The organism is Planotetraspora thailandica (genome assembly GCF_016863335.1).
Lineage (GTDB): Bacteria > Actinomycetota > Actinomycetes > Streptosporangiales > Streptosporangiaceae > Planotetraspora > Planotetraspora thailandica.
Genome location: NZ_BOOR01000025.1, coordinates 171,217 through 228,887 on the forward strand (window position 1 = coordinate 171,217; position 57,671 = coordinate 228,887).

At 69.4% G+C, this 57,671-nt stretch carries 54 protein-coding genes (2 of these 54 only partly in view); 19 read left to right on the top strand and 35 right to left on the bottom strand.

The window, feature by feature from the left end; translation table 11 throughout:
* Together Pth03_RS18600 and Pth03_RS18605 are read left to right on the top strand one after the other, a co-directional pair.
* Nucleotides 1-270, top strand: the final stretch of a protein-coding gene (locus tag Pth03_RS18600) for an MFS transporter (RefSeq protein WP_239119148.1). 1,257 nt of this gene lie to the left of the window's left edge; 270 of the gene's 1,527 nt are visible here — the last part of the coding sequence; its start codon lies beyond the left edge, outside the window; its stop codon occupies nt 268-270.
* Nucleotides 271-277: 7 nt separating this feature from the next.
* Nucleotides 278-889: a TetR/AcrR family transcriptional regulator gene (locus Pth03_RS18605; protein ID WP_203945563.1), complete on the top strand. Its 612-nt coding sequence runs from the start codon at nt 278-280 to the stop codon at nt 887-889.
* Between the two features lie 47 nt (nt 890-936).
* Here Pth03_RS18605 and Pth03_RS18610 read toward each other — a convergent pair whose 3' ends face one another.
* The 4 genes from Pth03_RS18610 to Pth03_RS18625 all read right to left on the bottom strand — a co-directional run bounded on the left by Pth03_RS18610 (nt 937) and on the right by Pth03_RS18625 (nt 7,480).
* Complete coding sequence (locus tag Pth03_RS18610) at nt 937-2,688, bottom strand: NAD+ synthase (RefSeq protein ID WP_203945564.1); 1,752 nt, start codon at nt 2,686-2,688, stop codon at nt 937-939.
* A 50-nt stretch (nt 2,689-2,738) separates the two neighbouring features.
* The gene (locus Pth03_RS18615; RefSeq protein ID WP_239119149.1) at nt 2,739-4,217 is read right to left on the bottom strand and encodes a BTAD domain-containing putative transcriptional regulator; all 1,479 of its coding nucleotides are present in this window, start codon (nt 4,215-4,217) and stop codon (nt 2,739-2,741) included.
* Nucleotides 4,218-4,220: 3 nt separating this feature from the next.
* On the bottom strand, nt 4,221-6,212 hold the full coding sequence (locus tag Pth03_RS18620; protein WP_203945565.1) for a sensor histidine kinase: 1,992 nt from the start codon (nt 6,210-6,212) through the stop codon (nt 4,221-4,223).
* Nucleotides 6,213-6,280: 68 nt separating this feature from the next.
* Nucleotides 6,281-7,480: an MDR family MFS transporter gene (locus Pth03_RS18625; RefSeq protein ID WP_239119150.1), complete on the bottom strand. Its 1,200-nt coding sequence runs from the start codon at nt 7,478-7,480 to the stop codon at nt 6,281-6,283.
* 79 nt (nt 7,481-7,559) lie between these two features.
* Here Pth03_RS18625 and Pth03_RS18630 point away from each other — a divergent pair, with 79 nt between their 5' ends.
* From Pth03_RS18630 to Pth03_RS18640, 3 genes are all read left to right on the top strand, one after another.
* Nucleotides 7,560-8,522: a DUF5937 family protein gene (locus Pth03_RS18630; RefSeq protein WP_239119151.1), complete on the top strand. Its 963-nt coding sequence runs from the start codon at nt 7,560-7,562 to the stop codon at nt 8,520-8,522.
* Nucleotides 8,523-8,637: 115 nt separating this feature from the next.
* Nucleotides 8,638-9,999: a type I glutamate--ammonia ligase gene (gene glnA, locus Pth03_RS18635; protein WP_203945566.1), complete on the top strand. Its 1,362-nt coding sequence runs from the start codon at nt 8,638-8,640 to the stop codon at nt 9,997-9,999.
* Between the two features lie 201 nt (nt 10,000-10,200).
* Nucleotides 10,201-10,962, top strand: a complete 762-nt coding sequence (locus Pth03_RS18640) for a hotdog fold domain-containing protein (protein WP_203945567.1) — start codon at nt 10,201-10,203, stop codon at nt 10,960-10,962.
* Nucleotides 10,963-11,152: 190 nt separating this feature from the next.
* On the opposite strand, the gene Pth03_RS18645 is transcribed toward Pth03_RS18640, so the two are convergent.
* Nucleotides 11,153-12,025: an alpha/beta hydrolase gene (locus tag Pth03_RS18645; protein WP_203945568.1), complete on the bottom strand. Its 873-nt coding sequence runs from the start codon at nt 12,023-12,025 to the stop codon at nt 11,153-11,155.
* 69 nt (nt 12,026-12,094) lie between these two features.
* Here Pth03_RS18645 and Pth03_RS18650 point away from each other — a divergent pair, with 69 nt between their 5' ends.
* The 5 genes from Pth03_RS18650 (at nt 12,095) to Pth03_RS18670 (ending at nt 21,249) form a co-directional block, all read left to right on the top strand.
* The gene (locus Pth03_RS18650; RefSeq protein WP_203945569.1) at nt 12,095-12,814 is read left to right on the top strand and encodes a type 1 glutamine amidotransferase; all 720 of its coding nucleotides are present in this window, start codon (nt 12,095-12,097) and stop codon (nt 12,812-12,814) included.
* A 202-nt stretch (nt 12,815-13,016) separates the two neighbouring features.
* A complete protein-coding gene (locus Pth03_RS18655; protein WP_239119167.1) occupies nt 13,017-16,043 on the top strand; it encodes a bifunctional [glutamine synthetase] adenylyltransferase/[glutamine synthetase]-adenylyl-L-tyrosine phosphorylase in 3,027 nt (1,008 codons plus the stop codon).
* Between the two features lie 78 nt (nt 16,044-16,121).
* Entirely contained in the window at nt 16,122-17,450 is a 1,329-nt protein-coding gene (locus tag Pth03_RS18660; protein ID WP_203945656.1) for a hypothetical protein, read from the top strand.
* Nucleotides 17,451-17,709: 259 nt separating this feature from the next.
* Nucleotides 17,710-18,363: a TetR/AcrR family transcriptional regulator gene (locus Pth03_RS18665; RefSeq protein ID WP_203945570.1), complete on the top strand. Its 654-nt coding sequence runs from the start codon at nt 17,710-17,712 to the stop codon at nt 18,361-18,363.
* Nucleotides 18,364-18,420: 57 nt separating this feature from the next.
* Complete coding sequence (locus tag Pth03_RS18670) at nt 18,421-21,249, top strand: ATP-binding protein (RefSeq protein ID WP_203945571.1); 2,829 nt, start codon at nt 18,421-18,423, stop codon at nt 21,247-21,249.
* A gap of 127 nt (nt 21,250-21,376) precedes the next feature.
* Here Pth03_RS18670 and Pth03_RS18675 read toward each other — a convergent pair whose 3' ends face one another.
* The 10 genes from Pth03_RS18675 to Pth03_RS18720 all read right to left on the bottom strand — a co-directional run bounded on the left by Pth03_RS18675 (nt 21,377) and on the right by Pth03_RS18720 (nt 31,352).
* Entirely contained in the window at nt 21,377-21,592 is a 216-nt protein-coding gene (locus Pth03_RS18675; RefSeq protein ID WP_203945572.1) for a hypothetical protein, read from the bottom strand.
* Between the two features lie 34 nt (nt 21,593-21,626).
* Nucleotides 21,627-21,854: a mersacidin/lichenicidin family type 2 lantibiotic gene (locus Pth03_RS18680; protein WP_203945573.1), complete on the bottom strand. Its 228-nt coding sequence runs from the start codon at nt 21,852-21,854 to the stop codon at nt 21,627-21,629.
* Between the two features lie 33 nt (nt 21,855-21,887).
* Nucleotides 21,888-22,118: a hypothetical protein gene (locus Pth03_RS18685; RefSeq protein WP_203945574.1), complete on the bottom strand. Its 231-nt coding sequence runs from the start codon at nt 22,116-22,118 to the stop codon at nt 21,888-21,890.
* 85 nt (nt 22,119-22,203) lie between these two features.
* Complete coding sequence (locus Pth03_RS18690; RefSeq protein WP_203945575.1) at nt 22,204-22,461, bottom strand: hypothetical protein; 258 nt, start codon at nt 22,459-22,461, stop codon at nt 22,204-22,206.
* Between the two features lie 132 nt (nt 22,462-22,593).
* Nucleotides 22,594-24,765 carry a peptidase domain-containing ABC transporter gene (locus tag Pth03_RS18695; RefSeq protein WP_275413137.1) on the bottom strand — a complete coding sequence of 724 codons (2,172 nt, stop codon included), beginning with the start codon at nt 24,763-24,765 and terminating at the stop codon, nt 22,594-22,596.
* A 57-nt stretch (nt 24,766-24,822) separates the two neighbouring features.
* Nucleotides 24,823-28,131: a type 2 lanthipeptide synthetase LanM family protein gene (locus tag Pth03_RS18700; RefSeq protein ID WP_203945577.1), complete on the bottom strand. Its 3,309-nt coding sequence runs from the start codon at nt 28,129-28,131 to the stop codon at nt 24,823-24,825.
* 345 nt (nt 28,132-28,476) lie between these two features.
* Nucleotides 28,477-29,073 carry a hypothetical protein gene (locus Pth03_RS18705; protein ID WP_203945578.1) on the bottom strand — a complete coding sequence of 199 codons (597 nt, stop codon included), beginning with the start codon at nt 29,071-29,073 and terminating at the stop codon, nt 28,477-28,479.
* A gap of 93 nt (nt 29,074-29,166) precedes the next feature.
* The gene (locus Pth03_RS18710) at nt 29,167-29,799 is read right to left on the bottom strand and encodes an AAA family ATPase (RefSeq protein WP_203945579.1); all 633 of its coding nucleotides are present in this window, start codon (nt 29,797-29,799) and stop codon (nt 29,167-29,169) included.
* 9 nt (nt 29,800-29,808) lie between these two features.
* The gene (locus tag Pth03_RS18715) at nt 29,809-30,345 is read right to left on the bottom strand and encodes a VanZ family protein (protein WP_203945580.1); all 537 of its coding nucleotides are present in this window, start codon (nt 30,343-30,345) and stop codon (nt 29,809-29,811) included.
* 146 nt (nt 30,346-30,491) lie between these two features.
* Complete coding sequence (locus Pth03_RS18720; RefSeq protein ID WP_203945581.1) at nt 30,492-31,352, bottom strand: calcium-binding protein; 861 nt, start codon at nt 31,350-31,352, stop codon at nt 30,492-30,494.
* Between the two features lie 216 nt (nt 31,353-31,568).
* On the opposite strand from Pth03_RS18720, the gene Pth03_RS18725 reads away from it, so the two are divergent.
* Together Pth03_RS18725 and Pth03_RS18730 are read left to right on the top strand one after the other, a co-directional pair.
* Nucleotides 31,569-32,159, top strand: a complete 591-nt coding sequence (locus tag Pth03_RS18725; protein WP_203945582.1) for a DinB family protein — start codon at nt 31,569-31,571, stop codon at nt 32,157-32,159.
* Nucleotides 32,160-32,268: 109 nt separating this feature from the next.
* Nucleotides 32,269-32,865 (top strand): cadmium resistance transporter, encoded by a 597-nt coding sequence (locus Pth03_RS18730; protein WP_203945583.1) that lies wholly within the window; start codon nt 32,269-32,271, stop codon nt 32,863-32,865.
* 29 nt (nt 32,866-32,894) lie between these two features.
* Here the strand turns inward: Pth03_RS18730 and Pth03_RS18735 are convergent, their stop codons facing one another.
* Together Pth03_RS18735 and Pth03_RS42140 are read right to left on the bottom strand one after the other, a co-directional pair.
* Nucleotides 32,895-33,167, bottom strand: a complete 273-nt coding sequence (locus Pth03_RS18735) for a hypothetical protein (protein ID WP_203945584.1) — start codon at nt 33,165-33,167, stop codon at nt 32,895-32,897.
* A gap of 165 nt (nt 33,168-33,332) precedes the next feature.
* The gene (locus Pth03_RS42140) at nt 33,333-33,704 is read right to left on the bottom strand and encodes a ClpX C4-type zinc finger protein (RefSeq protein ID WP_203945585.1); all 372 of its coding nucleotides are present in this window, start codon (nt 33,702-33,704) and stop codon (nt 33,333-33,335) included.
* Between the two features lie 262 nt (nt 33,705-33,966).
* Between Pth03_RS42140 and Pth03_RS18745 the strand changes: the two genes are divergently transcribed.
* Together Pth03_RS18745 and Pth03_RS18750 are read left to right on the top strand one after the other, a co-directional pair.
* A complete protein-coding gene (locus Pth03_RS18745) occupies nt 33,967-34,122 on the top strand; it encodes a hypothetical protein (protein WP_203945586.1) in 156 nt (51 codons plus the stop codon).
* A gap of 278 nt (nt 34,123-34,400) precedes the next feature.
* Complete coding sequence (locus Pth03_RS18750) at nt 34,401-35,045, top strand: DNA alkylation repair protein (protein ID WP_203945650.1); 645 nt, start codon at nt 34,401-34,403, stop codon at nt 35,043-35,045.
* A 102-nt stretch (nt 35,046-35,147) separates the two neighbouring features.
* On the opposite strand, the gene Pth03_RS42520 is transcribed toward Pth03_RS18750, so the two are convergent.
* On the bottom strand, nt 35,148-35,510 hold the full coding sequence (locus Pth03_RS42520; protein ID WP_373318559.1) for a VOC family protein: 363 nt from the start codon (nt 35,508-35,510) through the stop codon (nt 35,148-35,150).
* A gap of 137 nt (nt 35,511-35,647) precedes the next feature.
* Between Pth03_RS42520 and Pth03_RS18760 the strand changes: the two genes are divergently transcribed.
* Entirely contained in the window at nt 35,648-36,367 is a 720-nt protein-coding gene (locus tag Pth03_RS18760; protein ID WP_203945588.1) for a cytidylate kinase family protein, read from the top strand.
* A 148-nt stretch (nt 36,368-36,515) separates the two neighbouring features.
* On the opposite strand, the gene Pth03_RS18765 is transcribed toward Pth03_RS18760, so the two are convergent.
* Together Pth03_RS18765 and Pth03_RS18770 are read right to left on the bottom strand one after the other, a co-directional pair.
* Nucleotides 36,516-36,797 (bottom strand): hypothetical protein, encoded by a 282-nt coding sequence (locus Pth03_RS18765; protein WP_203945589.1) that lies wholly within the window; start codon nt 36,795-36,797, stop codon nt 36,516-36,518.
* Between the two features lie 572 nt (nt 36,798-37,369).
* On the bottom strand, nt 37,370-37,840 hold the full coding sequence (locus Pth03_RS18770; RefSeq protein ID WP_203945590.1) for a hypothetical protein: 471 nt from the start codon (nt 37,838-37,840) through the stop codon (nt 37,370-37,372).
* 441 nt (nt 37,841-38,281) lie between these two features.
* Here Pth03_RS18770 and Pth03_RS18775 point away from each other — a divergent pair, with 441 nt between their 5' ends.
* Entirely contained in the window at nt 38,282-38,572 is a 291-nt protein-coding gene (locus Pth03_RS18775) for a hypothetical protein (RefSeq protein WP_203945591.1), read from the top strand.
* 441 nt (nt 38,573-39,013) lie between these two features.
* A complete protein-coding gene (locus tag Pth03_RS41575; protein ID WP_239119153.1) occupies nt 39,014-39,262 on the top strand; it encodes a site-specific integrase in 249 nt (82 codons plus the stop codon).
* Nucleotides 39,263-39,289: 27 nt separating this feature from the next.
* Here Pth03_RS41575 and glnA (Pth03_RS18785) read toward each other — a convergent pair whose 3' ends face one another.
* Entirely contained in the window at nt 39,290-40,714 is a 1,425-nt protein-coding gene (glnA, locus tag Pth03_RS18785) for a type I glutamate--ammonia ligase (protein ID WP_203945592.1), read from the bottom strand.
* Between the two features lie 238 nt (nt 40,715-40,952).
* Between glnA (Pth03_RS18785) and Pth03_RS18790 the strand changes: the two genes are divergently transcribed.
* The gene (locus Pth03_RS18790; RefSeq protein ID WP_203945593.1) at nt 40,953-41,414 is read left to right on the top strand and encodes an RDD family protein; all 462 of its coding nucleotides are present in this window, start codon (nt 40,953-40,955) and stop codon (nt 41,412-41,414) included.
* Between the two features lie 3 nt (nt 41,415-41,417).
* Here the strand turns inward: Pth03_RS18790 and Pth03_RS18795 are convergent, their stop codons facing one another.
* The 11 genes from Pth03_RS18795 to Pth03_RS18845 form a co-directional block, all read right to left on the bottom strand.
* Nucleotides 41,418-42,203 carry a class I SAM-dependent methyltransferase gene (locus tag Pth03_RS18795; RefSeq protein ID WP_203945594.1) on the bottom strand — a complete coding sequence of 262 codons (786 nt, stop codon included), beginning with the start codon at nt 42,201-42,203 and terminating at the stop codon, nt 41,418-41,420.
* A 13-nt stretch (nt 42,204-42,216) separates the two neighbouring features.
* Nucleotides 42,217-42,888, bottom strand: coding sequence for a DUF4191 domain-containing protein (locus tag Pth03_RS18800; RefSeq protein WP_203945595.1), 672 nt, complete (start codon nt 42,886-42,888; stop codon nt 42,217-42,219).
* A 48-nt stretch (nt 42,889-42,936) separates the two neighbouring features.
* A complete protein-coding gene (lipA, locus tag Pth03_RS18805; protein ID WP_203945596.1) occupies nt 42,937-43,866 on the bottom strand; it encodes a lipoyl synthase in 930 nt (309 codons plus the stop codon).
* Nucleotides 43,867-44,028: 162 nt separating this feature from the next.
* Nucleotides 44,029-44,679 carry a lipoyl(octanoyl) transferase LipB gene (gene lipB, locus Pth03_RS18810; RefSeq protein WP_203945597.1) on the bottom strand — a complete coding sequence of 217 codons (651 nt, stop codon included), beginning with the start codon at nt 44,677-44,679 and terminating at the stop codon, nt 44,029-44,031.
* Between the two features lie 3 nt (nt 44,680-44,682).
* Nucleotides 44,683-45,423, bottom strand: coding sequence for a Type 1 glutamine amidotransferase-like domain-containing protein (locus Pth03_RS18815; protein ID WP_203945598.1), 741 nt, complete (start codon nt 45,421-45,423; stop codon nt 44,683-44,685).
* A 30-nt stretch (nt 45,424-45,453) separates the two neighbouring features.
* Entirely contained in the window at nt 45,454-46,347 is an 894-nt protein-coding gene (locus tag Pth03_RS18820) for a TIGR01777 family oxidoreductase (RefSeq protein WP_203945599.1), read from the bottom strand.
* A 133-nt stretch (nt 46,348-46,480) separates the two neighbouring features.
* Nucleotides 46,481-47,968 carry a 2-oxoglutarate dehydrogenase, E2 component, dihydrolipoamide succinyltransferase gene (sucB, locus tag Pth03_RS18825; RefSeq protein WP_203945600.1) on the bottom strand — a complete coding sequence of 496 codons (1,488 nt, stop codon included), beginning with the start codon at nt 47,966-47,968 and terminating at the stop codon, nt 46,481-46,483.
* A gap of 31 nt (nt 47,969-47,999) precedes the next feature.
* Nucleotides 48,000-49,379, bottom strand: a complete 1,380-nt coding sequence (gene lpdA / locus Pth03_RS18830) for a dihydrolipoyl dehydrogenase (RefSeq protein ID WP_203945601.1) — start codon at nt 49,377-49,379, stop codon at nt 48,000-48,002.
* A gap of 78 nt (nt 49,380-49,457) precedes the next feature.
* On the bottom strand, nt 49,458-50,945 hold the full coding sequence (locus Pth03_RS18835; RefSeq protein WP_239119155.1) for a leucyl aminopeptidase: 1,488 nt from the start codon (nt 50,943-50,945) through the stop codon (nt 49,458-49,460).
* A 235-nt stretch (nt 50,946-51,180) separates the two neighbouring features.
* A complete protein-coding gene (locus Pth03_RS18840) occupies nt 51,181-52,044 on the bottom strand; it encodes an adenosylcobinamide-GDP ribazoletransferase (RefSeq protein ID WP_239119156.1) in 864 nt (287 codons plus the stop codon).
* 56 nt (nt 52,045-52,100) lie between these two features.
* A complete protein-coding gene (locus Pth03_RS18845) occupies nt 52,101-53,312 on the bottom strand; it encodes a bifunctional adenosylcobinamide kinase/adenosylcobinamide-phosphate guanylyltransferase (RefSeq protein ID WP_203945603.1) in 1,212 nt (403 codons plus the stop codon).
* 398 nt (nt 53,313-53,710) lie between these two features.
* Between Pth03_RS18845 and Pth03_RS18850 the strand changes: the two genes are divergently transcribed.
* The gene (locus tag Pth03_RS18850; protein ID WP_373318556.1) at nt 53,711-53,923 is read left to right on the top strand and encodes a hypothetical protein; all 213 of its coding nucleotides are present in this window, start codon (nt 53,711-53,713) and stop codon (nt 53,921-53,923) included.
* 68 nt (nt 53,924-53,991) lie between these two features.
* Here Pth03_RS18850 and Pth03_RS18855 read toward each other — a convergent pair whose 3' ends face one another.
* The 3 genes from Pth03_RS18855 to Pth03_RS18865 all read right to left on the bottom strand — a co-directional run.
* On the bottom strand, nt 53,992-54,993 hold the full coding sequence (locus Pth03_RS18855; RefSeq protein WP_203945604.1) for an aldo/keto reductase family protein: 1,002 nt from the start codon (nt 54,991-54,993) through the stop codon (nt 53,992-53,994).
* A 25-nt stretch (nt 54,994-55,018) separates the two neighbouring features.
* The gene (locus Pth03_RS18860; protein ID WP_203945605.1) at nt 55,019-57,148 is read right to left on the bottom strand and encodes a multicopper oxidase family protein; all 2,130 of its coding nucleotides are present in this window, start codon (nt 57,146-57,148) and stop codon (nt 55,019-55,021) included.
* A 337-nt stretch (nt 57,149-57,485) separates the two neighbouring features.
* Nucleotides 57,486-57,671 carry the 3' end of a DUF3043 domain-containing protein gene (locus Pth03_RS18865; RefSeq protein WP_203945606.1) on the bottom strand. 429 nt of this gene lie beyond the right edge of the window, so 186 of the gene's 615 nt are visible here — the last part of the coding sequence; its start codon lies beyond the right edge, outside the window; the stop codon is at nt 57,486-57,488.

Below are 57,671 nucleotides of genomic sequence, written 5' to 3' on the forward strand. Positions count from 1 at the left end.
CCGGAGCAGCTGCGCGGCCCGGTCAGCGAGTCGATCTCCGGAGCGGCGGGCGTGGCCGAGCACCTCGGCGCCCAGGGCGCACGCCTGATGGACGCGGCCAACGGGGCCTTCGTCAGCGGTATGCACCTGGCCGCCCTCGGGTCCGCCGTGGTGGCCCTCGTGGGCGTGATCGTTGTGGGAGTGTGGATGCCCGGCCGTACGGCCGATGCCGCTCCGGCGCCGACGGGAGAGCCGGAGAAGCCGGAGAAGAAGGAAGCCGCGGTAGCGTGATCGGGCGATGACGATGCAGCAGACGGAAGGGGTGGCCCGGCCGGCGGGCCGCCCCCGCAGTGAGAAGGCGGAGAAGGCGATCATCGAGGCCGCCCTGGACATGCTCGGTGAGGGCATCAGCGTGTCCGAGCTGTCCATCGAGGCGATCGCCTCCAGGGCCGGGGTCGGGAAAACGACGATCTACCGGCGCTGGACCAACAAGGAGGATCTGGTCGTCGACGCCGTGGCGACGATCAAGCCGCCCATCCTGCCGTTACGGGGCACATCCGTGCGGGACGACCTGATCGCCTATCTCCGGGTGATCGAAGAGGAGTCCCGCCATGTGCGCACCCGCTGCATCATGAACATCGCCATGGGCCAGACGGACCGCCATCCCCGTCTGGCCGAGCGGTTGAAGGAGACCATCGTCGAACCGCGCAGGGCGACGGTCCGCGCCGTCCTGGAGCGGGGCATCGCGGCCGGCGAGCTGCGCGCCGACCTCGACGTCGAGATGGCGATGGCCATCCTCGCCGGGACGATGATGTGGCGCACCAAGTGGATCGGAGACCACGAAGAGCTGCCGGGCAACCTGGCCGAGCGGATCGTGGACGAGGCGCTCCGGGGCTTCAGGGCCGGCTGAACGCGCTCACGCCGGGGCTCGGCACCTCCGGACCCCGGCGCGACCGGTCAGGCGAGGGTCTCCCGCCACCGGTTGGTGATCGGAAGACGGCGGTCGCGCCCGAAGTTCTTGGGCGTGATCTTCGGGCCCGGCGGGTACTGCCGGCGCTTGTATTCGGCCAGGTCGACCAGCCGGATGATCCGGGTGACCAGCTCAGGGTCGTGGCCGGCGGCGATCAGCTCGTCGCGGCCCATGTCCTGCTCCACGTAGTCGCTCAGCAGCCGGTCGAGCACGTCGTACTGCGGCAGCGAGTCGGTGTCGCGCTGGTCGGGCCGCAGCTCGGCGCTGGGCTCCTTGGTGATGGAGTTCTCCGGGATCGGAGGCGGGCCGGGCTGCGCGTTGCGCCACCGGGCGAGCTGCCACACCATCGTCTTGAGCACGTCCTTGATCGGGGCGTACCCGCCGGCGGAGTCGCCGTAGAGCGTGGAGTAACCCGTGGCCAGCTCGCTCTTGTTGCCGGTCGTCAGCACGAGGTGGCCGTGCTCGTTCGACAGGCTCATCAAGATCATGCCGCGGACGCGCGCCTGCAGGTTCTCCGCCGCCAGCCCGTGCAGCTCGATCTCCTTCTCGAAGGCGGTGACCACGTCGGCGATCGGGACGACCCTGGCGTTGAGCCCCTGCCGGCGCACCAGCTCCTCGGCGTCGGTGATCGAGTGGTCGGAGGAGTAGCGGGAGGGCATCAGCACCACGTTGACCCGCTCCGGCCCGATGGCGTCGGCGGCGATGGTGGCGGTCAGCGCCGAGTCGATGCCTCCGGACAGGCCCAGGATGACCGAGCCGAACCCGTTTTTGGCGACGTAGTCGCGCACGCCCAGCACGAGCGCGTTGTAGACCTCGGCCAGGTCGTCGAGCCGTTCCGCGATCACCGGCGGCTCCGGCTCGTACGGTTCGACCGGCGTGTCCGACAGCAGCACGCGCTCGACCGTGATGTACGTGCCGTCGCGGGCGTCGACCTGGCGCTCGCCCAGGTCGCCGGTGGCCTCCGGCAGTTCGAGGTCGGTGACCAGAAGCTCTTCGGTGAACTGCGCCGCGCGGGCGACCAGCTCTCCCGAGGCGTCGACGATGAGGGAGTCGCCGTCGAAGACCAGTTCGTCCTGGCCGCCGACCATGTTGACGTAGGCGAGGGCGCAGCCGGCCTCGCGCGCCCGCCGTGCGCACAGCTCCAGCCGCACGTCGTCCTTGTTCATCTCGTACGGCGAGCCGTTCGGCACGACGAGCAGCCCGGCGCCTGCCTCGGCCACCACCGAGACGGGGCCGCCCTCCTGCCAGAGGTCCTCGCAGACGGCGATGGCCACGTCGACGCCGTGCAGCCGGATGACGGGCAGCCGGTCGCCGCGCACGAAATAGCGGTACTCGTCGAACACGCCGTAATTGGGCAGGTGGTGCTTGGCCGACTTGACGACGACCCTGCCCTGGTACAGCACGGCCGCGGCGTCGAGCGGGGCGCCCTTGGGCTGGCCGACCCGCGGGGCGTAGCCGGCCCGGTCGAGATATCCCACCACCACGGGCAGCTCGCCGAGCCCTTCGGCGGCCAGCCGCTCGGCCACCGAGCCCAGCGTGGCGACCGACGCCTCGACGAAGGAGTAGCGCAGGGTCAGGTCTTCCGCCGGATAGCCCGTCAGGAACAGCTCGGTGAAGACCGCCAGGTGGGCGCCGCGGTCGGCCGCCTTCCGGGTCCACTCCACGAGCTTGTCGGCGTTCCCGGACAGATCGCCGACGACGGGGTTGGTCTGGGCGAGGGCGATTCGGAGTTGAGCCACGACTAATACCCTAGAACGTCCCGTTTGTTGTCGTCAAAGAGACGATAAGGTCAGCTCCCCGGGCTGACCAGGCCTCGCTCGTAGGCCAGCACCACCAGCTGGGCCCGGTCGACCAGGCCCAGCCGCCTGAGCAGGCCCGCGACCTCGGCGGCGATCTCGTGTTCCGGCGTGGCGAGGGTGACGGAGATCTCCCTGTTGGTGCACCCCCGCGCGACCAGCTTGACTAGGTCGACGTCCGCGTCGAACAGGCCGTCCGGCACGGCGGGGTCGGGCCGGCCGGCGAAGGCGGCGATCAGATGCGTGGTGACCGCCGGGTCGAGCAGCGCGTCGCCCGCGACCGCCGCCTCGATCGCCGCGATGAACTGCTCGGGCGGCGAGGTCTTCAGCACGAATCCGCTCACGCCCGCCCGCAGGGCCGCGTACAGGTTCTCGTCGGTGCCGAACGTCGTCATCATGATGACCTTGGGCGGCGCGCCGGCGGCCAGGATGCGCCGGGCCGCAGCCAGGCCGTCCAGGCGCGGCATCTGGATGTCCATGAGCACGACGTCGGGCCGGACCGCCTGGACCAGCGCGATCGCCTCCTCGCCGTTCTCGGCCTCACCCGCGAACTCCAGGCCGGGCTGGTCGTCGAGCATCACCTTCAGGCCGGTCCTGATCAGCGCCTGATCGTCGGCGACGACCACGCGCAGCGCCGTTTCCGGGGCGGCCTGCCGTCCGGGGGCCTGCGGCCCCGCGTCGCCTCCCGGCGCCTGCGCGGGGATGTCCAGCTCGGGCGCCTGGGTGAGGATGTCCTGTTCGAGCCGCTGGAGCGCGGGGCCGAGGTCGAGGCCGAGCTCCTCGCGCAGCGCGACCCTGGCGCGGGAGACCGCGCCGAGGGCGTCGCCCTGCCTGCCCGCCCGGTAGAGCGCGAGCGCGAGCAGCCGCCAGGCCTCCTCGCGCAGCGGATGCGCCGCGGCGTGGGCCTCCAGGTCGGCGATCATCGCTCCGGAACGGCCGAGCCGTACGGCGGCGTCACCTTGGCGTTCGACGGCGACCAGCCGGAGCTCGTCGAGCCGCGTTGCCTCGGCCTGCGCCCAGGGCAGCTCCTGGAACTCGGCGAGCGCGGGCCCGCGCCACAACCGCAGCGCGACCTCCATCTGCTCCAGCGTCGTTCCCGGGTCGCCGCCGTGGTCGGCCTTGACCAGGTTCTCGAACCGCCAGGAGTCCACGTCCGCGGCCCGCAGGGCGTAGCCGGGCGGGGCCGAGGCCAGCACGTCCGCCTTCTCCCTGGGCGCGCGGCCAGGCTCGAGCACGCGCCGCAGCCGCGAGACGTAGCCCTGGATCGTGGCGAGCGCCTGAGCCGGCGGCTCACCGGGCCACAGTTCGTCGATCAGCGTGCTCGTCGGGACGGCGCGTCCCCGGGCCACGAGAAGGCGGACGAGCACGGCCTGCTGCCGCGGCCCGCCAAGGTCGAGCCGGGTGTCGCCGGTGGTCGCTTCGAACGGTCCAAGAACACGAAATATCACCATCGCATCGAAAGCGTAGATCACGCTTCACACGCTCAGGGGGAAGCGGGCCTCCACGACCGTTCCGCCGGTGTCCCCGCCGGTCACGACGCAGCTTCCGCCCAGTTCGGCGGCCCGTTCCCGCATCGATGACATGCCCACTCCCGCCCTCACCCGGGTGAGCGGCCCGATCCCGTCGTCCGCGACGCGCAGGCGCAACTCGCCGCGGGTCCTTTCGACGGCGATCAGGACGCGGGAGGCGTGCGCGTGCCGTCTGACGTTGTTCAGTGCCTCCTGGACGATCCGGTAGACCGCGACCTCGACGGCGGCCGGCAGGTTCTCCAGGTCCTCCTCGGCACTCTCGACGGCACCGCCGACGCCCGCGGGCAGGCTCTCCTCCGCCAGGGCCCGTACTGCTCCCGCGAGCCCGAGATCGTCCAGGGCCGGGGGCCGCAGGCCGTACACGAGGTCGCGGATGTCGCTGGTCACGGCGTCCATCTCGGCGCGCAGGTCGCCGAGCAGGCCGTCCGCCGCCGAGGGTGAGCGGCTCAGGCTCATCCTGGCCATGTTGATGGTCATGGCCATCGCGCCGAGCGTCTGCCCGAGCCCGTCGTGCAGGTCGCGGCGCAGCCGCCGCCGCTCCTCCTCGCGCGCGGCCAGGATGCGCTCACGTGAGCGCTGGAGGTCGGCCGCCATGCGCACGGCGTGGGCCACGTCGGCCACGTGGGGCAGCAACGTGGTGATCACCCGCTCGTCGTGGGCCGCCGCGAAGCGCCGTGCCCCAGGGCGGCCGATCATCAGCCGGCCCACGGGCTCCCCGTGCCAGACGAGCGTGATCTGGCGCGGGGACGGTCCGACGTCCCCGCTCTCGACATAGCGTGGCCGGCCGTCGGTGACCTCCACCGCCACGCCGTCGACCGCCAGGCCGTCCCGCACGACTGTGACCACCGATACCAGCGCGTCGGCCGGGTCGGCCCTGCGCACCTCCTCGGTGAGCCGCTCGGCGAGCAGCGCCGGGTCGCCGGCTCTGCCGTACAGGGTGCGGTCGACGACGCGCTGGAGCGCGCGCCGCAGCGGCTGGAAGAACGCACCGGCGAACAGGGCGGCGGCCAGCCCGCCGACCTGGTGATAGCCGGAGACCAGGAAGCTCGACACCGCGCCGACGCCGAAGTAGACCGCGCTGACGGAGGCGATCAGGCCAGCCGCCACGAAGGCCCTGCTGATCACCGTGTCGATGCCGTACAGGCGGTACCGCAGCGCGGAGAACAGGACGGCGACGGGGATGACCGCCGTCCACGCGGTGGCGACCGCCCACATCGGCTCGCCCATCACGTAGAACGCCACATAGCCGGCGAAGGCGATCAGGGGCCAGGCGATCTGCCGCCGTGTGGCCGGATCGGCGGTGCGCAACCGCACGACGAGGGAGGCGAGCGCCGCCACCACGCACGCCATGATCACGTACTGCAGGACCTGCCAGGCGGCCGGGTAGACCTCCGCGAGCGCCCGTACCTCCAGCGGGTTGTGGATCACCTCGGGCCACGCGTAGCCGGCCGGATCGGGGTCGGGCCGCAGGACGCTGAGAACCATCTCGGCGACGGTCGCCGCCACGGCCACGACGACTACCGGCCGCCAGCGGGGTGAAGGGAGCCGGCCGGTGGGCGAGGTGAGCGGGAGCACCACGGCCAGCAGCAGCCCTCCGGCGGCCCAGGAGGCGACGCTGAACCAGCGGGCGACGCCTGCCGTCGTCATGTCGTCGTGCGCCGCCGCGGAGAAGGACAGCGCGGTGAAGAAGACGTTCACCGAGCCGAGCAGGCCTCCGGCGCACATCAGCCACGCGACGCTGAGCCGGGGGCGCTGCGAGACCAGGAACGCGCCCACCACGGGGAAGGTCGCCGCCACCCCGAGATCGGGAGTCCACAGGATGTGGGGCTGCCATTCGGCGGGGATCCCGAGCTGGATCATGATTCCCACCGGAGTCAGGACCAGCGCCGCCGCCGCGATCACCCAGGCGAACGTCCGCCACCCCTGATCCTCTTTCATCTTGAAAGAGGATTATGCCGTTCGTGCCCCGATGGCGGTTGATTTGGCGACGGACGGCATACGCCGGGTCACACCGCCGATCGGCGCCGGATCGCCGGGCCCAGGGCAAGGGCCGCGGCGGCGGCCACCAGGCCCATGCCGCCCACCACGAGCCAGACCACCTGCGGGCCCGCCTCAAGCAGCCGTGTCCCCACGAGGGGGGCCAGCAGGCCCCCGCCCGACCAGGCCAGGCCGTGCAAGCCCGAGTAGCGGCCGCGCAGGTGGGCGGGGGCGAGCACGGCGATGATCGTTCCCGCCACTCCCGCGGTGAAGACCTCGCCCAGCGTCCAGACGGCGACCGTGGCCGCGTAGCCGAGCGTGGAGGAGACGAACGCGGTCAGCGCGAGGCCGATCCCTACGCCGGTGAATCCGACGGCCAGCACCCTGGTCGGGTCCTTGCGGGACAACCACGTGTTGGTCAGCGGCTGCACGATCACGATGAGCAGGCCGTTGACCGCCATCGCCAGCCCGTACGCCCCGGCGGGCAGTCCCTGGCCGGTCATCGCCAGCGGCATCGTGGTGTAGGCCTGCAGGTAGACGAAGGCGTAGGTCAGCGACACGAGGAAGAACGCGACCATCACCCGGTCGCGCAGCACGTCGCGGAAGCTGCCCGGCGTGGCCTCGGACCGCTCCGGCCGGGTCTCCGGGATCGCCCGCCACACCAGCACCCCGAAGATCAGGCAGGTCACCGCGTCGACCCAGAAGAGTGTGGTGAAGCCCACGCTGACGAGCCAGCCCCCCGTGACCATCGCGATGGAGAACCCGAGGTTGACCGCCCAGAAGAGCAGGCCGAACGCCCGCGGCCTGTCCTCGGGGGAGACCAGGTCGGCGACCAGCGCCTGTGAGGCCGGCCGGTAGGAGTCGACGAAGACGCCGAGGGCGAGCATCCCGATGATCAGGCCGGGCACGCTCGTCGTGTAGCCGAGGATGACGAAGGTGACCGCGGTGGCGATCATGCCTCCCGTCAGCGTGACGCGGCGGCCGAAGTGGTCGGTCAGCCAGCCGGCGAACGGCTGCGAAAGCACGGATCCGAGGCCGAACGTCGTCATGACGACCCCGGCCATGGCGATGGACATGCCCCGCGCCTGGCTCAGGTAGATGCCGATGTAGGGCTCCACCATCGTCCCGAGCCTGTTCACCAGCGTTCCGGCGAAGAGCACCCAGAAGGGACGTGGCAGCCCGCCCGTCGCGCTGCGCAGGAACCCGGGCCTCTCGATCACAGTGGTCACAGGTCCCAGCGTTGGACAACGGCCGGGGGCGATGCCAATCTTTTAGCGCTGACTAAATCATTCGGGGCGGAGGCCTTCGGTGGCGGTCGAGTGGCTGTTCGGGCCCGACGACGTGGCGCGGCTGCGCTTCGCGTTCTCGCCGATGTGGGAGCTGGTCTCCTCCCTTCGTGTGCTCCGGACCCCGGCGCGCAATCCACTCCACCTGCCCTGGTTGCATGCCGTACGGCCACGCCTGCGTGACGTCGACATGTCCGAGCTGTTCGCGCTGGTGCCGGTCACCGGCTACATGCCCGACTTCCTCACCCCGCCGCCCGACACGCCTCTGCCGGACTTCACGGCCGAGCTCGACCGGGTCAGGAGCACCGATCCCGACCAGGCGGCCGACGAGGTGGCCTGGGTGCAGAGCCCCGATCCGCGGCTGGCCGCGCGCTTCCAGGACGATCCCGTCGCGGGCGTCCGGCGGGTGGCCGACCGGCTCCACGAGTACTGGAAGATCGCCTTCGAGGAGTTCTGGCCGGTGGTCCACGGGCTGCTGGAGGCCGACGTGCTGTGGCGCTCGCGCAGGCTCGCCACCGGGGGAGTGCGCGAACTGTTCGAGGACCTCCACCCCTCGGTGACCTGGCAGGGCGACCGGCTGGTCACCGCCAAGTTCCACGACCACACCGGATCGGTCGGAGGCGAGGGCCTGGTGCTGGTGCCGAGCGCGTTCTACTGGCGCGACGTCGCGATCATGTACGAGCCGTACCAGCCGATGCTGAGCTACCCGGCGCGGGGCATCGGCATGCTCTGGTCGTCCGAGGCCGCCTGCACGCCCGGGGCCCTGTCGGCGCTGATCGGCCGCAGCCGCGCCAGGATCCTCACCGCGCTGGAGGACGTGGCCTCCACCACCGCGCTCGCGCGGCGGCTCGAGCTCACCCCCGGGGCCGTGAGCCAGCATCTGGCCGTCCTGTCCGACGGCGGGCTCGTCACCCGCCAGCGACTGGGCCGCGAGGTCATGTACGGCAGGACCTCCATGGGAGACGCGCTCGTCAGAGGGGCCTGAGTGGCATTTCGCGCACTGTCGCGGGATGGCCCCTCACAATCCCTCGTAACGCCTGTGAAACACACAAGAGGCACACTGGTAGTCGACCAGACGTAGGTTCCCGGAGAGGTATGCCTTGGACCGCCAGCAGGAGTTCGTTCTCCGCACTCTCGAAGAGCGCGACATCCGCTTCATCCGGCTGTGGTTCTCCGATGTGCTCGGTTTCCTGAAGTCGGTGGCGATCGCACCGGCCGAACTGGAAGGCGCCTTCGCCGAGGGCATCGGGTTCGACGGGTCCTCGATCGAGGGCTTCTCCCGGGTGTACGAGTCAGACATGCTGGCCAAGCCCGACCCGGCCACGTTCCAGGTGCTGCCCTGGCGGAGCGAGTCGCCCGGCACCGCGCGCATGTTCTGCGACATCCTCATGCCGGACGGATCGCCCTCGCACGCCGACCCCCGGTGGGTGCTCAAGCGCACGCTGGCCAAGGCCGCCGACATGGGCTTCACGTTCTACACCCACCCCGAGGTGGAGTTCTTCCTGTTGCGCAAGCGGCCGGAGAAGGGCGACAAGCCCATGCCGATCGACGAGGGCGGCTACTTCGACCACACCCCGCACAGCGCCGGGCACGACTTCCGCCGCAACGCGATCATGATGCTGGAGTCGATGGGCATCTCGGTGGAGTACAGCCACCACGAGGGCGCCCCCGGCCAGCAGGAGATCGACCTGCGCTACGCCGACGCGCTGACCACGGCCGACAACATCATGACCTTCCGCCTGGTCATGAAGGAGGTCGCGCTGGAGCAGGGCGTGTGGGCCTCGTTCATGCCCAAGCCGTTCACCGAGTTCCCCGGCTCCGGCATGCACACGCACATGTCGCTGTTCGAGGGCGACCGCAACGCGTTCTACGAGCCGGGCGCCGACTACCAGCTCTCCAAGATCGGGCGATCGTTCATCGGCGGCCTCCTGAAGCACGCCGCCGAGCTCACCGCCGTCTGCAACCAGTGGGTCAACTCCTACAAGCGGCTGTGGGGCGGCGCGGAGGCCATCGCCGGCGCGGGCGGGGAGGCCCCCTCATACATCTGCTGGGGCCACAACAACCGCTCCGCGCTCGTCCGGGTGCCGATGTACAAGCCGCACAAGGGCGGGTCGACCCGGATCGAGTTCCGCTCGCTGGACTCCTCCTGCAACCCCTACCTGGCGTTCGCCCTGATCCTCGCGGCCGGTCTCAAGGGCATCGAGGAGGGCTACGAGATGCCTCCCGGCGCCGAGGACGACGTGTGGGCGCTGACCAGCGGGGAGCGGCGGGCGCTCGGCATTCAGCCGCTGCCGCAGTCGCTGGACGAGGCGATCTCGGTGATGGAGCGCAGCGAACTGGTCGCCGAGACGCTGGGCGAGCACGTCTTCGACTTCTTCCTCCGCAACAAGCGGGCGGAGTGGGCTGAGTACCGCCGCCAGGTCACCGAGTACGAGCTCGGCCGCTACCTGCCGATTCTCTGATCTCGCGCGCGACGTCCGCCGCCCGGGCCCGACGGCCCGGGCGGCCTGTTTCTTACCGTCATTGTCACGTCACAGATCGCTAACTATCGGGACATCCGCGACTGATTAGCTCTTCTCTGCAGGAAGAGTAAAATCCGGTCGGTTGTTACGCATGATGCGGATGGACCGTAACGAGACGTGACGTGGGGAGAGTGCGGTTTAATGACGGCGGCTGCGGGGCTGCGGACCGTTTTGATCGTGCCGGAGCGCTTCCGGGGGCCAGAGGGCACGGCGAACGGCGGATGGATCGCGGGGACGTTGGCGAGTTCGCTGACCGGGGGCGGTCACGACTCGGCCGTGGAGGTCACCCTGCATAAACCGGTCCCGCTGGAGACCGAGCTCGCGATCGAGCATGTGGGCAACACGGTCGCCCTCGTCCAGGGCGACCGCCATCTCGTCGAGGCGATCCCGGTGCTGGGGCAGGTGTTCGAGGCTCCGCCGTTCGTCGCGTTCAACGACGCGGCACGCGCGGAGGCGGGATTCCCCGGGCAGGTCCGGCACCCCATAGCGGGATGCTTCGCCTGCGGCCTGCGTGAACCGGGCGACGGGCTGCGGATCTTCCCCGGCCCGATCGAGGGCACCGACCTCGTGGCCGCCGGTTGGCGCGTTCCCGTCGGCGTCACCGACGAGAACGGCGTCGTGCCCGACTCGATCATCTGGGCGGCTCTCGACTGCGCCACCGGATGGGCCGGCTACCGGGCCGAGGGGTCCGACGGCGGTCCCGTGCAGCCGGTGGAGTCGGCCCTGCTCGGCCGCCTGACCGGTCAGGTGTTCGGCAGGGTCTACCCCGGAGGCAGGTACTCGGTCGTCGCGCGTGCGGTCGGCTCTGAGGGCCGCAAGCTCTTCGGCGCCAGCGCCGTGTACGAGGCCGACGGCACCCTGATCGCCGCCGCCGAGGCCACCTGGATCACCCCCCGCCCCTGACCCACCCCCCTGGGCGTGATCATGCAGAAGTTCGGGCGCAAGCCCTCTGGCCTGGCATCTCCCGAGCCGTGATCATGCAGAAGTTCGGGAGAATGCCGCCTGACCAGGCGATACGCAATTCGTGATCATGCACGGAATCGGGCGCAGGCCTTCTGGCCTGCGCCTTTTCCGTACCTGATCATGCACGCAGTCACTGCTCGGCGGTCAGGCGGTCGGCCACCACGGCGGCGCAGCGCGGATCGAAGAGGATCGTGTAGTGGTTGCAGTCGCCGATGAGCTCGTGCCGCATCTCCGGCAGGCGGGCCAGCCACGCCGCGGTCAGGTCCTCGGGAAGGAGGCCGCCCTCCTCGTTCAGCAGCCCGCGCGGAGCACGCAGCAGGGACAGCGGGGACTCGATCGCCTCGAGGGCCGCGGCGATCTCCTCAACCTCGACCCGGAACCAGCGCCCGTCCTGCCGTACGGCCTCCTCGCGCACACGTGACCTGACCGCGCCGCCGTCGAGGCCCTCACCGGTGGCGTCGTAGCGCACGTACTCCTCGACCGCGGAGGTCCAGTGGCCGACGAACGATGGATGGGCCCGGAAGAAGTCCAGGTAGGCCTCGATGCTCGGATACGTCTGCCTGAGCCGCTGGATGGCCGGGCCGAGGCTGGCCTCCTGCACCGCGTCGGGATCCGCGCCCGGCGGCATGGGCAGCGGCAGGCCGCCGTCCACGAGCACGACCCGCGCGTACCGCCGCTTGGCGCCGTGCAGCGCCGCGATGTAGGCCCCCAGCGAATGGCCGGTCAGCACGCTCGTCTCGTCGGCGCCGACGTGGTCGGCCACCAGGTCGAGGTCGTCGGCGTGGCGGGGCAGGCCGTACGGGCCGGAGGCGTCCGCGCTGTGACCGCGCCCGCGCAGGTCGGGTGCGACGAGTGACCAGCCGGGCGGCAGCGCCTCGGCGACGGTGCGCCAGGCCATGAGGGACGCCGTGATGCCGTGTGCCGCGAGGATGATGCGCGGTCCTTCGCCGAACCGGGCGATGCGGAGACGGCCGCCCGGGACGTTGACATGGTCGAATTGCATGTTTGAGACCGTACGACACGACAATGCCCCGGTATACCGCGTGATCGGACGTGTACTTAAGCTCGCCTCATGCGGGAACGAGTCGTGGTGATCGAGCATGAGGCCGAGGCGGGCCTGGGATTCGTCGGCGGGTGGCTGGAGGACGCCGGAGTCGAATGCCAGGTGGTCCGGCCGTACAAGGGGGAACCGGTTCCGGCGAGCGCGCCGGGCGGGCTGGTGGTCCTCGGCGGAGCGGCCTCCGCGTGGGACGACGAGGGGTACGGCTGGCTCCCGGCGACGAGGGCCCTCATCGCCCGTTCGGTCGAGGACGGCGTGCCGACCCTGGGCATATGCCTGGGTGCGCAACTCATGACCATCGCGTGCGGCGGCACGGTCGATCGAGGCGCGGAAGGCCTGGAGGTCGGGCTGACCGCCGTGGAGCCCCTTCCCGAAGCCGCCGCCGACCCGCTCTTCAGCCGTCTTCCCCGTCGCGTGCGTGCGGTGCAGTACCACTACGACGCCGCGACCGTGCTGCCCCCCGGCGCCGTACGACTGGTGACGGGCGAGCGCTATCCCAATCAGGCCTACCGGCTGGGCCCCAACGCGTGGGCCGTGCAGTTCCACCCCGAGGCGACGGCTGCGATCTTCCAGACATGGGCGGACGAGGGCGATCTGCCGCGTGACCTGGCCGCCGAGCTGAGCGCGGAGGTCGCGGCGGCGGAGGGCGAGCTCGAGGAGACGTGGCGCCCGCTCGGGGAGGCGTTCGCGGCCGTGACGCTCGGGTGGAGGGACGAGCAGGCCGTCGCGTGACACGCGATTGCGCCATGCCGGGCAGGTCGCAAGGGCGCGCGCAATCCGCGTGATGAGGTGATTACGCTGAGAAACCGCTAAGGACGTCGCACAAGGTCACGGGTTACCGTGTGCGCGGTGCCAGTCGGGGGCCGATCTCGGGCGAGGAGAGCTGTAATCCCATGTGTACCGTTACTGGGGAGCCCCACCACGGGTGGCCGGCGTGATCAACGTCGGCGTCGAGGAAGGAACGGTCGACACGGCGCCCCGGATCCAGACCACAGCAGGAAGGCTGGCCGCCCTCGGTTTCGCCGACGGCGCCCGCGCCGAGCGGCTGCTCGACGGGCTCGGCCCTGAAGCGGTCAGTGATTTCGAGCTGCTCGGCGACCTGGTCGCGGCGGCGGACCCCGACCTCGCTCTGAGCTCGCTCGACCGGCTGGTCGCGAGCGACCCGAGCGTGCTCGGCGCGTTCCGGGAGGATCCCGCGATGCGGCGCAGGCTGCTCGGCGTCCTCGGGCTGAGCGCCGCCCTCGGCGACCACGTCGTACGGCATCCAGGCTGCCTGCGGGTGCTCGTGAACGAAGGGCGGGCCACCGATCGGGAGCTCAGGGAGGAGCTCCTGCTGGCGGTCGGCGCCGACCCGGACGTGCCCGAGCCCGTCGCCGAGCCGCTCCCCGGCGTGGCCGGCTCCGGGTCTCCCGCCCTCGACGCGCTGCGGGTCGCCTACCGGGGCAGGCTGCTCCACATCGCCGGCCGGGACGTCACGGGTGAGGCGACGCTCGGTGATACCGCCGCCAACCTGGCCGACCTCGCGGGCGCGGCGCTCGACGCCGCTCTCGCCGTCGCGCGCGCGGAGGTCCCCGGCTCGGCCGACGTACGGCTGGCGGTCATCGGGATGGGCAAGTGCGGCGCGCGCGAGCTGAACTACATCTCCGACGTCGACGTCGTGTTCGTCGCCGAGCCCAAGGAGGGCGTCGACGAGACCAAGGCGCTGCAGACCGCCACCCGGCTGGCCCAGGCCATGATGAGGGCCTGCTCGGCCGGCACTCCCGAGGGCTCGTTGTGGGAGGTCGACGCCAATCTGCGGCCCGAAGGCAAGATGGGTCCACTCGTGCGGACCCTCGAAAGCCACCTCGCCTACTACCGCCGCTGGGCCAAGACCTGGGAGTTCCAGGCGCTGCTGAAGGCGCGGCCGGTCGCCGGAGACCTGGAGCTGGGCCAGCAGTACGTCGCCGCGGTCAACGAGATGGTCTGGCAGGCGGCGGCGCGCCCGCATTTCGTCGAGGACGTCCAGGCGATGCGCCGCCGCGTCGAGGCGCACATCCGCGCCGGGGAGGCCGAACGGCAGATCAAACTGGGGCCGGGGGGGCTGCGGGACATCGAGTTCGCGGTGCAGCTGCTCCAGCTCGTGCACGGCCGATCCGACGCCCTGCTGCGCCGCCGCGCCACCCTGCCCGCGCTGGCCGCGCTCGCCAGGGGCGGTTTCGTGGGGCGTGAAGACGCCAAGGCGCTCGCGGAGGCCTACACCTTCCTCCGCCAGGTCGAGCACATGATCCAGCTCCATCGGCTGCGCCGTACGCACGTGGTGCCCTCCGACCCCGCCGACCTGCGCAGGATCGGCCGGGGCCTCGGGATGACGACCGACCCGGTGGGGGAGTTCACGACGACGTGGAAGCGCCACGCCCTCGAGGTGCGGCGGCTGCACGAGAAGCTGTTCTACCGGCCTCTGCTGCAGGCGGTCGCCCGCCTGCCCGAGTCGGAGGCGCGCCTGTCGGCTGCGGCGGCCAAGGCCAGGCTGGAGGCGCTCGGCTACGCCGACCCGGACGGCGCGTTGCGGCACATCGCCGGGCTGACCAGCGGCGTCTCCCGGCGCGCCGCCATCCAGCGCACGCTGCTGCCCGTCATGCTCGGCTGGTTCGCCGACGCGCCCGACCCCGACGCGGGCCTGCTCGGGTTCCGGCAGGTCAGCGACAAGCTCGGCTCGACCCCCTGGTATCTGCGGCTGCTCCGCGACGAGACGGCCGTGGCCGAGCGGCTGGCCCGGCTGCTCGGGACCAGTCGCTACGTCACCGGGCTGCTCCTCCACGCGCCCGACGCGGTCGGCATGCTCGGCTCCGACAGCGAGCTCGCCGTACGGCCGGCCGCGACGCTCGCGGCCGAGGCGGCGGCCGCCGTCAGCCGTCACGGGCAGGACGCGGAGTCCGCCGTCGCCGCCATCCGCGCCCTGCGGCGCAGGGAACTGCTGCGCACGGCATGCGCCGACCTGTTCGGCGTGATCGACATCGAGGAGGTCGGTCAGGCGCTGTCGTCGCTGAACGACGTGACGATCCAGGCCGCGCTCGACGTGACGATCAACAAGCTGTGCGGGGGACGGCGGGAGGACTTCCCGACCCGTTTCGCGGTGATCGCGATGGGACGCCTCGGCGGGATGGAGAGCTCGTACGCGAGCGACGCCGACGTCATGTTCGTGCACTCGCCCCTGCCCGGCGTGGCGGAACGCGACGCCACCGACGCGGCCCACGCCGTCGCCGAGGAGATGCGCAGGCTGCTCACCCTCCCGGCGCCCGACCCGCCGCTGCAGATCGACGCCGGCCTGCGCCCGGAGGGGCGTCAGGGGCCGCTGGTGCGCACCATCGGGTCCTACCGGGCCTACTACGACCGGTGGTCGTCGCACTGGGAGGCGCAGGCGCTGCTGCGCGCGAGATTCTGCGCCGGAGACGCCGAGCTCGGCGCCGAGTTCACGGACCTCGTCGGCCCGCTCCGCCACCCGGCCGAGGGGGTCTCGCCGGAGGCCGTCAGGGAGATCCGCAAGCTCAAGGCGCGGATGGAGGCCGAGCGGCTGCCGAGGGGCGCCGACCCGACCCTGCACACCAAGCTCGGCAGGGGCGGGCTGACCGACGTCGAATGGGTGGCGCAGCTCCTCCAACTGCGGCACGCGGGAGCCGTCCCGGCATTGCGGACCACCCGGACCCTCGACGCCCTACGGGCCGCGGTCGCGGAGGACCTGCTGGCGCAGGCCGACGAAGCGGTGCTGGCCGAGGCGTGGCGCTTCGCCTCCCGGATCCGCGACGCCATCATGCTGGTGCGCGGCCGGGCGGCCGACAGCATTCCCGGCCTGGTCAAGGAGCGTGCGCTGATCTCCCGGGCACTCGGCTATCCGCCGGACGGCTCCGAGGACTTCATCGACGACTACCGCCGCGTCACCCGCAGAGCCAGAGCCGTCGCCGAGCGCGTTTTCTACGAAGACTGAATCCGGTATTTCTCAGGTCAGATCTGGATTATCTGAAACGTTGCGCACCCACGTTGCCACGGTGTATCAACGGTGCGGGTGATCTCATTGATCTCGTATTACATAGATCTGGCAATCGGTCTCATTCTCGCCTTCCTGCTCCTTTCCTTACTGGTCAGCGGGCTGAACGAAGGCATAGTCAGGCTGCTCGGCATCCGCAGCAAATTCCTGTGGGCCTATCTCCGCGACACCCTCGACGGCGCGGAGGCCGTGAACAAGGTGTCGTCGCTCGCCCGGATGGTGGAGCGCGTCCTTGAGACGCTGAAGGGGCTCGGGCGCAGGATGCGGCGTCCCTTGCTCGATCTGCTCCCGCCCGAGGACAGGGACGAGGGCCGCTCCCGGCTGCCCGCGACCGTGCTCGGAGTGTTCGCGAAGCTGCCGTTCGGCAAGGATCCGCGTCCCCCGTTCGCTCCCGTGCCCGCTCCGGTGGAGAGCCCTCCGCTGGCCGCCGCGCCGGGCACCGTCGCCGCCGAGCAGGTCGCCGACACGACGGTTCTGCCAGGATCGGCGCCGCAAGAGGCGGTGACCGCGGATCCCGCCGTCGCGGACCCGGCTCACCCGGCCGACCAGGCCGATCCCGAAGAACGTGCAGCACCGCAGGTGGCCGTCGCGGGACATGGCAAGTCGATGGCCGAGCTGCTGCACGAGCGGCTCCAGGAGATCGACCAGTCCAAGCGGGGCAAGACCACCATCGCCGAGATCCCGCCGTCCCGGTTCGCCGTGGCGCTCATGGAGATCGCCACCGAGCGGGGCGGAATCGAGCCGTTGATGGCCGAGCTCGACACGCTCAAGAGCCCGCTCTACCGGCCGCTGAAAGCCGTCTGGGACAAGGCCAACAATGACCTGGAGGCATTCAGGCGGGGCGTCGAGGAATGGTTCGACGGTGAGATGCAGCGGCTCTCGCTGCTTTACAAGCGGTACGTGCGCTGGGTCGTGGCCCTGCTCTCGCTGGTCGTCACCTTGTTCTTCAGCATGGACGCCCTCGAGTACGGCAAGACACTCCTGACCGACAGCGCCTACCGCAGCGCGGTCACGGCCTTCGCCGATTCCGGCCCGGAGGCGCTCGAACCGTTGCGGGAGCAGTGCGCGGCCGGGCAGGACACCTACACGTGCGTGACCGACGTGCTCAGCACGCCGGCGTTCGTCAAGATCTTCACCCACGCCCCGGTCAGCGCGACCATGGAGAGCTCCGGTCCCTCGTGGGCCTGGCATCCCGGTGGATGGTGGGACCGGCTGAGCTCGCTCGGTCACTGGCCGGGGTATCTGCTGACGCTGATCGCGATCCTCTTCGGCGCGCCGTTCTGGTGGGACATGCTGCGCCGGGTCACCGGCCTGCGCTCACGCCTGAGCAGCTCAGCCAAGCAGTAGCGGCTTCCCCGACGGAACGGCCGTCTCCCCCCGCGATGTGGGGGAGGCGGCCGTTCCGCTGTGTCGGACGATGTCCACCAGGCGGTTGATCGTTTTTCATTGGATGCATGTACAGTCAACAATTGTCACGAGACGGATCGAAGGTTCATGCGCGACCACATGCCACCGAGCCGCCGGCTGAGCGGTTCACGCGACAATGGCTTCGGGGCGGCCACCGCCCCGGCTGAGGCCATGATGCGAGTCAGTGAGGTGGACAAGGGTGTCGCCACGATCGGCGCGGGCCAACGAGGAGATGCGCGAGCAGTCGCGGGAACGCATCCTCGCCGCCGCTCTGGAGGTTTTCACCGAGAAGGGCTATCACAACGCCACGATCTCGGACATCACCGCCCGCGCCGGGGTCTCTCGTGGCTTGATCACCTACTACTTCCCAGGCAAGCAGATCCTCGTGGACCATCTCCTCGATCGCTACATCGACAGTGTGACCGCCATCCTGGACGTGACGGGGACGCCCGACGAGCGCCTGGCGGCGATCATCGACGGCGTCCTGCTCACCGTGGCGCAGACGTTGCCCGTGCAGCGGATGACGCTCAGCCTCGTGATCCATCCCTCCACGCACCCCCTTTTCGCGCAGGCGGAGGCGCGGAAGGAGGAACAGGTCGCCGGCCTGGAGGACGGTCTGCGCGACCTGTTCGCGGCGCGCGGCGCGGACGACCCGGCCCTCGAAGAAGTGATGTTCCGCAGCGTTCTCGAGGGTGTGATCTTCAAGGCCGCGGTCTATCAGGACGACTACCCCCTGGAGCGCGTCCGCCGCCGCCTGCACGCCATGTACGGGCTTCCCGCTCCGGAGTCCGCACTCATCCAGGACGACCCGCCGCCCGTCGGCCGCATGAGAGCCGCCAAAGCCGGCGAGTAGACCCGCCCCGGTCTCCCGCGGCGGGTGAGCACCCCCACGACGCAGGGAGACCGAGCGATGATCCGGCGCGCCGACGCCCCCGAACCGGCCGCGAAGACCGACGTCCTCCCCGGCCGCCAAGGCGAGCTGACGCGGTTGCGCGCGTTGCTGAGGGGAGGAGAGCCGGCCTTCGTCGTCGTGAGCGGGGAGCCCGGCATCGGCAAGTCCCGGCTGCTCTCGGCGTTCGCCGTGGCGGCCGCGTCCCACGAGGTTCCCGCGATGTCCGGGCGGGCCACGGAGACGGCGAGCGGCATGCCGTGGGCGCTGGCGGTGGACGCCCTCGAGCACGCCGACGGGCATCCGCAACTGGCCGCGCACGCCGAGTGGCTGCGGGCCCGCCTGGCCGTCACGCCGTCCCCCGGGGACGCCGCCCCGGTCATTCCCGTGGAGCGGCACCGGGTGCACCGGCAGTCGCGGGCCCTGCTGGAGGCCTCCGCGGAGCCGTACGGCCTGCTCGTCCTGCTCGACGACGTCCACTGGGCGGACGCGGCCTCGGTGGAACTCGTCGACTACCTCGTGCGGCATCCGGCGCGCAGGACCGTCGTCGTCCTGAGCGTCCGCACCGGACGCCTGCCGGCGGAGCTCGAACGGTCGCTCGCCGGATCGGTCGCGCCCGTCCTCCACATGCCGCTGGGCCCGCTGTCGCCGGAGGACGCGGAGCCGCTGATGCCGGCCGCGTCGCCGGCACACCGCCGCAGGTTGTACGGCATCGGCCGCGGCAACCCGCTCTACCTGGAGATTCTCAGCCAGTTGCCGGTCCATGCGGTGGACGAACTGGACGCGGCGCTCACCGGGTACGGCGGGCGCATCGGACTCGACGCCCTGATCGCCAGAGAGCTGGCCACGCTCCCTCCGCCGCTGGCGACGGTCGCCCACGCCGCGTCGGTCGCCGCCGACCCGCTCGATCCCGCGCTGGTCGCCGCCGTGGCCGCGATGGCCGGAGACGACGTGAGGGAGGCCCTGGACGAACTCGTCGCCCGGGACGTCCTGCGCGTCACCGACGGCACGCTGCGCTTCCGGCACCCGCTGGTCCGAGCCGCCGCGTACCGCATGGCCACCGCGACGTGGCGGGTCGCCGCCCATCTCCGCGCCGCCGATCATCTGGCCGGGCGGGACGCCCCGTTGTCGGTGCGCGCGGAGCACCTTTTCCACGGGGTGAGACCCGGCGACGTCGCCGGAGCGGACCTTCTCGCGGCGGCCGCGCTGCACTCGGTGGACATCGCCCCCGCGACGGCGATGCGATGGCTGCGCGCCGCCCTGTGGGCGCTGCCCGAAGGGCCGCCGAACGCCGAGCAGAGGAACGAGCTGCGGCTGGCGCTGGCCAAGGCCCTGAACGCGTCGGGCCGGTTCAACGAAGGGGGCGCCATCCTGCACGAGCTCGCCGCCGGCGAGGGACCGAGCCGTTATGCCGCTCTGGAGTGCCTCGGCGCCGCTGAGCGGGCACTGGGGAGGCTGCCCGAGGCCCGTGCCCTGCTCGCCGCCGAGCTGGCCAGGACTGGCGGCCCCGGCTCGCCCGATCACGTCGGCCTGCTGGTCGAGCTCGCCGCCATCGACATGCTCGAAGGGGACTGGCTGCGCGGAGCCGAGGGCGCCGCCGAGGCGCTGCGGTGCGTCGGCCCCGGCAGCCGTCCCGGGCTCACGGCCGTCGCAATGACGATGACGGCGCTCGCCGAGCTGTACCGGTGCCGTTTCGGCAGGGGCCTGACGCTGCTGGAGGAGGCGCGCCTGGCCGCCGACGCCCTGACCGACCTCGAACTCCGTGAGGATCTCGACCTCATGCCGGTGCTGGCCTGGGCCGAGTTCCTCGTCGACGAGCATCAAGACGCGCTCCGCCATGTGGAGCGCGGCCTGCGCACCGCCCGCAGGTACGGCCACGACCATGTGGTGCCCCAGCTCTACGTCGTGCGTTCCGTCGTCCACGGCCGGCTCGGCATGGTGCCGCAGGCGCTGACCGACGCCGAGGACGGCGAGGAGATCGCCCGGCACCTGGACAGCGCGGAGCTCTACACCTTCGTCGCGGCGATCAAGTCACTTCCCCTGTTGTGGCGGGAAGGTCCCGAAGCCGCGCTGCCGACGATCACGGATATGAGGGACGGGCACACGTTGCGCTCGGTGTGGTGGCGCGGCGTCGCCGACCAGACCGTGGCGGAGGCGCGCTTCCTCGCGGGCGACCCCTCGGGGTGCCGGGACGTGCTGGCGGGGCTCGGCTCCGACCCCGAGGGCCTCGGGCCGCACGCGCCGTCGGTGTACGCGTTGAGGGCGCAGGCCGAGGTCGCCTGCGGCGATGCGAAAGCCGGATGGGAGTGGTACCTGCGGGCGGCGGCGGTCACGGAGAGGGGCGTGTCGCGGGCGCAGCTCGGCTCCGTCGCCCGGGCCAGGGCGGTCATCGCCCAGGCCCGCGGCGACCACGCGGCGGGGGCGGACGCCGCACGGAAGGCGGTGAAGTTGTTCGCGGCCGGTTCGCGCCCGATCGACGAGGGACTGGCGCGCACGCTCCTCGCGGAACTCGCCTCCGCGCTGGGCGAGACGCGCACGGCGCAGCGCGAGCTCGGCGTGGCCAGGGAGTTGTTCGCCGACAGCGGCGCGTCGTGGCTGGCCCGGCAGGTGGGCCGCGAGCAGCGCCGGGCCGGGGCGCGGGTCAGACGCCGCTCGCCGGAGCCGGGAGGGCTGTCCGGCCGGGAGCGGGAGATCGCCGAGCTCGCCGCGCAGGGGCTGACCAACCGCCAGATCGCCGAGCGGCTGTTCCTCAGCCCCCGCACGGTGGAGACCCACCTGGCCAAGGTCTTCCAGAAGCTCGGCGTGAGCACCCGTACGGCTCTGGCCCATCGGCTGGCCGAAGCGCCGTGACGGCTCGCCCTGCGGCGGCGGAGAAATCACATGGACGGGTGGGCGGAGATCGGGTCACCGCCCACCCGCCCGGCGCGATCGCCTCACCGGTGTCGCACCTGGCGAGATCACGCGTCGCGGTGGTGGCTCAGCAGATCGTGATGGCCGAGAACACGGGGTGGCAGGCCACCTTGTCGGTGAGGCCGTTGCAGCAGCCGAGGCTCAGCGCCTTCTCGGTGCTCGCGGCGATGGCGTCGGTGAACGCGCCGCCCCCGAGCTCGATGGCTCCCGCGGGGTGGCCGGCGCCGCCGGAGACGGCCCGGCTCTCCGGGTCCTTCCAGTCGCGGATGAGGTCGTCGTACATGTCGTGCCTTTCTTGTCGTCGTACCGTCAGCGGGTCACACGCAGCCGCCGACGGTCAGCCCGCAGTTCTCCGGCGGCGTGGAGATGCAGGGGAGGGAGGGGCAGCATCCGATGGTGAGCACGTACTCGGTCCTCAGGGCGACGGGGTCGGTGAACGCACCGCCCCAGACCTCGATGGATCCGGAAGGATGCGCCGTCACATCGGGGAGGGCGGCTCTGGTCTCGGGGTCCTTCCAGTAACGAACGATCTCGTCACCGGGCATGCGGCACTCCCGGGGAGCGTTTCTGCGGGCGGCTCACTGGCAGCCCATGGTGATGTAGTTGCAGGAATCCATACCGGAGAAGCAGGTGTGGTACGAGGTGAAGCCGTTGCAGCAGCCGAGGCTCAGCGCCTTCTCGGTGCTCGCCGCGATGGGGTCGCCGAAGATGCCGAGCCCCAGTTCGATCGACCCGGCGGGGTGGTCGGCGCCGGAGACGGCTCTGCTTTCCGGGTCCTTCCAGTCGCGGATGATGTCGTTGCCGGACATGAGGATCACTTCCTTGCCGCGTGAAGGGATGTGCCGGAGGGGGACATGCGGGTGGCGGGGCGCCCGCCACCCGCATGTGCGCATGTCAGCCGGTGGGCTCGAGGTGGGGCTTGCAGCAGCCGACGCTCATGATCTGGCAGCTGCCCGCCCAGACCGTGTTGGAGCACGACGGCCAGCAGCTCGCGAGGGCGGTGGCCAGGCCCACGCACGGCAGGCTGGTGGTCTCGCCCTCACCACCGGTGATGCCGAGGTCGATGTCGCCGACGGGGTGCGCCGCACCGTCGGCGCGCAGCTCGGGGTTCTTCCAGGACTTGATCAGGTCCTGTGCTTCCTCCATCGACATGATGGATTCCTCTCTGTTTCGGGGGGTGATGCCTTTCACTCACGCGGCTCGGCCGTCGCCGCGAGCTCGGGGGAGCGGGGGGACACGCCCTCGCTCGATGGGGTTTCGCCGGCCGTGGACGAAACACGGGGTTCAGGGAAGTGCGGGCTGCGCGGCGGGAGTGAACGCCGCGTCCCCGAAGAGGCTGTGGTAGTCGCCGAGCCGGTCGAGCAGGTCCTCATGCCGGCCTCGCTCGACCACCTGTCCCTCGCGCACGACCACGATCTCGTCGGCGTTCCTGATCGCGCTGAGGCGATGGGAGATGACGATCCTGGTCACCCGGAGGGCGGACAGGGCCGTGTCCACCCGGCGCTCGGTCTCGGGGTCGAGGTGGCTGGTCGCCTCGTCGAGGATCAGCAGCCTGGGCTTGTGGACGAGCGCACGGGCGAGCGCCACACGCTGCCGCTGGCCGGCGGACAGTGACGCTCCGCCCTCGCCGACGGTGGTCTTGTATCCCATGGGCAGACGCAGGACGTCCTGGTGGAGCCCCGCCAAGGTGGCCGCTTCGACCACGTCGGCATCCGTGGCGTCGGGGCTGCCGAGCGTGATGTTGTCCCGGATGGTGCCGTTGAACAGGGACAACTCCTGGAGGACCGCGCCGCATCCCCGCCGGAGGTCCCCGAGGTCGAGGTCGTCGACCAGGACGCCGTCGTGGCGGATCTCTCCCGCCTCCCCCCTCAGCAGGCCGAGCACCAGCAGCGCCAAGGTGCTCTTGCCTGAGCCGGTACGGCCGACGACGCCGAGCTTGGCTCCCGGAGCCACGGTGAACGACACGCCGGAGACCACGGGCGCCGACTCGGGCGCGTACCGGAAGACGACGTCGCGTGCCTGCACGGAGACCGGCCGGCGGTCGGGGAGGGTCCGGTCGCCGCTCAGCTCGGCGGCCGAGTCGAGCACGTCGTAGATGCGCTCGATCTGGCCGCGCAACATGGACAGCAACTGGATGACGCCCACGAACCCCATCAGTGGGGAGAGCACGGACATGGCCAGGGTGTTCGCGGCGAGCATCGAGCCGAGCGTCATCCGGCCGCCGAGCACCAGCCATACCCCGCACCACAACAGGGCGAGCGGCGCCAGCACCGACAGGGCCGCCTGACCGCCCTCGAACCACGAAGTGGCCTTACCTCGGCGCACCATGGCCGTCTGGTAGGTGTCGAACAGCGTGCTCCAGCGTCGGCGCGCCTGTTCTTCGACGCCGTTGGCCTTCACCGGGAGAATCGCCTGCAGCGCTTCGATGAGATAGCTCTGCTCCTCGGCGCGGGTGGTCAGCTCCTGCTGTGAGAGCACGCGCACCCTGTTGTACGAGCTGAGCATCAGGCCGATCTGCATCGCCCCGAGCACGGCCACGATCACCGTGTACCACGGGCTGATCAGGGTCAGCGCGGTGACATACCCGATGAGCAGCACGCCGTCCAGCGACAGGGTCAGCACCTGCTGGGTGACCGCCTCCCTGCCCGCCGACACGCTGCTCAGCCGCATCAGCAGGTCGCCCCGGCTCCGCTGGAGGAAGAACCCGAGCGGCAGCCGTAGGAGATGGGTCACGAACCGGCCGATCAGCCGCCTGTCCGCCTTGGCCCGGAGCGCGAGCAGCAGCCGGGCACGGAAGAGGCTGAGCGCACCCTGCAGAACGACGATCCCGAGCACGCCGGCCCCGAGAATCCAGAGGAGGTCGTGACGCCCGTCGGGGACGAGATAGTCGACGGCGAACTTGGTCGCCAGCGGCAGGGACAGTCCGAGGATCTGCAGGCCCGCCGCCAGGAGCAGGATCGACAGCAGGATGCGCCGCCCACCCCGCACCCCGACGAACTCCCGCAGGTAGCGGACGAGGATACGCTGCCGCCAGGGAGTGCGTCGCCGGACGAAATCCTCGCCTGGTTCGGCGTCGACGACCACCCCGCCGTACTCGTCGGAGAACTCCTCGCGGGTGAGCGTGCGCCGGCCGCGCGCGGGGTCGGCCACGCGCACCTTGGACCCGGTGGCCCGCTCGAGCACCACGTAGTGGTGTTTGCTCCAGTACGCGATGACGGGCCGGGTCAGCGGCCTGGCGAGCAGGTCCTCGACGCGTTCCGCGGTGGCACGCATCCCGAGTTTCCCGGCCGCCGCGACCAGGCTCTCCGGTGAGACGCCGTCGCGTCCCGGCTCGAGCAGGTCGCGGCATTCGGAGACCGACGTGTCCCTGCCGTGGTGGCTGAGCACCATGGCCAGGCACGCCGCACCGCATTCGGTGCGGGTCATCTGGAGACGAACGGGAACACGATGGCGCACGGCTGCTCCTCAGTGGGGATGCGCGAAGGACCAGGGGACCGAGGGGAGGGGGGAACGTCAGCCGGCAGGGGGTTCGAACAGCAGGACCGAAGGAACCCGGTCGGGGAAGGCATGGCGCATCAGGCCGTATCCGATGCCGGACAGGCCGCTCATGAAACCGGGGGTGGGCACACCGGCGGGCGTGCCGCATCGCGGGCCGGACTCGAGCTGGCCGAGGACGACGCCGAGCCGGCGGTCGCGTTCTTCGACCAGGTCGCCACGTCCTGCGGCGATCGCCGCGGTCAGCAACTCCATGTTGCCGAGCTCCCCGTGGCACAGGCTGTGCCCGTTGAATCCGGGGGAGACGGCCAGGTAGGAGGCGAGGGCGAGGTCGAGGTCGGCCGACAGGCCTTCCCGCTCCGCGAGGCCGTTTCCGGCGTGCCGCAGCAGATCGGCACGGACCATGCCGACCCCCGGCGCGCCGTGGCACCACGCCTGCATGTGCGGGATGAAGGTTTCGTCGGCGATCTCAGGGGTGTCCCGGTAGTCGGGCCAGTTGTGCACGCCCTCGTCGTAGAGGCCGCGTTCGTAGGTGAAGGCTCCGAGTGCGGCCTCCGCGTAAGGAGACGCCGGTCCGCCGGCGGAACCGGACACCGCCGCGAAACGGGCCAGGGCCCACCCGATGCCCGAGGCCCCGTGGGAGAACCCGGCGAGGGGCTTGATCGCGGGGACCGTGCCCTGCCAGGCGAGGCCCACCTCCTGCGGCCGGGCCGCCTCGAGGAGGCGATCGGCACATGCGTGGGCCAGTCGCATCGCGAGGGGCAGGCCGGTCGCGGCGTGTACGGCCAGCAGCGCGGCGAGGCCACCTGCCGCACCGCCAATGACGTCGAGTGATTTGTCGTCCGCGATGGAGAAGGCAAGCGGTGCCAGGAGCGGTTCGATCAGGTCGAGCAAAGCCGGATCGTCCAGATCTCGCGCGATGTGGACCAGCGCGTACGCCAGGCCGCTGTTCCCGGTGTAGGCACCCAGCGGCAAGGGCTCCTCACCTGGGGACATGCCGGCCACGGATTCGACGATCTCCGCCACGGGCTTCAGCGAACGACGGGCGAGGTCGGCGTAGCGGTCGTCGCCGGTGAGCCTCGCCGCCTGGGCGAGGAACATGGCGACGCCCGCGACGCCGCTGTAGAGATCCGTCCGCAGCGGGTTGATCACCCACCGGGTTTCCTGGATCAGGTCGATCCCGAGCCAGTTGACCCGAGTGCCGTCGGTGTGGGCCAGGTCGGCCACCTGGTCGGCGATCGCGCGCACGGCGGCCGTCACCCGCCCGGGGTCGACGGCCTCCCGGCTTTGCGGCGCGGAACGCGTGCCGGGCTGCGGGTCGTACGCCGCGATCGCCGTCGCCTGGTCGGGGCGGGTCGCCATCGAAGCCTCGATGATCCACTGCTGTAGTGCCAGATCGCCTGGGGCCATCGCCTGGATCTTGCCGGCCGCGTGGGCGAGGCATTCCCGGTACAACATTGCGGGAATTCGCACGCCCTGCCCGTTCCACACGTCGCGTGTCGCCGGCCGGGTGACGAACATCGGGATGTCGCCTGTCCAGAGTTCTTCGATCTCCAGATGCGCCACGGGCAGACGCACCGGGTCCTTGGCGGACAGCGCCCAGAGGAAGTCGAACACCCGATCCCGATCGAGTGCGTCGCGCAGGACGTCCGGATGCGTGGACTCCGTCAGAAGGGTTCCGTATATGCGGGTGGCCCGGACGACCACGCGGATCTCGTCGTCGGCGAAGCGCTCCAGCAGTCCCTCCGGACCGAGGAGTTCGGACCGGTGCGCGACGATGGCCTCGTACCCCGCCCGGAAACCTTCGATGAGCTCGCTGGAGAAATGTCCCGGGTTGACGGCGTGGCCGTCCATGGACGGACGGTTCTGGCTGCCGGGGAAGGTGAGGTGTTCCCGTACGAGATGCATCTCGTCGGTCCCCGCCGCGGACCAGTTGGCGGTCTTGAAAGGCATCGTCTGGCCGGCGTCCGCTCCCACACCGCCCAGGTCCATGACTTCGCCGTCCTCGCTCCACACCACGGACGGGAGGAGACCCACGCGGGAGACGGAGTCGGAGAGAACGGCGGCAGCCGGATCGGAGTCCAGCCAGGAGAAGCCCGAAGGGTTGGGCAATTCTGGATGGAACACGGATTCGAGGTCGACGAGGATGGGCTGGTCGCCGCTGGCGATGAGGTTCTCGTAATGGAAGTCCACCCCGTCGAGCGCATAGAGCATCGCCAGCAGGGACCCCTGGCTGCGGTAGAACCGGCGGATGCCCTGGAGATCCGTGCCCGGGTCGTATTCGACGAATCCCACCCAGCCGTACGCACCGCTGTCCACGACGGTGAGCGTGCGCAGGCCGTAGCCGGGCAGGTGGCCGTTCAGCCAGCCGATGACGTCGTTGACGTGCCGGTGGACGGACAACCGCCGGGGTTTGTACACCAGGCGTGCGCCGTTCTCGAAGCGCAGGATGCCGACCGATCGGCCGCCTTGGTGGGAGTCTCCGACGCCGCCCATCTTCGCTTCGGCGAGGCGGCCAGGGTCCACGCCCTCGAAGACCGACGTGACGACCTCGGCGCGGTCTTTCGCCAACCGGGCGAGCATCTCCAGGAGCGCCTCCACTGCCTGGTCGCACGACTGGGCGAGCAACCGCGCCAGGACCACGTATTCGGCCACCAGCTCCGTGAGCGAGTTTCTCGAGGAGAAGTGCTCCACGAACGACCAGAAGCGTTGCTGCGCATCGTCGCCGTGAAGCCGCTTGGTGACGCGCAGCACGTTGAGTTCGAGGACCAGCGTGCGCGAGGCCGTCATGGCCAGGCTCTCGCTCAGCTGAAGGCCCAACTGACGGGCGAGCTCGTGCACATCCGCGATCTCGTCCAGTCCGTCGGCGTGTGCGGACTCGGTGAACCGCGAAACGGAGAAGTCCACAAAGGGCGAGACGATCGACAGGAATCCGGCCTGCCAGGCCACCTCGCCGTCGGGGGGCGTCACGATCGCCGGGCCCTGGCCAGGAACCATGCCGCGCAGGACGGCTTCGACGGTGTCCGCCCAGGCCGGCCGGGCCGTCGCCGACGTCGCACGCGCGGCGAGCAGACGGGGGTCCTCGGCGAGCAGCGCCAGCAGTCCGTCGCGGTCAAGCCCGCGCTCGGCGAGGAGCCGTGCGAAGTGACCGTCCTTGCCGATCCCGTAGGAGTTCTCCCAGCGGTCCAGCCTCCGGCGGGCGCGTTCCAGCCGCTCACCCTCCTCGGGACTCGCCGGACGACCGGGCAGCCGCAACCGCTCCGCCAGCGAGAGACCCGCCGCCCACCAGTGCGCCGGCAGTTCCACCGTCACGGCATCCGGCGACAAGACGGAAGCGGACGAATGTGCATCGACAGAACCAGCCTGGGGCATGGTGATTCCTCACGGTCGATCCAGCGGTCGAAGCCCCAGATCGGGCCATACGGTTCGATCTGCGAGCGAGATCAGCATGAATTGACCGCCGCGAGGGAGCATCCGTTGAACTACGTAGTCACCGACGAGCCCGGCGCCGCCACGTACGGCTACCGTCCGTTCCCGTTGTCCGCCTGTTCTGATCACAGACGGTCACAGCCGGGGCTCGGTACGTGCCCGCCGTCACGGCAGCGCCGTACGGCGGTAGCTGATGACGTGACCGTTCTGTGGTGGTGGCCTCGTAAGGGACAGAACCGGTGGTCAGGCGGGCTGCTCGATCTCGCTGCGAAATTCCTCGAATTCCGCCTCGGCCTCGTCGCGTGACCTGAAGTAGACGACGATCTGCCCGAAGGTGTCGTCGTCGGCCCAGACGCACACCCCTGCGGGCACGTCGTCGATGTCGGCGTCGGCGCACGCGGCGGCGCCGCCGAACGGTCCGGTCTCGGTCGGCCTCATGTTCGTGACCTTCGCACCGCTGTCCGCCAAGCCGGCGAAGCTTTGGCGGACCACCACAGCCGAGGTGGCCATGCTGGCCGACAAGCCCGTGATCATGATCACGTCCTGCTTATCCGGGATGCCGTAGAAGGCGGAGATCGCGCCGGTCGCGTTCGGCGCCTGCTTCTTCAGCCGGGCGACCTGCTCGTCGGCCGTTGCCTGGAAGTCGGGATCCGTGATCCTGGCCCTGCCGGCGAGCGTCTGCGGTACGACGACATGCGAGTGGTCCATGTCGGTGTCTCTCCCGAAGTACAGCCCCGCTGCGACGGCGCCTGTCAGCACGGCGAAGACGATGACACCGACGCAGCCGAATGACCGGAGGCCTTCGTTCGGATAGCCCGGCAGGCCGGACGAATAGGACAAGGGTTTCTCCGCACGTCGGCTCGAAGCTCTTCAGAGCGTGCCGATCTTACTGATCTTCTTTCTGTATGTCGCCACAAAATAGGGCGCGGGACCTCAGTCGAAGCGTATGTGCTTGACCCCCGTCCAGGCCCGCCGGAGGCGCCCGCGTCCGGCGTTGTCCGTGTTCGGGGTGAGGATCAGCCCGGCCGAGGAGGCGATGTGGTCGGCGACCTGAGGGATCGTGAGGCGGTCTGTCCACACATGCTCGGCGAACTCCGCCTGACGTAGGCGTTCCAGACAATGGTCGATTTTCGACACGGCGAAGCTCTCGCGTCGCAGTGGGGCGTCCCGACCCGCGACGAACTGCATGACGTGCCCGAAATTGCGCTCACGCAGTCGTTGGAGCACCGTATTGCGGTCTGCCAGCAGCGCGAAGTGCCTGACGTCATGACCGCGTTCCCGGAGCCGGCCGATGATCTGATGGAAGTAGGCGGGCTCCACGAGTGTCATCGGGGCGATCACCGTGCCGTCGTGCTTGGTGAGGGCCAGGTCGAGCACCTCGTACACGCCCTGCCGCCAAGCCGGAAGGTCCTGGAAATCGCCGCGCAGGAGCGGGGGCATCATTCGATGGAGGCCGAAGCCGACATGCTCGGGGTCACAGATGACGCTGCCGGGTAGCCTTCGCTCGATCTCGTGCGCGGTCTGCGTCTTGCCGCCGCCGAAGGGGCCGTTGATCCACAAGAGCATTCACCGACTCTATGCCGAGGAGGCCCTGCCCCGCCGGGCCCACCACCTCCGAGTGGCGAACGCGGCGAACACGGCACCCGCTGCGTTCAGGATCACGTCGTCCACAGAGCTCACCCGTCCGATCCGCAAGGCGTACTGAAGGATCTCGACGGTGAGCGAGGCGGTGGCCGCGACAGCGGCAACCGCTGTGAGCGAGGCGAAGCGCGCCGAACGGACCGGGAGCATCGCACCGAGTGCCGCGAAGACCAGGAGATTGCCCGCGACCTGTACGACTGCCGCACCCGGCGGCATCCGCGTGATCTGGTCCGCCAGGTCGACCAGGGGAATGAGCTGCACACCCTGCCCTGCCCCAGGCGTGAGGATCATCCAGATCCAGGGAGCGGTTCCGGCCACGACGGCGACGTCCGCCACAGCCGTACGGCGGGGAGAGGGATGTCCCCGGCGGCTGCGGTGACGTGCGAGGAGAAGCGCGACGAGAACTGCTAGGGGAACGGCCAGGAGGGCCGCGATGACGACGAGCCCCCACGCGTTCCATGCCTGGTGCATTCGATCATGATGACAGGCCACGGCAGATGCACGGAGCCGGCGGTGGAGACTCCGTCATGAGGAGCACACGCGGCGGGCGATGGCGACTGTGCTGTCGTCCAGGAACTGCACAGGACGTCCCGGCAGTTCCTGGACGGTGGAAACCGTCAGTCCTGACGGATGGTGTTCCTGCCGGGGCCGCCGGAGAGCCGGTCCTTGCCGGGCCCGCCGTACAGCTTGTCGTTGCCGCTGTTCCCGTACAACTGGTCGTTGCCACTGTTTCCGTACACGATGTCGTTGCCCTTGCCTCCGTACAGCAAGTCGTTGCCGGTGCCGCCGTAGATCGAGTCGTTGCCGTCGGTGCCGGACAGGATCTGGTTGCCCGCGCCGCCACGGATCACGTCGTTGCCCTTGCCGCCTTCCACGAGGGTGTAGTTGCCGCTGGCGTAGACCGCGTCGTTGTCGTCACCGGCGAAGACCGTCGCGGCCTCGCCCACCGTGATGGTGTCGTTGCCCGCCTGTCCCCAGACGTAGTTGCCGTCGACCCTGCCGGTGTCCGTCAGCCGGTCCTTGCCGGTGCCCAGATAGATCATGTTGGAGTAGTAGACCTGGCCGGTCTTGTTGTTCACGGCGACGATGTCGTTGCCGTCGCGGACGTCCATCTTCATGATGGAGTACGGATCCTGGCTGTCCACGGTGGCGACCGTGCAGGAGACCTTGGTGTGGTCCGCGCTGTCGGGGTAGGTGCAGCCGCTTCCCGCGCTGATCGGGACGACGTCGTCGATCACATAGACGATGTCCGTGTACCCACTGGTGAACGACTCGGTGACGGTCACCTTGTTGGTCTGGCCGAGGGCAGCCGTGTAGACGAGCCGATTGCCGTTGTCGGTGACCGCGACGGTGGCCGACGGTGCCACGGCGAGGGCCGAGGTGGCCAGGCCGATCGAAACGGCGAGTCCCGTGCCGATGGTCAGCGTCAGCGCCGATGCCGCGCGTAACATCCGGCCGCTGACGAGGTGAGAGGGCATTGTCTAACCTCCATGAGGCTGAGCGGTCCTTCCACTACGTGGGACTCCCGGTTCAGGCACTTGGTTCGTGCCAAGAGGTACAGAGAGTTCTCACTGCGGCGGTGCTGACCCTTACCGTGCGCGGCAGCTTGAGGCGTCTCCTCGTCGAGACGGCCGGAGGCGCCTGACCTGATCCCGTCGCCCCACCCGGCCCGGGCCGGATGGCAGACTGCCGAGGTGATCGAATCGAAACCCAAAGCGGACCTTCTCCGCTATTTGCAAACCGCCCGCGAAGCCCTGCTGTGGAAGCTCGATGGGCTTTCGGAGTACGACATACGCCGTCCGCTGACGCCGACTGGCACGAATCTGTTGGGGCTGGTGAAACACGTCACCGGCGTGGAGCTGGGGTACTTCGGCGATACCTTCGGACGCCCGTTCGGCGAGCGGCTGTCGTGGCTGGCGGAAGACGCTGAACCCAACGCGGATATGTGGGCCACTCCAGACGAGTCGCGCGAGCACATCGTCGCTCTGTACCAGCGGGCGTGGGAGCACTCGGACACCACGATCGCCACTCTGACGCTTGACGCGATCGGTCACGTGCCGTGGTGGCAGGAGGAACGAAGGGAGGTGACACTGCACCAGATCCTGGTGCATGTGATCGCTGAGACTCACCGGCACGCCGGCCACGCCGACATCGTCCGGGAACTCATCGACGGGACCGCCGGGATGCAGGACGGCAACGACAACATGGCGCCCGGCGATCAGTCGTGGTGGGAGAACTATCGGCACCAACTGGAGCGGGTGGCGCAAGAAGCCGATCCCCGCTGACGCTCTTCGCCGCGTCGGTCCTTGCCGACGACGGTGTCGTGTGCCCTGGGTGTGCCCTGCTGAGTAGTCTCTCTCGGGCCTTGACCCGTACGAAAGGAATCTTTCCCTCGTGAACCTGGGCATCATCGGGCAGGCGACGGGTCTGTTCGCCGTTACCAACGTCGACGACATCCTGATTCTGGCCTTATTTTTCGCCCAGGGCATTGGACATTACGGCGCTGCAACTCGGATCGTGTCGGGTCAATATCTCGGTTTCCTCGGCATCCTGGTGGCTGCCCTTGCCGCGGGTTTCGGCGCAACCTTCCTGCCTGAGTGGATCATCCCCTACCTTGGCCTGTTGCCGCTTGCGCTGGGCCTCAGGGCCGCATGGCAGGTATGGAGGAACCATCGAAGTGATGCCGATCCTGTCGAAGAGACCAGAGGCGGGCCAAAGATCCTAGAAGTGGCTGCGGTCACTTTCGCCAATGGCGGCGACAACATCGGGGTCTACGTGCCGGTCTTCGCTACTGCGGGTATCGGACCCACGAGCGTTTATGTCGTGGTCTTCTTGGCCCTGGTCGCTGTTTGGTGCATGGCTGGCCGATTCTTCGCCACCCGTCCAATCGTCGCCATGGCCCTCAGCCGATGGGGTCACATTCTGGTGCCACTCGTCTTGATCGGCATCGGTGCGCTCATCCTCGTTGAAGGCGGCGCTTTCGGGCTCTAACCATGCGGTGCGCGGGCCGCTGTGACGTGTTAACCCCGTTCCACGGGGTCAACGAGGAATTCGCCCGCGTGGAAGGTGGAATACGCCAAGAAGAGCGAATAGAAGACCAGTGCGCCTCCGACGGTCATCGCCGTGACTCGCTTGAGGACGGAAAAGCGACCGCCGATACGGGGCACGATCACGAACGCATCATGAAGCTTCTCGGTGGTGCGTCCGGGGGTGATCAGCAGGGCCAGGCCCACGCTGAGAAGTCCGGTGAAGACCACCGCGAAGTAGACCAATGTGCCGACTCCGCCACGCATAGGGCTTATCTTCACGTACGAGGATGGGCCTGCTCAGCCTCCTGACGCAGATCTAACGGCCTGTTGACGCGCATGCGTTGCTTGGCGCTTTGCGGTCTCGGACGGAACCAGAGCGGAACGGAGGCCCGCTCCGCTCTGGTCCGGCGAGCAGGTTGCGGGGTCGTGTCACTCCTCGCCGGAGAACCGCTCCCATGCGGACTGGCGGGTGATCCCGAGAGATTCGCCGATCTTGGTCCAGGTGACGCTGCGTCGGCGCAGTTCCTGCACCCACGAACGCAGGTCGGCCTCGGCCTGGTCGATGTGCGCGGCGACGCGCGGGATGTGGCTCAGCATCTCCGCGTCTGTCAACGACTCCCAGATGGGCATGCGCGGTCGTGCGGGGTTGTTGAGGCTCGCGTCGATGAGCGACGCGGCGAGAGCCACGCACTCGTTGCAGATATGCACTCCAGGGCCGGCGACCAGCTTGTCGACCTCGGTGTCCGGCTTGCTGCAGAAGGAACACCGAGCGAGTTCCGTCAGGGTGTCGGGCGATGTCACAGCGCACTCCTAAGGTGTCAGGATGTCCCTGACAGCTTAGATCGTCAGGGAATCCCTGACAACCGGTACGCGTGTTGCCGAGCCCTCTGCTCGCAGGTGGGTTGACAGCAGAGCGAGGTGGTCACGGCCCGATGCCCAGAGAAGGATCGGCAGGCGAAAGACCCGCCCGCCGGTCCGTCGCACAGCCGGTCACCGGAACCCTGTTACCCGCGCCGCCCCATGTGTCAGACTCGGGCCGGATCACGGAGAAAGGCGGTACCCGATGAACTCTCGTAGCTTCACGGCCCGGCTCCTCGCCGGGGTGGCGATGGCCATGACCGTCGCTGTGCTAGGACTCACGGCAGCCCCCGCGTCGGCCGCGGCGGCCGGCGACAGTGGCCCGGTCATGCACACCGACGGCAACATCATGGGCAGTTAGCCCGGGCGGGCCCGGGCACGGGTCACAGCCGTGACGGTTCACGCGGGACGGCGTCGTGCCGGACCAGGAACTCGTCGAGTTCGGCGTTCGCCGCGGCCGGTTCCTCCCGCAGGCCGTGCAGCTTGGCCTGCGCCCGGGTCCCCGGCGGGGATGGCTCGGCCGTCCACCCTCGGTCCAGATCGCGAAGCAGACTGGACCGTACGCTGAATCGCGCTCGTGATGGACAGGAGGCTGAGGTGGCCGAGACGACGCTGACCGAGACGACGGTGGCCGAGGTGATGGCCGAGCTGGCCGAGCTCGAGGACCCGAAGACACGCGAGGTGAACGAGAAACACGGTGACGATCACGGTGCGAACCTCAGCAGGCTGCGCGCGCTCGCGAAGCGGCTGAAGACGCAGCAGGAACTCGCGTGCCGGCTCTGGGAGACGGATGACACCGCGGCGAGGCTTCTGGCGATCCTGATCTGCCGCCCGAAGGCGTTCGAGCGTGGCGAGCTGGACGTCATGTTGCGCGAGGCGCGCACACCCAAGGTGCACGACTGGCTCGTGAACTACGTGGTGAAGAAGAACCCGCACTCCGAAGAGCTGCGCCTGGCCTGGTCCGCCGATTCGGATCCAGTGGTTGCGAGTGCCGGCTGGGCGCTGACCACCGAACACGTGACGAAGAAGCCCGAGAGCCTCGACCTCGCAGGACTGCTCGACGTCATCGAGGCGGAGATGAAAGACGCCCCGGATCGCCTGCAATGGGCGATGAACCACTGCCTGGCTCAGATCGGGATCGAGCACGCCGACCACCGCGCCCGTGCAATCGACATCGGTGAACGCCTGGAGGTGCTCAAGGACTACCCGACTGCCCCGGGCTGCACGTCTCCGTTCGCGCCCATCTGGATCACCGAGATGGTGCGCCGACAGCACGACAAGTAGGAAGGTTCGGGCCTGGCCACAGCGACTCGACTTCCGGTGTTTTACGACCGCAGACGGCACCGGAACGGAACTGGGAGTGCGTCGACACCTCGGATGGCTCCCTCACGCTGGGCTCGGTTCGCTCCGCCCCAAGCGGTCGCCCACGAACGCCGCGAGCGTCTCTTGGGACGGGTGCCCCCAGCCGATGCAAAACGGATGGCCGGCCGGATCTGCGTACACCTGGTGTCCCTCGGCCGCATCGAGATCAGGAGCTGGTTGGAGCAGCCGGGCACCGAGGGCGATTGCTTCTTCGTGCGCGGGTCTCGGATCGTCGACATGGAGGTCGAGATGCACTTGTTGGGGAGTCCCATGAGGCCAGTCGGGCGGAACATGGTTCGGCGCCAGTTGCACGCCGATCCGCCACTCTCCAGCGGCGTCGATGACGCTGTGCCAATCGTCGTCTTCGAAGACGTGCCCGCCGAGAATGCCAGCTCAGAACGCACTCTCGGCATGTAGGTCAGCCGCATCGAACACGATCACCTGACGCAGCATGTTCATGACACGCACACTACGGAAGTGAGTGCTTGCCGGGTGGATCGTTTCGGACCAGCGGGGGAGACACCGTGAGAGAGGCAGCAATGGACCAAGGCACCCGCGGCGAGCTCATCAGTCGGCTGGCCGAGGCGATCAGGTCCGTCACGACCGCGCACCCGCTGCGGGTCGCCATCGACGGGCCGCCCGCCGCCGGCAAGACCACTCTGGCCGACGAGCTCGCCGTCGTCCTGCGCGCGCAGGACCGCGACGTCATCCGCGCGACCATCGACGACTTCCTCTTCCCCCGTGCACAGCGCTACCGACGCGGCCAGTACTCGGCCGAAGGCTGCTACTTCGACGCCCACGACCACGCCGCGCTGTGCCGGGTTCTGCTCGATCCGCTGGGCCCAGGCGGAGACCGAAGGTTCCAGCACGCGGTCTACGACAGAGACACCGACACCCCGTCGTCCCCGTCGGCCACGACCGCCCCCGCAGACGCCGTACTGCTCTTCGACGGCGTCTTCCTCCTGCGCCCAGAACTCATCGACCGGTGGGACCTGCGCATCTTCGTGTCCGTCCCATTCGAGCAGACGGTAGATCGCGCCCGGGACCGAGGCACAGCGCTGGCCGGATCCACCGCCGACACCGCCGAAATCGAACGGTCCTGGCGCAACCGCTATATCCCCTCCCAACAGCTCTACTTCGCCACAGTCCGCCCAACCGACCACGCCGACATCATCGTGTACAACGATCAACTCCAACGGCCGACCTGGGAAGTCCGACCGCACTCATCGATACACAGGATTTGACAATTGCTCCCACTGGAACCGGACCTGAACTGGGATTTCATGTTTCAGCGGTTGCCAACAGTTTCGGAAATCTCTCGCGTTGCGGCGGAACAGAGACGAAACAGAGTCGACCTAGGCGCGGTGTGCGACTGGTCTAATGTTGTCTCGGTCAGTCGAGGGCTTCGTACTCAGGCGATGGGTAGACGAACTCCGGGTGCTCCACCCAGTAGAGGTCTCCGTAGATCGACAGCATCGCCCAATGCCAGGCCTCGTCATGGAAGATGAGCCCGCGGAATAGCACGGTGCCCGCCTCGTAGGGATAGCGCTCCAGGGCTGCTACCTCCGCCTGAGCCGGCGTGATTCCTCCGTATCGTTGCATCACCCACGCGAAGCGCCGACGCTCGCCGTGCAGGTACTCGACGTATTCGTCTTCGGTCCAGTCGTCGGCCACGCTTCACTGTAGAGCGGGTGATGCCGCGATCAAACTGTGTCCCGGACCCGCTCGGCCGGCGGGGCGATAAGCCTCGAATCAGACTTTCCCCGTGTCGATCAGTTCACGCTGAGCCTGATGCGAGGTCAGGCCGGTCAACTGAGTCCAGACCCGTTCACGCTGGTTCATCGCGTGTGGCTTCCGACTTGGCTCCCCTTTGGGCGCTCAGGCAATCACGCTTCTGGAACCACTGGAATGACCTGGCGTTGGTCCTCTCGGTGGTTCTCAGCATTTCGCGGCTGATCACGGTGTCATGTGCCCTGACTATGCCCTCCGGTGTGCTTCCTCAGCGTTACCAGCTGGTTGCTGAGAATGGCGGAGGGCTCTAGCCTGAGGTCATCTTTGACGTGGAGGAATCATGATGGGACTCGGTATAGCCGAGCTAATCGCTTTAGTGATCCCCGCTGCCATTCTGTTTCTCATTGTGTACGGCGCAGTTCGACTAGCACTGAAGCATGACCGTCGTAGCCAAGGGCGTGGACGCTAATCGCCTCCGTCTTGATCTTCAATGATCGATCCGGAGGCGTGCCTGATCAGTAGTGAGCGAGGATCTGGGTAACTGGGTGGCCGACAATACTGGCCATGTCGGCGAGTTCCTGGGCGTCGAGTTCGTATTTGGCGCGAGTCGGGTTCATGGCACTCACCTCGAACCGCGCGAAGCCGACCGGCCAGTCATAGTGGAGCGTATCCAGCCCGACCACGGCGCCACAGCAGGGCACCGTCATGTCCAGGTGCTCGAAGCTCACGCCGCCATTTTCTCTGACCACGTCGCCTAACCAGTCCAAGCTGATGTCACTTCGGCAGCGCGGGCATGTGATCTGGCTGGTGTTCTCGCCGGCGTCTATCAGGGTGATCCGGTCGTAGAACTCATAGTCGACATGCTCCACGGCGTCGCCGGGACCGGAGAAGAGTCCGGCGACGTAGGCCACGGCCGCGCCGGCGGCCTCGGGGCTCGGCTGCCAATTCAGGTCGGTCGGAATCAGACGGATGTACATGTCACTCACGGCGCCCAGGATGCCTGATGGCGTCACGAAGGCCCGAGCTTGGGTGGGTCAGCCCTGTTGTGATCATGTAGAGCATCGCCCGAGACCAATCCGTCAAGCATCAACCGAGGTCTGACACTCGATAGTGCTTGTTCTCCGGGTCTGGTGGCACGGGTGGGAGTTACGTTCCTTGCTCTGGCGCGTCCATGCCAAACGAGTCATGGGCTTGCCGTACCTCTACTGCCATGACGTGGAAGTGAGTCGCTGTACATCAACACCCTTTCAGACGCGCATGCGATAAGGAGAAGGACGGAGATTTCTCGCGAATATCCGCATTTCAGACACGCGGTGTCACGATTCGATTACGCATCGGCTGGTTCATGTTGCCGCGCGTAAGTCTTTGGATACCTATCGCGTCGTGGTCCTGTTTGGGCCATCGAGAGTCACGATCTGGGGGAATCAGTGCTCAAGAAGCTCATCGCAACGGGGATTGTGGCAGCGGCGGCCACGGGTGTCGTGCTGCTCGGCGGTCCCGCTAACGCGGACAGCCTGCACGCCAACCGGACGGCTGTCCTGCATCCGGTCCACTGCTACAACGGACCCGGGTATTACAGGCCGACCTGGTGCAGGAACTATCGGCCGACCACGTACTACCCCACCACGTACTACCCCGGCCACCGCTACAGCTGGGACCGGGACAGGAACTGGGACAGGGGCGACCGGTGGCACCACCGGGACGGGTGGAATCGGTAGCAGTACCATCCCTACCACTAGGCAACTATTGCCGCAGCGCATTCAGCTCCTGCCGCGATAGTCAGGTGGCCGCCGTGGCCCGCTTGTGTCATGACGAGCGGGCCACGGCGTTGTTTGACAGCCGGTGGCGGGTAGCGACAGCGTTCGGAAGCTGAGTCGGTGATTGGGCTGGCCACGGTTGTGGCCGGTCAAGGTCGTGCAGCTCCCGCTGCCCATGCTGCTCTGTAGGCCCGGACTGGCGCATCGGCCAAGTCGCGTGCAAACGTCACATGGCGCGATGATCTGCCGCGTGGTGTGGGCACTGCACGACGCGATGCCCGAGCGATACCGGGCGGCAATTCTCCTCGGCGCGTTCGTCGGCCTCCGTACGGCCGAGGTGTGCGAGCTACGCGTCGCAGGTATCGACTTCATGGAAGCTCGAACGAGCAATGCGAAAAGCCCGTGGCAAGGTTCAGGACCTTCCCACGGGCTTCCGGTTCCACGACTTGCGGCACTACCTCGCTTCTGATCGCCTCAGGTGCCGACGTCAAGGTCGTCCAAGCCCGCCTGCGGCACGCGAGCGCCAAGACGACGCTCGACACCTACGGCCATTTGTGGCCGGACTCCGACGAGTCGACGCGGGCCGCGATCGATGCTGTGATCGCCGCTCGGACGGAACTGAGGCAGAACCAGACCGGGGCCGCGCGGTGAACGTCCACGTCACCGCGCGGTAGCCGATCACACGTCGTAGTAGAGCTCGAACTCGTGCGGGTGCGGACGCAGCCGGATCGGGTCGATCTCGTTCTCGCGCTTGTACGCGATCCAGGTCTCGATGAGGTCGGGCGTGAAGACGCCGCCCTCGAGCAGGTAGTCATGGTCGGCCTCGAGGGCGTCCAGGACCTCGGCCAGCGAGCCGGGCACCTGCGGGACCTGGCGAGCCTCCTCCGGGGGAAGCTCGTAGAGGTCCTTGTCGACCGGCTCCGGCGGCTCGATCTTGTTGCGGATGCCGTCGAGGCCCGCCATGAGCTGCGCGGCGAACGCGAAGTACGGGTTGCACGACGGGTCCGGCACGCGGAACTCGATGCGCTTGGCCTTCGGGTTCGACCCGGTGATCGGGATGCGGACGCAGGCGGAGCGGTTGCGCTGCGAGTACACCAGGTTGACCGGGGCCTCGTAGCCCGGCACCAGACGGTGGTAGGAGTTCACCGTCGGGTTGGTGAAGGCGAGCAGCGACGGGGCGTGCTTGAGCAGGCCGCCGATGTAGTACCGCGCGATGTCCGACAGGCCCGCGTAGCCGACCTCGTCGTAGAAGAGCGGCTCGCCGTCCTTCCAGAGCGACTGGTGGCAGTGCATGCCCGAGCCGTTGTCGCCGAAGAGCGGCTTCGGCATGAAGGTGACCGTGTGACCGGCCTCGATGGCCGTGCTCTTGATGATGTACTTGTACAGCATCAGGTTGTCGGCGGTCTTCAGCAGCGTGCCGAACCGGAAGTCGATCTCGGCCTGGCCCGCGGTGCCCACCTCGTGGTGCTGCATCTCGGTCTCGATGCCGGCGTTGATCAGGTTGCGGACCATCTCCGAGCGAAGGTCGGTGAAGTGGTCCATCGGCGGAACCGGGAAGTATCCGCCCTTGTAGCGGGGCTTGTACCCGAGGTTGCCGCCTTCGGAGGCCTTGCCCGTGTTCCAGGCGCCCTCGATCGAGTCGATGTAGTAGTAGCCCGCGTTCTGCTTCGTCTCGAAGCGGACGTCGTCGAAGATGTAGAACTCGGCCTCGGGGCCGAAGTACACGGTGTCCGCGATGCCGGTGCCCTTGAGGTACTCCTCAGCCTTGCGGGCGACGTTGCGCGGGTCGCGGCTGTAGGCCTCGCCCGTCAGCGGGTCGTGCACGAAGAAGTTGATGTTCAGCGTCTTGTGCTGGCGGAACGGGTCCAGAACGGCGGTCGACGGGTCGGGCAGCAGGAGCATGTCCGACTCGTGGATGGCCTGGAAGCCGCGGATGGACGAGCCGTCGAACATGAGGCCGTCGGTGAATACGCCCGGTCCGAAGTTCTCCGAGGGGAACGTGAAGTGGTGCGTCGTGCCCGGCAGGTCCGTGAACCTGACGTCGACGAACTCCACGCCCTCCTCTCGGATGAACTTGAGGACGTCATCGGCAGAGTTAAACACTCTTGAACCTCCCAAGGGCATGTGCTAGCAGACCCGAAAATAGGCCGACGCCGTTTCCGCCCCATGTCTCGATTGTTTCGTACGCGTTAAGGGGGCCGACCGCAGACGTTAGTCTCGAAGGTCGAGCACAGCCCCTCTGACCTGCGACGGTTGACTGACTCTTGTCCCGGATCGGCGGGCCCGCGCGGGTCCTCGTCCGGGGAGAGGACCGATCTACCGCCCCGATACCCTGGGGGCCATGAGCGACCGGCAGCCACGATGGACCCAGACCTGGATCAGCGGCACCCGCGCGGCCGGAGTGGATCTCGGCTACCCGGGGGGGCGGCTCGGCCTGCCCGAGGAGGGCCCGGGCTCGGTCGCCGGTTTCGGGCGAAGGATCGCCGCGGTCCTGGTCGACTGGCTCGTGTGCACCGTGGCGATCGCCAGGGGACTCCTGCACGCGGAGGGCCAGAGCCAGGGGTGGGTGGGCCTGGGTGTCTTCGCCGCCGAATACGTCCTGCTCGTCGGCACTCTGGGATTCACCCTCGGCATGCGGATCTTCGGGGTGCGGGTCGCCACCCTCCAGGGCGGGCGGCCGGGCCTGCTGTCCGTGCTGATCCGCACGTTCCTGCTCTGCCTGGCCGTACCGGCCCTGATCTGGGACCGGGACCGGCGGGGCCTGCACGACCGCGCGGCCGGCACGGTCGTGGTCAGGATGTGAGCCTCACGGCCGCCGGCACTGGAAGATCGCGGTCCCCGGGATCAGGCGGCCGCGAAGGGGGCTCCATCCGCCCCACACGCCGTCGTGGCCCTCTGGCCACTCGGGTTCCACGAGCCCGTCCAGGACCAGCCCGGCCGAGGCGATCGCGGCGACCCAGTCGCCCATCGTCCGGTGGTGCTCCACATAGGACGGCACGCCGTCCGTGACCTCCACGTACGGCGCCCGGTCGAAGTACGGCCGGTCGACGGTGAGGCCGGGACGGCCGGGATCGTCGGGGAAGGCCCACCGGATGGGGTGGCTGACCGAGAACACGAAACGCCCGCCGGGCCGCAGCACCCGGAAGACCTCCGACAGCGCCGCCCCGGCGTCGGCCACGAACGGCAGCGCCCCGAACGCCGAGCAGGCCAGATCGAAGGAGCCGTCGGCGAACGGCAGCGTCTCGGCGTCCGCCTGCACCACAGGAAGGGCGCGGCCGGCCGAAAGATCGATGCGGCGGGAGTGCTGGAGCTGCCGGTAGGACAGGTCGAGCCCGACGACGGAGGCGCCCTGGGCGGTCAGCCACCGGCCGCACTGGCCGGCGCCGCACCCCACCTCGAGCACGCTCTTGCCCCCGACCTCGCCGAGCAGACGGGCGTCGGCCTCGTCGAGGCCCTCGGGGCACCAGATGAAGCCCTCGTCGCGCAGGAAGTCTCCGTGCTCGGCCTGGTATTCATCGGCCGCTCCGTCCCACCAGCCCCGGTTGGCCCGGGAGGTATCGGATCGGGAGACCGGTCTTCTGTCGACGTCCACGCTCGGAGACCGGCTAGCGGGGCTTCGGCGCGCGCGGCATTCGGGCGCCCTTGGGGATCGGGCCCTTCGGCATCGGCACCGCCGGCGTCAGCGCGCGCATGCGGTTGTTGACCTCGGTCACGACGGGCTTCTTGAGATTGCGGGGCAGCTTCATCAGGTGCCGCTGCAGCTTGGCCAGCGGAACCTGGCCTTCGCCGTCGCCGCACTGGATGTCGTACACCGGGATGTCGACCGCGACCCGCTGCACCCGCTTCTTCTCCGCGACCAGCATCCGCTGGACCCGGTTGCCCGGGCCCTCGGACACCAGGATGACCCCGGGGTAGCCCACCAAGCGGAAGACCAGGTCCTGGTCACGGTTGACCGCGACCGGCTTCTCCTCGACGTGCCAGTTGCCGCGCAGACCCTGCAGGATGGCGTAGGCCGCGCCCGGCTGGCCGTCCAGCATCGAATACTGCGCCTTCGTGGCCCGCCGGCTGAAAACCAGCATGCCGGCGAGCACAGCCGCGAAGACGCCCAGGACATACCAGGTCCAGCCGAAGAACAGGCCCAGCACGACGAACACGACAAGCGTCCCGAGGGCGGAGCCGTAGACGAGCGGCATTCCCTTGGGGTCCGCCTGCTTGATGATCTGAGCGACCATCCGGATCTGCTTGAGCCGTCCGGGAGTCTCGGGGTCTTTCGCCATGTTCTGAAGGATACAAATTCCAGGGTCGATTAATGAAAACGAGACCGTTTAGATGGTCTGCCGCGCGGCGATCGCCTGCTGGTACAGACGCCCGGCACGGTAGGACGAGCGCACGAGCGGACCGGACATGACTCCGGCGAAGCCGATCTCCTCGGCCTCCTGCTGCAGCTCGACGAACTCCTCGGGCTTCACCCAGCGGTCCACCGGGTGGTGGAGCGGGGAGGGCCGGAGGTATTGGGTGATCGTCACGAGGTCGCATCCGGCCTCGTGCAGGTCGCGAAGAGCCTGCGAGATCTCCTCGCGCTCCTCGCCCATGCCGAGGATCAGGTTCGACTTCGTGACCAGCCCGGCCTCGCGGGCCATGGTGATCACCTGCAGGGAGCGCTCGTAACGGAACGCGGGGCGGATCCGCTTGAAGATCCTCGGCACGGTCTCGACGTTGTGCGCGAAGACCTCGGGCTTGGCGGAGAAGACCTCCTCCAGCTGCGCGCGGTCGCCGTTGAAGTCGGGCACGAGCAGCTCGACGCCGCAGCCGGGGACCGTCGCGTGGATCTGCCGGGCCGTCTCCGCGTACAGCCACGACCCGCCGTCGGGCAGGTCGTCACGGGCGACACCCGTCACCGTCGCGTACCGCAGGCCCATCTGGCTGACCGACTCGGCGACGCGACGCGGCTCGTCCCTGTCGTACTCGGCCGGCTTGCCCGTGTCGATCTGGCAGAAGTCGCAGCGCCGCGTGCACTGGTCGCCGCCGATGAGGAACGTCGCCTCGCGGTCCTCCCAGCACTCGGAGATGTTGGGGCATCCCGCTTCCTGGCAGACCGTGTGCAGTCCCGCACCCTGAACCAGAGATTTGATCTCGTTGAAGTTGGGACCGTTCCGCAGACGCGTCTTGATCCACGGGGGCTTCTTCTCGATGGGGGTCTGGCTGTTGCGCACCTCCAGGCGGAGGAGCTTGCGGCCTTCCGGCGCGACGGTCATGCGACATCCTTCGCAGAATCCGGTACGAGCGGGGATCCGGGTATGGGTCGCACTCCCGGGGTGCCGTGGTTGTCGGCTCGCTCGTTCACGAATCCAGCTTATTACCAGGTTTCACGTGATCTGAGACGGCTCCCGGACGGCGGCGGACGACCCCGGCGTACCTCAGGTGAGATCTTCCTCATACAGGTCGTACGGCTCGGCACCCAGGGTCTCGGCCAGCCGCTTCTCCGCGAACGGCATGACCTCTTCGACGGTGATCCGCCGGCCGGTCTCGGCGGACAGGGAGGTCACGACGCCCTCCCCGGGGATCCGGCTGTACCAGCTCAGATCATTGGCGCAGTTGAGCGCGAAACCGTGCATGGTGACGCCGCCCGACACCCGGATGCCGATCGTGCCGAGCCGGCGATCGGGCAGGCCGCGCGCGGGATCGCCGGCGACCCAGACGCCACCTCGGCCGGCGAGCCGCCCGGCGGCCACCCCGAAGTCGGCGCACACCTGGACGAGCGTCATCTCAAGCGCGTGGATGTACGCGGCCAGGTCCGCCACTGCCACGATGGGATATCCCACAAGCTGGCCGGGGCCGTGCCAGGCGATCTTGCCGCCGCGGTCGACGTCGACGACCGGAGTCCCGTCCGCGGGCCGCTCGGCCGGCAGGGTCCGGGTGCCGGCCGTGTACACGGGCGCGTGCTCCAGCATGAGGCACAGGTCATCGACGTCGCCCGCCACGCGGCGGCCGTGCAGCATCCGCTGCATTCTCCACGCCTGCTCGTACGGAACGTCGACGCCCAGGCGGACGATGGCCAAGCGCTTCACGGTCTAGAGGGTAGATGCCAGTTGGCGGGGCTCGATACGGAACTCCTTGACCCCCGTGCCGTCGCGCTCCACCCGGTAGGCGTAGCCGGCCGGGTCGACGGTGACGGCCTGGATGAACTCGGTGCCCACGTAGTGCAGGGCGACGCCCTCGTCGGCGGCGTAGCCCTCAGGCAGCTCACCGGAGGCCACCGACTCGTGCAGCAGCTTCCTGCGCTGCTCGTCGGAGTTGTAGTGCACGCCGCAGGAGTAGGGGAGCAGGCCGAGGCCCTCCGCCCACGGCCGGAGCGCCGGCCCGAAGGAGTCGGTGTTGCCGCCGACGTGCCAGCACAGGGCGCCTGCGCTCTGGCCGGACAGGACGATGCCGGACCGCCAGGCCTCGGCGAACGCCTCGTCGAGCCCGTGGAGGCGCCACAGGGCGGCCAGGTTGGCCACGCTGCCGCCGCTCACGTAGATGGCGTCCTGCTCCAGGATCCATTCCCTGGGGTCGGCGACGTTGGGCATCGGGAAGACGGTGAGGTGGCTGACCTCGACGTCCCACTTGCCGAACGCCCCGTACATCTTGAGAAGCCACTCGGCGTCGTCGCCTGTGGCGGTCGCGAGGAGCCCGAGCTTGGGACGGTCCTCGCCGGTGAGGTCGAGCACGTACCGCAGCAGGCCGGTGGGCTCGATGAACCCATACCGTTCCGACTGCCGGAACGACCCCCCACCGATCGCGACGATGTGCGACTGCCCGATCCGGCTCATTTTTCACTCCAGTGTCTGAAGAAGGACTCACTAGAGTACGGCCGGCAGTGCCTCTTCGAGGGTGGGATGCGCGAACCGGTGCCTGGCGTCGAGCAGGCGGCGGGGCAGCACGCGCTGGCCGGTCAGCAGGCCTTCCTGCGCGAACTCCCCGAGGGCCAGGCGGAGCACGAAGCCCGGCGTGGCGAGGGGCATGGTCGGCCGGTGGAGGGCTTTGCCGAGTTCTTTGGTGAACTCGGCGTTGGTCACCGGCTCCGGCGCCGTGAGGTTGACCGGCCCCGACAGGTCTTCGGCCGTCAGCAGGAACCGCGCGGCCGCCACCCAGTCGGGCAGCGAGATCCACGACATGTACTGCCTGCCGCTCCCGAGCACCGCGCCCGCCCCGATCCTGAAGATCGGCAGCAGGCGGCCGAGCATGCCTCCCCGGCCCGTGAGCACCAGGCCGGAGCGCAGGCGGACCACCCGGATGCCCGCCTTCTCCGCGGGCTTGGCGGCCTCCTCCCAGTCGTGCACCAGGCCGGCGAGGAAGCCCTTGCCCGGCGACGCGGATTCGTCGACCGCGCGGTCCTCCGTGTCGCCGTAGAAGCCCACGGCCGATCCCGAGAGGAGAACCCGGGGCTTGCGATCCAGCCGGGCCAGGGCCTTGCAGAGGGTCCGGGTGCCCGCGACCCTGCTGGCCGCCAGCGTGCGCTTGTACTCGGGCGTCCACCGGCGGTCGCCGATGCCCGCCCCGGCGAGATGGACGACGGCGTCCGCGCCTTCCAGCGCGGCGGGGTCCACCACCCCTCCTGCCGGGTCCCAGAACGCCTCGTCGGAGCTTCCCGGGCGGTGGCGTACGAGTCTGAGCACCTTGCTGCCGTCGCCCCGCAGGGACTCGATGAGGGCCGAGCCGAGCAGGCCGGACGAGCCGGTCACCACGATCGTCATTTCGTCCACGCTAGAGCTTCTACCCCGGCGCGGGCGTCGATGCGGATTCGCCGGCCGTACAGGGGGCCATGGGGGCGAAAACGGCGGAGGCCGCCCCGCGGCGTGCGGGGCGGCCTCCAGTGGTGCGTGCGTGCTACGCGAGCCCGAGCTGGCCCTCGAAGCGGCCCTCCTCGAGACGACGCTTGATCGTCGTCAGGAAGCGGGCGGCGTCGGCGCCGTCGACCAGGCGGTGGTCGTAGGTCAGCGCGAGGTAGACCATCGAGCGGACCGCGATGACCTCGCCCTCGGGGGTGTCCACGACGACGGGGCGCTTGACGACCGAGCCGGTACCCAGCATGCCGACCTGCGGCTTGTTGAGGATCGGCGTGTCGAACAGGGCGCCGCGGCTGCCGGTGTTGGTCAGCGTGAACGTGCCGCCGGTGAGCTCGTCCGGGCCGATCTTGTTCGTCCGGGTGCGCTCCGCCAGGTCGGCGATCTTGCGTGCCAGGCCGGCGATGTTCAGGTCACCGGCGTTCTTGGCGACCGGGACGATGAGGCCGCGCTCGGTGTCCACCGCGATGCCGAGGTTCTCGACGTCGTGGTAGGTCACCTCGTTCGTCTCGTCGTTGATGACCGCGTTGAGCTTGGGGTGCACCTTCAGCGCCTCGACCGCGGCCAGGGCGAAGAACGGCATGAACGACAGCTTCACGCCCTCACGGGCCTCGAAGGCCGCCTTGGCACGGGCGCGCAGCGTGGCGACGCGCGTCACGTCGACCTCGACGACCGTCGTGAGCTGCGCGGAGGTCTGGAGCGACTCCAGCATTCGGTCGGCGATGACCTTGCGCAGGCGCGTCATCTTCTGGGTGGTGCCGCGCAGCGTGGTGTCCACCTGCACCGGCTCGGGAGCCGGGGCCGGAGCGGCGGCGGCCGCCGGAGCGGGCGCGAAGGCGGCGGGAGCGGCCGGGGCCTGCGGGGCGGGCGCCGCCGCCGCGGCGGCGGCCTCGCGCTGGACCCGGGCGGCCTCGATCACGTCCTGCTTGCGGATGCGGCCGCCCACGCCGGTGCCGGCCAGCGCGTCCAGGTCGACGCCGTGCTCGGACGCGAGCTTGCGGACCAGCGGCGTGACGTACGGGCTCTCGGCCGACGACGGCAGCGGGGCCGGCTCGACGGCCGGGGTGGTGGCGATCGGCGAGACCGGGGCCGGAGCCGGAGCGGGCGCCGGGGCCGGGGCCGGCGGCGGCGTCACGACGGCGGGCGCCGGCTGCGGGATCGACGAGATCGGCTGAGCCGGAGCGGGCGCCGGGGCGGCCGGTGCCGGGGCCGGCTCGGGAACAGGCTCCGGCTCGGGAGCCGGGGCCGCGGCGGCAGGGGCCGGAGCCGCCGGAGCGGGAGCGGCGGCTGCGCCGTTGGAGTCGATCAGGGCCAGCTCGGCGCCGACCTCGACGGTCTCGTCCTCGCCGACCATGATCTTCGTGAGGTACCCCGCGGACGGCGAGGGGATCTCGGTGTCGACCTTGTCGGTCGACACCTCAAGGAGCGGCTCGTCGGCTTCGACGTGGTCGCCTTCGTTCTTCAACCAGCGTGTGACGGTGCCCTCGGTAACGCTCTCACCGAGCTGGGGCATGGTTACGGAGACCGGCATGGTCCTTCTCTCTCGCGTTTCCTAGAGGGCTTCAGTTGTGTACGTGCAGCGGCTTGCCGGCCAGGGCCAGCATGGCCTCGCCAAGGGCCTCGGACTGCGTCGGGTGGGGGTGGATCAGCTGGGCCACATCGCCGGGCGTGGCCTCCCAGTTGAAGATCAGCTGAGCTTCCGCGATGAGCTCGCCGACGCGGCCGCCCACCATGTGCACGCCCAGGACCCGTCCGTCGCGCTCGGCGACGACCTTGACCTCGCCCTGAGTCTGGAGGATCTTGCTCCTGCCGTTGCCGGCGAGGTTGTACGAGAGCTCGACGATGTCGTGGCCGCGCTCGCGGGCGACGGCGGAGCTGATGCCCACCGACGCGACCTCCGGCTCGGAGTAGGTGATCCGCGGCACGCCGTCGTAGTCGATCGGGACCGGGTTGACGCCCGCGATGTGCTCGGCCACCAGGATGCCCTCGGCGAAGCCGACGTGGGCCAGCTGCAGCGTGGGGATGAGGTCGCCCACGGCGTAGACGTTCGGCACGTTGGTCCGGCAGTACTCGTCGACCTTCACGTAGCCGCGGTCGACGGCGATGCCGGCCTCCTCGTAACCGAGGCCGGCGGAGACCGGTCCGCGCCCGACGCAGACGAACATGAGCTCCGCGTCGAGGGTCTTGCCGTTCTCCAGGGAGACGACGACACCGGTGTCGGTGGTCTTGACGCTGTCGAACCGCACGCCCAGCTCGTACTTGATGCCCCGGCGGCGGAAGGCGCGCTCCAGCAGCTTGGAGCTGGACTCGTCCTCGAGCGGGAGCAGGTGGGGCAGGGCTTCGACGATCGTGACCTCGGCGCCGAAGGAGCGCCAGACGCTGGCGAACTCGACGCCGATCACGCCGCCGCCCAGGATGACGACCGAGGAGGGCACGCGGTCCAGGACCAGCGCGTGGTCGCTGGAGATGACCTTGTCGCCGTCGATCTCGAGACCGGGCAGCGACTTCGGCACGGAACCGGTGGCCAGGACGACGTTGCGGCCCTCGAAGACCTGGTCGCCGACCACGACGCGGCCCGGGCCGTCCAGGCGGCCCTCGCCCTCCACGACCGTGATCTTCTTGCTCTTGATGAGACCGGACAGGCCCTTGTAGAGCCCGCTGATCACCTTGTCCTTGTAGGAGTGGACGCCGGGGACGTCGATGCCGTCGAACCGGGTCTTGACGCCGAACGACTCGCCCTCGCGAGCCTGGTCGGCCAGCTCCGCCGCGTGCAGCAGGGCCTTGGTCGGGATGCAGCCGCGGTGCAGACAGGTGCCGCCGACCTTGTCCTTCTCGATGAGGAGGACGTTCATGCCGAACTCGGCCGCCCGCAGCGCGCAGGCGTATCCACCGCTACCGCCACCTAGGACCACGATGTCGTAGGGGCCGCTGCCATCAGCCACTGGAATGCTCCTCGCTGGATTCGCTCACCGTCGGGTGGACCCGACAGCATCTTTTCACTTGTCTTTGGCGATCGGGGTTCAGTTGCCGGCGTAGCGCTCGGCGATGCCGATCAGCGTCCGGGTGATCGCACCGGTACCACCCTTGGGGGTGTAACCGTGCGGCTCGCCCTTGTTGAAGGCAGGGCCCGCCATGTCGACATGGGCCCAACGAATGCCGTCGGGCACGAATTCCCGCAGGAAGATGCCCGCGGCGAGCATGCTGCCCCACCGCTCGGGCTGCAGGTTGGCGATGTCGGCGACGGGGGAGTCGAGGCCCTTGCGCAGCTCCTCGGGAAGGGGCATGCCCCAGGCCGCCTCGCCCTGTCCCGCGGCGATCTCCACGACCTCCTCGCGGAGCGCGTCGTCGTTGGACATGACGCCGGCCGTACGCCAGCCGAGCGCGACGATCTGCGCGCCGGTCAGGGTCGCCACGTCGACGATCAGGTCGGGGGAGTCCTCGGCGGCGCGGGCGATGCCGTCGACCAGGACCAGCCGGCCCTCGGCGTCGGTGTCGAGCACCTCGACCGTCTTGCCGCTGTAGGTGTGCAGCACGTCGGAGGGGCGCTGCGCGGAGCCGGACGGCATGTTCTCCGCGAGGCAGAGGTAGCCGACCGCGTTGACGGCCACGCCGAGCCTGGCGAGGGCCAGAAGCGAGCCGAACACCGCCGCGGCGCCGCCCATGTCGGACTTCATCCAGTCCATCGAGGCGGCGGGCTTGAGAGAGAGGCCGCCCGAGTCGAAGGTGATGCCCTTGCCCACGAAGGCGACGCGCTTCGTGGCCTCGGGGTGCTCGTAGGCCAGCCGTACCAGGCGCGGCGGGTTGACCGACCCCTGGCCGACGCCCACGATGCCGCCGTACCCGTGCTTCCTCAGCTCGGTGTCGTCGAGCACCTCGACCGACAGCCCGGCTTCCGCGCCGATCTCCTGGACGATCTCGGCGAACTTGGCGGGGTAGAGGTCGGACGGCGGCGTGTTGACGAGGTCGCGGACCAGGCTGACCGACTCGGCCACCGTCGTCGCCCGCTTGACGGCCTCTTCGGCGCCGGCGGCCGCGGACAGGACGACCAGCTCGCCGACGGGGGCCTTCCCGTCGCCGTTCGTGCGGTACTTCGTGAAACCGTAGGCGCCGAGCAGCCCGCCGATCGCGACCGCCTCGACCTGGGCCGCCGTCGCGGCCGGAAGGGCGAAGGCGGCGGAGGCCGTGCCGGCGAGCGACCGGGCGGCGGCTCCGGCCGCGCGGCGCAGCGTCTCCAGGTCGTGGTCGCCGTCCGGGGCATCGCCCAGGCCGACCGCGACCACGACGGGAGCGGGCAGCGCTCCGAAAGTGGGAATCTTGGCGATCTCCTGAGCCTTGCCGCTGAAGCCCACCGTGGTCAGGATTTCGGCTAGCCGGCCGTTGAAGGCCTGGTCAAGGCTGTCGGCGCCAGGAGCCGTCCGGGGTCCGTCCGGACTGGTGTGAATGCCGACGATGAGCGCACCGGTCTCGATGGAGACCGGTTCAGAGCTGTTGAGGCGCACTATGGTCACGTGTGCCGATGCTAGCTGGGCTTTCTCCCCGACGCATAAACGAGGGTTCGTCCTACGATTCATCACCCCCAACTTGTGATCATCTCCCATCGCCCCCAACCCTGGGGGTGATCATGCAGAAGCTCGCAGGCATGCCCCCTGACCTGGCTGAACGCGACTCGTGATCATGCAGAAGTTCGGAGATGTACATCTTCACCTGCGGGAACGCGATTCGTGATCATGCACATGCGGCCGGTTACAACACGGCCCACGTGAGCAGGGCCGCCGTCGTGGCGGTCTCGATCAGCGCGCCGAACACGTCTCCGGTGACGCCTCCCAGCCGCCGTACGGCCCGGCGCCGGAGGACGGCGGCGGCCGCGAGCCCCGCCCCGACGGCCAGCAGGCACGCGGCGACAGTGGCCGGAGGTCCGCCCAGCGTGTCCCTGAGCCTGAGTCCGGCGTCGGAGCCGGGCGGGGAAGCGGCCCAATGAGCCGCGGCCCAGGCGGCGCCCCCCAGCACCGATGCCGACACGACGGTCGCCGCCACCGCCCAGCTTCGCCGTACGGCTCCCGCGACGAGCGCGCCGAGCCCGCCGGGCCGGGCGGAGGGGACGCCGTCCCGGCAGGCCCACGTCACGGCGAGCCTGCCCGCCGTGCAGGAGGTGACCAGGGCAAGCGGCCCGATGGCGGGCATGCCTGGTCGTTGGACCAGCGACAGGGCGGCGATCTGGGTGAGGAGCGTGAAGACCAGCGTCATCACGCCGAACGGCCCGATGTCGGATTTTTTCATGATGTCCAGGGCGGGGCCTGCGGGCTTTCCGCTGCCCAGGCCGTCGGCCAGGTCGGCGAGCCCGTCCAGGTGGAGCCCGCGGGTGAGCCAGGCAGTCGACGCGACGGCGAGCACGGAGGCCAGTGGCGCCGAGCCGGACGCGTACGACACGAGCAGGAGAACCGCCGACGACACGAGCCCGACGAGCATTCCGGCGAACGGCGCCAGCGCCATGCCCCGGCCGGCGACCTCCCGGTCCACGTCGCCGAAGCGGACCGGGAACACCGTCAGCATCCCCAGCGCGAACCGCCACGCGGGGAGGAGCCCAGGGCGGCGTGAGGGTCCGGACACGACCGACGATCGTAGCGACCGCTGCGCGCCCGGGACGGGCAGGGCTCAGAGGGGCATCAAAGGGGCAACTGGACCGGTCTTCCCGCCACCACAAGGGCGACGTCCTCCGACTCCTGGGCGAGCCGCTGATTGAGCCGGCCGAGGGCGTCGCGGAACAGCCGCCCGCTGGCGGTCGCCGGGATCACCCCCAGGCCCACCTCGTCGCTCACGGCGACCACCGGGCCGGGCGTGCGCCGCCAGGCCTCCACCAGTTCGTCGCATCGCCGCGCCACCGACTCGGCCGGGGAGGCCTCCGGCGTGATGGCGGGAGCCGTACCGGTCTGGCCGGGCCACGCTCCGCACTCGTCGAACACGGCGGCCAGCCATGTGCCCAATCCGTCGATGAGCAGAGTGCCGGGCGGATCATCGAGCAGCCGTGGCAGATCGGTGGTCTCCACCGTCCGCCAGTGCGCGGGCCTGCGGTCCCGGTGGGCCTTCACCCGGGCCAGCCACGACGGGTCGTCTCCGCCGGACGGCCCGGTGGCGACATAGGTCACGTGCGGATCCGCCGCCACCCGCATCTCCGCCTCCTCCGACTTGCCGGAGCGGGACCCGCCGAGCACCAATGTGCGCTTCGGGCGTTCGGGAACTTCATCCGGGGCCCATCCGGGGGCGATCCGCACGACGGTTCCGTCGGGTACGGCTCTCGCTCCCCAGAAGGCCAGTCTTCTGCCGAGTTCGGTTTCGGAGGAGACGCGATGGTCGGCGCCCACGGCGATCACCTGCGTGGTGGATGCGACCAGCCCGCGCAGCCGCAACCGGCCGAGCCGTTCGGGCCGGTCGAGGAGATCGATGAGCACGAGATCGAAGGGGCCCTCATGGGGATCGGGGTGTTCCCGCATCTCCTCGTACGGCCCGGCGGGGTGAGGGGGGAAGGCGAGCAGCAGTCGTGTCCCGTCGGGGGCGATGATCTCGTCGCCGTCCCCGCTGTGTCTGATCGTGTAGCCGTCGGGAAGCGGAGAGGCGGCGAGATCCCCGGAGGCTGGGGGAGTGGTCGAGGGGGGAGCCGCCGTATCGACGGAGTCGGGGAGGCCGGAGGCGGCGACGCGCGGAGGGGCCGCGGGAGCCGGCGGGGCCGAGGGCTGATAGGGCGAAAGCCGTACCCGGCGGTCGATCACCACCGAGAGCGGCCGGCGCTGCGCGGGGGCGAGCCGTCCGCAGGAGGCGCAACCGCATCCGGGAACCGGCCAGCCGCCGGGGCCGGCGGTGCCCTCAAGGTAGACCTCCATGCCACCTCCCCTCGTCTTCTGTGTCTTGCCTTCTGTGTCTTCCGGCGGTGCCTGAGACTAGCGGCGCTGTCCGACACTTCTGGACGGGCCAGTAGCCGTGCATGATCACGAACGGCGTTCCCCCAGGTGAGGATGCGCATCGCCGAACTTCTGCATGATCACGAGTGGCGTTCGGCCAGGTCAGGGGGCATGCCCGCGAACTTCTGCATGATCACGCCACGTGGGGGTGCCTGATCACGCCACAGGGGGTGCATGATCACCCCAGGGAAGGTGGGGGAATGGGGATAGGGTCGGCTGGACCTGGCGGAGACGGGATGACGCTGCTCGGCGAATCAGATGACGCTTCCCAAATCAGGGGAAGGCGTTCGAAAACCGTCTCGGCTGTGCAGAAAGGGTGTATGAGCATGACATGGCGGTGGCGTTATGAGGACGCGACCGGAAGCGAGCTGACCGACAGGCCGCTGCCGCGCGAGATCTTCTCGAGCCAGGCCGACGCCGAGTCCTGGCTGGGCGAGACCTGGCGTGACCTGCTCGAATCCGGTGTCGAGCAGGTCACGCTCCTGGAGGACGAGCGCATCGAATACGCGGGGATGTCGCTGCGCGCGGTCTGAGATCCGCCGAGAACTCGCGGAGCAGACCGCCCGGGCGGGCCGGGGGAACGACGCGCCTCCGCCAGTGCTTACGGGCGGCGGGCGGGCGACACGGTCCTGGCGGGGTCGCGCTCGACCACGGAGCCGAGCACGTCGTCGATGCGCTGCAGCGTCTCGGCGTCGAGTCGCACGCCGGCCGCCTTGGCGTTGTCGCGCACCTGCTCGGGACGGCTCGCGCCGACGATCGCCGACGACACGTTGGGGTTCTGCAGCACCCAGGCCACGGCGAGCTGGGCCATCGTCAGCCCGAGATCGGCGGCGATGGGCTTGAGCTCCTGCACCCGCCCGAGGACGTCGTCGCCGAGCAGGCGCTTGATGACTCCGGCGCCTCCGGCCTCGTCGGTGGCCCGCGACCCGGCCGGCGGCGGCTGGCCGGGCAGGTACTTGCCGGTGAGCACACCCTGGGCGATCGGGGAGAAGACGACCTGCCCGATGCCCTCCTTCTCCGACAGGGGCACGACCTCGGCCTCGATGACCCGCCACAGCATGGAGTACTGCGGCTGGTTGGAGACGATCCGGTCGAAGCCCATCTCGTCGGCGATCTTCAGCGCACGGGCGATCTGGTCGGCCGTCCACTCGCTGACGCCGACGTACAGGACCTTGCCCTGCCGTACGAGGTCGTCGAACGCCTTGAGCGTCTCCTCGAGCGGGGTTTCGACGTCGAAGCGGTGGGCCTGGTAGAGGTCGACGTAGTCGGTCTGCAGCCGGCGGAGCGAGCCGTTGATCGACTCGACGATGTGCTTGCGGGACAGCCCGCGGTCGTTGCGGCCCGGCCCGGTCGGCCAGTAGACCTTGGTGAAGATCTCCAGTGACTCGCGGCGCACGCCTTTCAGCGCCCGGCCGAGCACTTCCTCGGCCTTCGTGCCCGCGTAGACGTCCGCGGTGTCGAAGGTCGTGATGCCCTCGTCGAGGGCCGCGCGCACACATTCGGTGGCGGCGTCCTCCTCGACCTGGGATCCGTGCGTGATCCAGTTGCCGTAGCTGATCTCGCTGACCAGGAGACCGCTGCGGCCGAGATGGCGATGTTCCATGGCTCGACACCATAGATCAAATACGTCACGTGTGATCGTGCGCACCCGGCTGGCCGTTCCCAGCGGTCTGAACGTTCGCACCGGCCTCACCGTGCCCGCCCATCTGGGCGTGTGCGGCGCGCAGGGCCATGACGGCCTGGGGATAGACGATGAGCGGGCGCATCATGCCCTCGTCCTGATGCTCCAGCAGATGACAGTGGTAGGCGAAGCGGCCGGTGGCCCCCTCGAAGCGGCCCGCGATGGTCACGACCTCGTTGACGCCGACCCGGATGACGTCCTTCAGCCCCTTTTCGCCGTCTTCGAGCACCCCCGCCTGCTTGTACGCGATGGGTTTGGTCGTGGCGCCCAAGGTCGCGTCGAATCCGCTGATGTCGTAGATGTCCCGCGACAGTGCCTGGAATCGCATCAGGTGGATGTGCATCGGGTGCGGGAAGTCGGTGGCGTTGATGAACGTCCACAACTCCCAGGAGCCCTCCACGGCGAAGTAGTTGACGACGTCGTCGGGCCCGTTGGCGATGCGCCGGTAGGTGAGGACGTTGCCGTCGGCCGTCTTGAGCTGGACCACCCCCTCGCTTCCGAGCTCCACGGAGTGGGGGTTGACCTTCTCCATCTCCCACATCTCCGAATGCTTTCCGCCGCCCACCTTCGTCAGGACGACTCGGTGGGTGCGGTCCGGGGGCAGGCTGTCGTGCGAGGTCCGCACGAACGAGGGGGAGACCACCCGCGGAAGCGTGAACAGATCACCGGTCCGCGCGCCCTTCCCCTCGCCAGCCTCCGCATGCTGGTCGTGCCGGTCCGTCTGCCCGCCCTGACCGGGCCGCGTGGGCTGCCCGGGCCGCACGGGGCCGCGGCGGCCCGTCCCGCCGACCCGGAACTGCACGACCTCCGGGTACGGCACGCCGGGCGCGGGGCTACCCGGCGAGGTGCCCTCCACCGTGTTGACCAGGCGCAGGCGCCTGCCGGAGTGCGCGCCGAAGTCGACCAGGACGTCGGCGCGCTCACCCGAGGCGAGGGTGAGGAAGTCGACCGTGATGGGCACGTGCAGCAGGCCGCCGTCCGTGCCGATCTGCTTCATGGCGCCCATCACCTGGTCCCCGGTGGACTCGTCGATCAGGGCGAGCCGGAAGGTCCTGGAGTTGGCCGCGTTCAGCACCCGGAACCGGTACCAGCGGGGCTCCACCTCGAGATAGGGCCAGATGACGCCGTTCGCCAGTGTGTACGGACCCTCGAAAGGCCGCGTGACGGGCTGCATCTCGTTGCGGAAGGTCACCTTGTGGAGCAGCCGCCCGGTCAGCAGGCCTGACGGGTCGGTCTCCAGGTTGCGGTCGCACAGGATGAGCGGCAGTTCGTAGTCGCCGGACGGCAGGCCGAGCGCGTGCTCCTCCTCGTCGCGGATCCAGTACATGCCGAACAACCCGGCGAACAACGTCCAGGTCGAGGTGTGCATGGCGTGGTCGTGGTACCACAGCGCGGCCGAGGGCTGGCGGTTCAGATACTCCGCGTACTGCACCTCGCCTGCGACGTGCCCGTTCTCCGACCAGCCGTCCTGCCCGCCCCCGGTGATGGCGCCGTGCAGGTGCACCACCAGCCACGGCGGGATGTCCGCCACGTCGCGGCGCGGCACGGCGCCGCCGCTCCCGGGCAGGATGTTGGGCATGTTGGGCGAGCCCACCTGCGCGTAGGACTGAACCGCGGTGACCGGGACCGTCTCGTTCTCGATCCGGTTGGTCCAGGCGACGCGCAGCCGCTGCTCGCGGTGCACCTCGATCGTGGGCCCGGGAAACAGGCCCTCGTACGTCCACAACCGGGTGGGCGGCAGCTGCGAATGCAGGCGCGCGGCCACCGACCGCATCTCGATCGTCAGCTCGGCCGTCTCGGGCCTGATCAGAGGGGGCACGCGCATCGCGTCGGCGAACGGCGTGAGCGTGGCCGTCACCGGCTGGTCGGCTCCCGCGAGCTCCGGCACGTCCCATCCGGAGAGGTGCGCACGTATGTCGGGGGTCGCCGAAGACGCCCCGGCACCCGTTTCCGGCATCGCGTCCGGCACGGGAGGGACGGCGGCCGTGCGGCGGACCGACGCCGAAGCCGGTGCCGCGGCTCCCGTCACGGCCATGGCCGTGGCGAGCCCGAGAAAGTTCCGCCTGCTGGTATCCATCGATCAGCCCCTTGTCGAGATCGTTTCGCGCCCCAGCGATCCGACGGCAAATCCCGGAGCCTAGTGACGGGACAGGGGAAGATCGTCGCGCGACGCGGGGGAGGAGCCGAATTTTGGCGCACCTTGACCTGGTCCGGGGGTTCTCGTTGGCCGGCCGGCGTTCACCGCGGGTTCGAAGACGAATGCCGCGGGCCCGCGATCGGAAAAGCCGCCGACGGGGAAGGCGCGCGGCCCGAGCGGCCCGGCGACAGGAAAGGGAACGCCCCGGATACGGCGCGGCGCCGGTGGAGGCGATGCCGCCACCGGCGCCGTTCGTGGACGCCGTGCCGTACGAGGACTAGTTCTTGGGCGGGATCGGGATGCCGCCGGGACGCACCGTGGGCTTGGGATAGCGCAGGGGGCGGATCTGCAGGGCCCGCATCGCGGCGTAGAAGCCGACGCCCTTGAGGTTCTCGTCGGGGAACTTCGCCGCCGCCTCCTTTTTCACCTTGTTGGAGGTGTAGAGGGAGCTCGGGATCACCAG

Bases quoted from the DNA above. Each gene is read 5' to 3' on its own strand.
- Pth03_RS18650 (WP_203945569.1), top strand. From the start codon at position 12,095: ATGCGGGAACGAGTCGTGGTGATCGAGCATGAGGCCGAGGCGGGCCTG.
- Pth03_RS18820 (WP_203945599.1), bottom strand. From the start codon at position 46,347: ATGACGATCGTGGTGACCGGCTCGTCCGGCCTGCTCGGCTCGGCCCTC.
- Pth03_RS18670 (WP_203945571.1), top strand. From the start codon at position 18,421: ATGATCCGGCGCGCCGACGCCCCCGAACCGGCCGCGAAGACCGACGTC.
- Pth03_RS18710 (WP_203945579.1), bottom strand. From the start codon at position 29,799: ATGCTCTTGTGGATCAACGGCCCCTTCGGCGGCGGCAAGACGCAGACC.
- Pth03_RS18845 (WP_203945603.1), bottom strand. From the start codon at position 53,312: ATGGAGGTCTACCTTGAGGGCACCGCCGGCCCCGGCGGCTGGCCGGTT.
- Pth03_RS18750 (WP_203945650.1), top strand. From the start codon at position 34,401: ATGGCCGAGCTGGCCGAGCTCGAGGACCCGAAGACACGCGAGGTGAAC.
- Pth03_RS18690 (WP_203945575.1), bottom strand. From the start codon at position 22,461: ATGTCGATGGAGGAAGCACAGGACCTGATCAAGTCCTGGAAGAACCCC.
- Pth03_RS18620 (WP_203945565.1), bottom strand. From the start codon at position 6,212: ATGAAAGAGGATCAGGGGTGGCGGACGTTCGCCTGGGTGATCGCGGCG.
- lipA (WP_203945596.1), bottom strand. From the start codon at position 43,866: ATGACCGTCGCGCCGGAAGGCCGCAAGCTCCTCCGCCTGGAGGTGCGC.
- sucB (WP_203945600.1), bottom strand. From the start codon at position 47,968: ATGCCGGTCTCCGTAACCATGCCCCAGCTCGGTGAGAGCGTTACCGAG.
- Pth03_RS18745 (WP_203945586.1), top strand. From the start codon at position 33,967: ATGAACTCTCGTAGCTTCACGGCCCGGCTCCTCGCCGGGGTGGCGATG.
- Pth03_RS18850 (WP_373318556.1), top strand. From the start codon at position 53,711: ATGAGCATGACATGGCGGTGGCGTTATGAGGACGCGACCGGAAGCGAG.
- Pth03_RS18860 (WP_203945605.1), bottom strand. From the start codon at position 57,148: ATGGATACCAGCAGGCGGAACTTTCTCGGGCTCGCCACGGCCATGGCC.
- Pth03_RS18855 (WP_203945604.1), bottom strand. From the start codon at position 54,993: ATGGAACATCGCCATCTCGGCCGCAGCGGTCTCCTGGTCAGCGAGATC.
- Pth03_RS18800 (WP_203945595.1), bottom strand. From the start codon at position 42,888: ATGGCGAAAGACCCCGAGACTCCCGGACGGCTCAAGCAGATCCGGATG.
- Pth03_RS18735 (WP_203945584.1), bottom strand. From the start codon at position 33,167: ATGCGTGGCGGAGTCGGCACATTGGTCTACTTCGCGGTGGTCTTCACC.
- Pth03_RS18605 (WP_203945563.1), top strand. From the start codon at position 278: ATGACGATGCAGCAGACGGAAGGGGTGGCCCGGCCGGCGGGCCGCCCC.
- Pth03_RS18715 (WP_203945580.1), bottom strand. From the start codon at position 30,345: ATGCACCAGGCATGGAACGCGTGGGGGCTCGTCGTCATCGCGGCCCTC.
- Pth03_RS18645 (WP_203945568.1), bottom strand. From the start codon at position 12,025: ATGCAATTCGACCATGTCAACGTCCCGGGCGGCCGTCTCCGCATCGCC.
- Pth03_RS18685 (WP_203945574.1), bottom strand. From the start codon at position 22,118: ATGTCCGGCAACGACATCATCCGCGACTGGAAGGACCCGGAAAGCAGA.
- Pth03_RS18790 (WP_203945593.1), top strand. From the start codon at position 40,953: ATGAGCGACCGGCAGCCACGATGGACCCAGACCTGGATCAGCGGCACC.
- Pth03_RS18680 (WP_203945573.1), bottom strand. From the start codon at position 21,854: ATGCCCGGTGACGAGATCGTTCGTTACTGGAAGGACCCCGAGACCAGA.
- Pth03_RS18640 (WP_203945567.1), top strand. From the start codon at position 10,201: ATGACGGCGGCTGCGGGGCTGCGGACCGTTTTGATCGTGCCGGAGCGC.
- Pth03_RS18675 (WP_203945572.1), bottom strand. From the start codon at position 21,592: ATGTACGACGACCTCATCCGCGACTGGAAGGACCCGGAGAGCCGGGCC.
- Pth03_RS18815 (WP_203945598.1), bottom strand. From the start codon at position 45,423: ATGAGCCGGATCGGGCAGTCGCACATCGTCGCGATCGGTGGGGGGTCG.
- Pth03_RS18720 (WP_203945581.1), bottom strand. From the start codon at position 31,352: ATGCCCTCTCACCTCGTCAGCGGCCGGATGTTACGCGCGGCATCGGCG.